Source organism: Micromonospora sp. NPDC048835 (genome assembly GCF_040649995.1).
Lineage (GTDB): Bacteria > Actinomycetota > Actinomycetes > Mycobacteriales > Micromonosporaceae > Micromonospora.
Genome location: NZ_JBEZGM010000002.1, coordinates 169,111 through 224,422, shown reverse-complemented (window position 1 = coordinate 224,422; position 55,312 = coordinate 169,111). Strand labels below are relative to the sequence as shown.

Genomic DNA, 55,312 nt, shown 5'->3' with positions numbered 1-55,312 from the left:
GATCTCCAGCCGCTCCCCGGTGAGCAACGCCGCTCGCAGCGACCGGACGTGGACGTCGTCGACCGCCGGCCCGGGGCCGAGGTGCACCTGGGAGGACCCGCCGTAGAAGCTGGCGATGCCGAGGCCCCAGAGCCAGTGGTGCAGGTTGGTGTTGTCGCTGGTGCCGAGGAACGGCTTCGGGTCGGCTCGGGCCAGGTCGGCGTCCAGGTGCGGGATGACAGTGATCTGGTCGTCGCCGCCGATGACGGCGAGAATGCCGCGTACCTGCGGGTCCGCGAAGGCGGCGTTGATGTCCGCCGCCCGCGCCGCCGCGCTCGCACCCACCTGCCGGGTGGTGGGGTATTCGACCGGAACGAGGCCGGTCAGGTCGGCGAGCCGTCGCATGGCCTGCTCGTGGATCCCCGGATAGGCACCGGGCGCAGCGAAGGAGGGCGAGAGGACCGCGAGGTGGTCACCCGGGCGGGCTTTCCGAGGACGAACAAGCTCATGCTCCATGTCGAGATCCAACCGGTGTATCGGTCGGTGCGCATCTCATTTCGGACGCGCCCGCTTCACACGCCGGTCGTCGAGCCAGAGCACCAGCCCGTTGCGACTGCGGTAGACGGCGATGCTGGCGATCACGAGGGTGATCAGAATCCCCCACGCCCAGAATCGACCACCGACCCCGCCGGGCGGGGTCGCGTCGCGGGTGCGTCCGCCGTTGATCACGTTGTCGGCGACGTCGACGGCGAGGATCTGCTCCGGAGCGGTCATCAGGGTTCGTGGTGCGGTGACGGCGGGTGTCAGGGCCAGCACCCGTACGCTGCGCACATTGGGGTAGGCGGTGCGCTGGTCCAGCTCCAGCGGCTGGTCGAACCGGTCCGGGCTGAGGGGTTCGGGCTGGTAGGCGACCACCAGCGCGGACCCGTCCGGGCCCCAGCCGAGCAGTCGGATGGTGGTCACCCCGGTGACAACGGGCAGGGGTAGCGGTGCGGTGTCCCGGCCGGTGGCGGGGTCCACCCGGCGCAGGTTCCAGTCGGTGCTGCCGGGCTTCCGGCTGATCAGCGTCAACGCTCCGTCGGTCGTCCAGGCCCCCTTGCCGGCCAGCCAACTCTCGTCGGGCAGCTCGAAAGTGGAGACGCTGCGGCCGTCCGTGGCGGCGACGGTCACGGTCCGACCGATCTGGTACGCGACCCGTTCACCCCCGGGGGCGAAGGCGACGGGCGAGCCGAAGATCGGCTGTTGGGCACCATCCGCCAACTGGGTCCAGCGTTCACCGTCAAGCGTGACGATGCTCAGCACCTGCCGGTAGCTGCTGCGCATCGGGTCGGTCGGCACGCTGTCGTCGACCACCAGTTGCCTGCCGTCCGGGGACCAGGCCAAAGGGGTCGTCCCCACGCTGTCGGCGACCTTGCTACGCAGTTGCCGGGTACGGCCGGCGACGAGGTCGATGATGTCGACCCGGCGGTCCTCGGATAGGCCGGCGGGCCGGGCCACGTAGCGGCCGTCCGGGGAGAGGAGCACCTGCTCGCCGACGGGTGCCTCGTAACCCATCGAGAAGATCCGGTAGCGGTCGGAGTCGGCGCTGACCACACCGACGATCCCGTCCTCGTCCCAGCCCTGAAGACGTGACGCCTGACCACTGAAGATGACCGATGCCGGCCCGAGTCGGGGTCGGTCGGTGGCGTGCAGCGTCCCGAGCGGGGGCAGCGCGATCCGGTCGGGCAGCGCGGCGTCCGCGCCGGCCGCCGGATCCACGGCAGGTGTACGCGTCAGCGGGAGCACAGCCCCGGTCAGCGCGACGAGTACGAGCACCACGACGGCGGCGGCGACGGCCCGACGGCGGGTTCGGCGGGCGGTGGTGAGCGCTCGTTCGTATACCGGGTAGCTGGGGACGTCCGCCGCGACGGCGTGCAGCGTCTCGCGGAGTCGGGCGGTCACTGCTGGCTCCTGTCCACCGTCGGGTCGATCAGGTCGAGGGCCGTCGCGCGCAGCCGGCGGATGGCGTCGTGGCCGTGCCGCTTCACGGTGCCGACGGAGCAACCGAGCACCTCGGCGGCCTGGGCCTCCGTCAGGTCCTCGTAGAAGCGCAGCACGATCACGGCGCGCTGACGAGGGGTGAGCCCGCGCAGAGCGTTCACCAGGCTCAACCGCAGCGCGGTCGACTCGGAGTGGTCGTCGCCGGGCCGGTCGGTGGGTTGCGCCTCCAGGCGCTCGGTCAGCCGACGACGTCGCCACCAGGAGACCTGCTGGTGGTACATCACCCGTCGTACGTACGCCTCGGGGTCGCCGTCGCGAATGCGCCGCCAGTGCCGGTACGACCGGGCCAGCGCGCCCTGCAACAGATCCTCGGCGAGGTGGTGGTCGCCGGTGAGCAGGTAGGCCGTCCGGGACAGCGCAGGGGTGCGGTGCACGACGAACTCGTGGAACGTCTCGGTCATCCCCACCCCCTCGACAGGTAGAACGCCGCCCCGCGCGGGAATGGTTGAGGTCGGGTTCACCTGTTCGGCGCGGGCACCGTCGCACCGGCTGGCCGCTCAGGTGGCGGCCCGGAACTCCTGGTGACGTCGGAGAAGTTCCCGCAGCGCGCTGATCTCGGCGGCAAGCGCCGCCTGCCCGTGCTCGGTGATCCTGATCCAGGTCTTGGGCCGGCGGCCGTGGTAGCCCCGCTCGAGCTGGATCAGGTCGGCCTCCTCGAGCACGGCGAGGTGGCGGGAGAGGTTGCCGGCGGTGAGTTCGAGGGCGTTGCGCAGGTAGGCGACCTCCACCCGCTCGGCCTCCGCCGCGATGGTGAGGATGCCGAGCCGGTTGCGTTGGTGGACGGTGTCGCTGAGCCCGTTCGTCGGGTGGCCACCGTGCCCGGGGTCGGGGGCCTCCGCCTCACTGCTCACGCCGACCCCTGATCGTGTTGAGGAGGGCGATGCCGCCGCCGACGAGCAGGATCGGTGCGGGCAGCAGGGCCGCCAGCATGAAGCTGTGGCGGTTCAGGTCCCCTGGCTGGAAGTTCGCGGTCTGGAAGTAGACGTTCACGAGGACGACCGCCGCGGTGTAGGCCGCCGCCACGATCGTCAGGCCGCGGCTGCGTTCGAGGCGGGCCAGGACCAGCAGGCCCACCGCGATGACCAGGTGCGGAAGCATGCCGCGATCGGATACGCCCAGCAGTGGCGTGGTTGCCCAACTGGTCCCGTTCGAGATCGCCGTCGCGCTGTTGAGCAGCAGGTGGCGCAGGACGATCGGCAGCACGAGCCCGACCAGGGTGCCCACGATGCCGGCGATGACGTACGGCCGAGCCGGTGTCTGGACGCCCACCCGCACACCATGCCACCGGTACCACCAGAGGCTGAGCAGGTAGCCACCGATGAGTGCCGCCAACCAGTACCAGCCGAGGGTGGCCGAGCGTTCGAGGAAGTCTCCACCCAGGCCGGTCAGTGGCGGGTTGTCCTGCCCGACCCGCAGCGCGATCGGTTCGACCGACTCGACGTACAGGGGTGCGGCCACCGCGGTCAGGAGAGCGAACAGCAGCAGCGGTAGCCAGTAGGCGTTGCGGACGGCCCGGGTACGCCGCCGGAGGGCGGTCACCGATGCCAGCAGCTCTTCAGGTGTGTTGCCGCTGTTCGGTGCGGTGCTGGGCCGGTCCGGCATGATGCCTCCCACACTGTTCTCCGTGCGCTGCATTACCAATAGGTTTGCATCGCAAATCAATTTGCGCAAGAGTTTCACCGAGGTGACGGCATCTGCGGGGGATCGACCGTCCCGGGGTGGGCGGTCGGCGCGGGTCACCGACCCGGACGGCAACCGTCTGCTGGCCGGGCCCCCTGAGAGCGTCCAGATCTTGGACAGTTTCCGTCCCGCCGGCGTAACGGAGACTGTCCAAGATCTGGAAGGCGAGCGCTGTCATCGCCTCCAGAACAGGAGGTGGGTGACCCCGCTGGGGCTGGGCACCGACTCGAGGTGGAAGCGGTCGAGCAGTTCCGTGGGGCTGTTCCACAGACGCTCGCCCCGTTCGAGGTCGACGGGCGCTACGGCGATGTGCATCGTGTCGACCAGGTCGGCCTCGAGGAACTCGCGGATGGTCGCCACCCCGCCACCGAGGCGTACGTCTCGACCGTCGGCCGCCTGCTTCGCCTCGGCCAGTGCCTCGGCCGGGCTGACATCGCGGAAATGGAACGTGGTGTCGGACAGGCTGAACGACGGCCGCAAGTGATGGGTGAGCACGAAGACCGGGGTGTGGAACGGTGGGTTGTCCCCCCACCACCCCTGCCAGTCATGGTTCTCCCAGGGGCCACGCTGGGGGCCGAACTTGTTCCGCCCCATGATCTCCGCCCCGATGTTGCACTCGGCGTCGCGGGTCAGGTAGTCGTCCAGGCCACGGGTGCCGCCCGGCTCGGTGCGGTACACGAAACTGGCGGTGGCGGCACGCCAGGAGAACAGCGGGGTGGGGTCCGCGTGGCCGAAGGGCCGCTCCAGGCTCTGCCCCTCGCCGGTGCCGAACCCGTCCCGCGAAACGTTGAAGCACTGCACCCGCAACAGCTGCGGCATGGTGTTCCTCTCTTCCTTCGATGGGCCGTGGATCAGTTCGCAGTCACCGTCGGGCCGCCACCGCTGCCCCGGTCGTCGAGCACGAGCGGTGCGCGGCCGCGCACCGCGTACCGGATGTGGGTCACCTGCCCGGTGGCGAGGACGCGGGTCGGCGTCAGTTCGATCCCTTCCCGGTCGCCGAGGTCGAGGTCCGCGTCGAAGAGCCGCAGCCCGGTGCCGAGCACCACGGGTACGACGTGCAGCTCCAACTCGTCGAGCAGGCCGGCCCTGAGCACCTGGCGCACCAGGCTGCCGCCCCCGGCGACCGCGACGTTCTTGCCCCCGGCCACGGCGCGCGCCTGCTCGACGGCGCTGGCCACGCCATCGGTGACGTAGGTGAAGCTGGTGCCGCCCTCCCTCACCAGGCGCTGGCGGGGTCGGTGGGTGACGACGAAGACCGGCGCGCGAAACGGCGGCTCCTCACCCCAGGGGATTTCGCCTCCGTCGGCCATCCGGCGCCCCATCACGTACGCACCGGCCGCGGCGAACGACTCGGCGATCACCTCGGAGTCGGTGTCCTGCTCCCCGCCGGCGAAGCCCTGCCGTTCCCGCCAGGCCGCGGCCTCGGTCGCCCAGCGGGTGACCCGGAAGAACTTCGCGCTCTCCGTCGAGTCCATCCAGTTGCCGGCCCCGTCGAAGCGTGGGCCGGCGTAGAAGCCGTCCACCGACACCGACAGCTGTGCGGTCACCTTCGTCATCGCGCCTGGTCCTCTCCTCGGGCGACAACCCCGCCTGGGTGCCGCTCCCCGAGGGGTCGGAGCCGACCGGGGATCCCCTACCGGAGAGCAGTGTGACCCGCGTCACCTTCTGGCTCGGTCAGGTGCCACGTCCTGGCGTGTTCCGGGTCGCGTGACCAGCGCACCCGGGGCTTCTCCTCCGGGCGGGGCGTCCAGTCCCGGTAGGGCGCGAGGGCCACCCGCCAGGCGATCACCGTGAAAACGTAGATGCCCGGACCGACCAGCCAGAGCAGGGCGTCGCGCCGCCGGTAGGAGGCGTACGGCGCGAGCCACGCGGTCGCCGCCATCGGCACCGCGACCGCGCTGACGTCGGCCAGCGGCCCGCGGCCGAACCGGGCCTCGACCAGCTCGCGAACAATGAGAGACGGAACGACCACCCCGACCAGCAACGCCACCGTGCGGATCATGCGGACTCGACGCGTCCGATCCGGGGATGCGTGGGCGGCAGTCGCTTCGGCGGGCATCCCCGGAGGGTACGGGCTGGTCGCAGCTGTAGATCTAGGGCTTCCAGTCGCCGGTCGCCGTTTAGATCCGCAGACCCGTACCGGCCCGGATGAGGAACGCGATGGTGCCCCCGGACATCAGCCTCAACCGGCGGGTCGCCTGACCCATGAGGTGCCGGACGGTGCGTAGCCGTGGCGGCGGTAGAAGCGCACCGCGTCGGCGTTCTGGTGGTGGATGCCCGCCGACAGGTAGGAGAGCCCGTGCTCGGCCGCCCACCGGTCCGCCGCGTCGAGCAGCGCGGAGCCGACCCCACGACCCCGGACCTCGTCGAGCACCACCGTGTGGACCTGTGCCGAGGGCTCGGGGCGGAGGATCTGGTGCGCGGGCGGCTCGGGCAGGCGAAGCACCTCGACCATCCCGACGACCTGCCCGTCCTGCTCCGCGACGAGAACCGCGTCCCGGCTGGTCGCGTCGCTGAGGAGGGCGGTGAAGTGCGCGACGACCGCCTCGCGCTGCGGCAGGCGGTAGACGTCGGGGTCGAGGGCGAGGTGCGCTTCGGCGTTCGCCAGGCGTAACTCGACAAGCGCCGGCACGTCGGAAAGCCTCGCCGCTCGCACGGCTGGCCCGATCTCCTGCATGGGCGTGATGCTAGGGCCCGGCTGTCCGGCCCGACTAGGGTGGCGATCATGCGGATTGGCATCGTGATCCTCCCGGACCAGCGGTGGACGGAGTCGCAGCGTCGCTGGCGGCAGGTCGACGAGTGGGGCTTCGACCACGCCTGGACGTACGACCACCTGGGTTGGCGTGATCTGGTGGACGGTCCGTGGTTCGACTCGATGGCCACGTTGACCGCCGCCGCCACGGTGACCTCGCGGATTCGGCTGGGCACCCTCGTGGCGTCGCCGAACTTCCGGCACCCGGCCGCGTTCGCCCGACAGATCACCACGGTGGACGACGTCTCGGCCGGTCGGCTGCTGCTCGGCCTGGGCGCGGGCGGTATCGGTTTCGACTCGGCGGTGCTCGGCGGTGAGACGCTGCCGCCGCGACAGCGGGTCGACAGGTTCGCCGAGTTCACCGAACTGTTGGACCTGATCCTGCGGGAGGACGGCACCACCTGGCGTGGCGACTGGTTCGCCGCGGTGGATGCCCGCAACAACCCCGGCTGCGTGCAGCAGCCCCGGGTGCCGTTCGTGGTGGCCGCCAACGGGCCACGGTCGATGCGGTTGGTGGCCCGCTTCGGGCAGGGGTGGGTGACCACCGGCACCGGTGACGACGACCTGGCGGGTTGGTGGGCAAGCGTGTCGGCGCTGTCCGCGCGGATGGACCGGACCCTTGACGAGGCGGGCCGCGACCCGGCCAGCCTGGACCGCTACCTCTCGCTTGACGCGGCGCCGGTCTTCTCGCTGAGCAGTGCACAGTTCTTCGCCGACCAGGTCGGCCGGGCCGCCGAGTTGGGCTTCACCGACGTGGTGACGCACTGGCCGCGCGCCAGCAGTTGGTACGCCGGCGACGAGGCCGTCCTGGTGGACGTGGCGACGCGGCTGCTGCCCCAGCTACGCGGCTGAGGCCAGCGCACCGACCGCCGCGTCAGGTGCCGAGGTCGCCGCTTGCCACCCCACCCTCGCCGCCGGAGACCAGTCGGAAGCGGAGGCAGACGATCGGGGTGTCGCCGTCGACGGGCGTGCCGAGCCGCGCCCAGTAGGCCGAGTGCCCGGCCCGCCACTCCTCGATCGAGCGGTCACCCTCGCCCTCGGCCCGGGCGAAGTCCCAGGGCACGTCGGCGAAGCGGACCACCTCGACTCCGGTGACCTCCACCACGCCGGCCAGGGCGTCGTCGTCGTCGACCAGGGCGAGGCGTTCGCCGACCTGCTCCAACTCCTCGCCCTCTTCCGCGTACTCGGCGAGCCGGCCGGCCGTCGCGGTCTTCACGCCGGCCAGCACCAGGGTGTTGAGGGTTTCCCGCAACTCGCCGGGGGTGCCGAGGGCGAGGGCGCGCAGTTCACCGATCCGGGGCCACATCCTGCCGAGGCTAGGCCAGCCCGGCCCGGGCCGCCGCCGCAATACGCGTCTCCGTCAGATCAGCTGACCGGCGTAGCCGGGTGCGGTGAGGAGCCGGTCGTCGCCACTTGCCGCGTGCGCGTCGAGGATCGCGTCGGCCAGCTTGACCACGTGCTCGTCACCGTGCCGGGCCGCGCGGGCGAAGACCTCCGCCGGCGTCGCGGGGGCCGCGGTCGGTGGCGCGATGCCGGCGGCTGGGGCGTACACCGAGGTCATGGCCGCCGTCGCGGCCCAGGCCGCGGCGAGGCTCGGCGCCCACAACCCCCGGTCCAGAGCCGGCAGTGTACGCAGCACGGCGGTCGGCGCGGTGACCGCGTGCACGAGCATGACCGGGTCGCTGTGCCCGAAGCGCAGGTAGTCCAGGCCGGCCCGGTGGATCAGCGCGGCGAGCCCCCGCTGCGCCTCGGCCGGGCTCCGCGCCGGGCGCAGCGCCGCGAGCGCCGGTTCCCACCGGGGTACGGCCGGCAGCCGGCCCAGCCGGTCCCGGACACCTCCGGTCTGGTCCGCGATCCGGGGCACCGCGTCCAGCGCGGCTTCCACGTCGACAGGGTCGGTGTCCGGCCGACCCGGGTTCGCGGCGAACAGTTGGTCGGCGCCGGGGACGGGCAGCCAGCGGGCCGCCCAGTAGCCGAGGGCCTGACCCAGCTCGGCGAGCCGTCGTGGGTTCTCGTCGTCCGCTTCGAGCGCGCGGACGGCGTGCCCGACCCGGATCACCCCGTGCGTGGCGCCGGCGGCGATGCCCGGCAGCAGCCGGGGCCACCACGTGCCGAGCACCTCGCGCCACGGGTGTTCGCGCAGTTGCCTGTCGAAGTACGCCAGCCAGTCACCGGCCCGCTTCGGGTCGCCGAGCGCCTCCCGCCAGTCGTCGATCGGCTGTAGCCCCCGGGGCAGCTCGTCGAGGCGGCCGAGGTAGTCGTCGAGCCAGCGGTGCACCCGGTGCGGGTGCCCGTGCCGGACCAACGCCTCGACGGCCATCGGCCCGTGGTTGGACAACCAGCCTTCGAATTCCGGGCCGGTGTGGTGCAGTCGCTCGTACGCCTCGTCGAGAACTCCGTCACTCATCCGTCGATCGTCAATGTTGAACCTCGCTTCAGGTCAAGCGGGCAGATCCGCGGCATCGATCAGGCCGGTGATCCGCAGCTCGGCCGCGACGTCGGGCGGGCAGTCCACGGCCACCACTGCGGTGCCCAGCACCTCGGCGCCGCGTGCCGCGCAGATGTCGTAGAGGGCGCGGAGCTGCGCGCCGGTACGCACCCAGTCGTCCACCACCAGCACCCGGTCGTCGGGGCCGAGGTGCCGGTCCCGTACCGCGAGGTCGACGCGGCGGCCCCGGTAGTCAGGTGGGCTCTGCGCCCAGGTGAGCGGCCCGGCCGGGAGGCGCCCGTCACCGGGCTTGTGGGCGGCCACGAAGCCGACCCCGAGGGCGGTGGCGGCCAGGGGCCCGATCAGCAGCCCGGTGACCGCCGGGGCGAGCACCACCGTGGGCCGTGCGGCCCGGTACGGCGCCACCAGGGCCGGTCCCAGCTCGGCCAGCACCGCCGGGTCCCGCCACCAACCGGAGATGTCGCTGACCAGGTGACTGGTGCCCGGACCCGGGTCGATCCAGCGGAACAGGGTGGCCAGGCGTTCGGTCAGGTCGGCGGGCATCCGCCCATCGTGCAGCACGGCTCGTGGGCCGTGACGGCACCCGGGCCGCCTGGCCTACCCGGGGTCGGATGATCGGCCACACGTACCTGTGCAAATACGGGCATACCACCATGATCACGTTGACTTCGGAAGTGCTTCTCTCGTTACGGTCCGATCCGGTTTGTTCAGAAAGTCGACGAAAGGACCGGGCCGGTGGCAGGCAAGCACTCCCGTACCCGCATCTTCTCCTCCCCGGCGGGCATCGTGGCCACCGCGGCGGTCGGCGTCGCCCTCGCCGTGGGGGGCACGGTCGGTGCCGTGCAGTTGGCCTCCGGCCCCGACCAGTCCGGGCAGACGGCCTTCGACCTCACCCCGACCACCGCCGCGAGCAGCCTCACGCCCAGCTCCCCGGCCGTCTCGCCGAGCGTCAGCGCCTCGCCGAGTGTGACCGCCAGCCCGTCGGCGACCCGGTCGCAGCAGGCTGCCTCCCGGGGCCGGGAGCGGACCGCGTCGCCGAAGCCGAAGCCGAAGCCGACGGTCAAGAAGACCACCGCTGCGGCGAAGGTGCTGGAGAGCGGTTCGTGCGGGGCGTCGTTCTACTCCGACGGGCAGCTCACCGCCAACGGTGAGTCGTTCAACCCGGACGCGCTGACCGCCGCGCACAAGACGCTGCCGTTCAACACCAAGGTCCGGGTGACCAACCCGGCCAACGGCAAGTCGGTGACGGTGCGGATCAACGACCGCGGCCCGTTCATCGACGGCCGCTGCCTCGACCTCTCCCGGGCCGCCTTCGCGAGCATCGCCTCGGTCGACGTCGGCGCGCTCACCGTCCGCTACGAGGTCCTCGGCTGAGCGGGACGAGCGACGCCGATCCGGCCGGCCGACTGGGCCGGCCGGACAGAACCTTCTCGGACGACGGGTCAGGTTCATTCACCAGTTCACGTGGATCAGGCAAACTGTCCCTCGTACCCACGCGACTCCTCCAGTCGGGCCGTCGCCCGCTGAGCCCCGGATCCCGCGCCGGCCTCGGCGCGGCCCTCATTCTGCTCGCGATCGTGTCGGCGATGGAGGCGGCGGACGGCCGGAAGGTGCACTACGTCGCACTCCTGGCGGCCGCGCCGATCCTCGCCGCCAGCCTGGCGTCCTGGCTGGTGGTGCTGGGGGTGGGCATCGCGGCGACACTCATCGGCGCCAGCTTCGCGCTGATCGCGCCGAAGGTTTCGTTGGGCACCTCGGTCAACGTTGTCGCGGTCGCGCTCGTCACCGGGTTCGCGGTGGCGGTGGCGTGGGTCCGGCAACGGCAGGCCGAGCGGATCGTCGAGCTGACCAAACTCGCGGCGGTGGCCCAGCAGGCGGTGTTGCGCCCGCTCGGGCCGCAGGTCGGCACACTCTCGGTCGCGGGGCGCTACATCTCCTCCACCGCGACGGCCGAGATCGGCGGCGACCTGTACGAGGCGATGGACACCCCCTACGGCGTCCGCATGATCATCGGTGACGTGCGGGGCAAGGGTCTGGACGCGGTCCGGCTGGCAAGCATCGTCCTCGGCTCCTACCGGCACGTGGCGTACGAGCGGGCCGACCTGCGGGCCGTCGTCGCCGACCTGGACCGCGCGGTGGCCCGCAACGTCGGCGACGAGGACTTCGTCACGGCGGCGCTCGTCGAGGAGCGCGGCGGCACCCTCACGATCGTCAACTGCGGGCATCCTCCACCGCTGCTGCTGCGCCGGGGCGCGGTGATCCCGCTGGAACCGCCGGCCCCGGCACCCCCGCTCGGGTTCATGCCGGTGGTCCGCCCCCGAGTCGAACGCCTGGAACCCGGAGACCGGCTGCTGTTGTTCACCGACGGCCTCGGTGAGGCGCGGCGGGACGGCGAGTTCTTCCCCACCGCCGACCGGGCCTGGCGGCTGCTCGGCCACGGCACGGTCGCCGACGGGCTGGCGTCGTTGGAGACCGCCCTGGTCGAGTGGGTGCACGGCCGGCTCGACGACGACATCGCGCTTGTCCTGATGGAGTACGTCGGTGCTCGTACCGGCGCGGCCGTGGCCGTCCCGAGCTGGGAGGTCGGGGCCGCCGAGAGCTGATCCTGACCGGCGTACCCACGGGTGTGTAATCGCCGTCACTTGGGTGATCCGCTTGTCGCTGCCTACCCGCGAGTAATACAGTCGGGGTTACTGATCGGTAACACCTGTCCGGAAGCGGGGCCAGCGAGCATGACCCACTACAAGAGCAACCTCCGGGATCTCGAGTTCAACCTGTTCGAGGTCTTCGGGGCGGACCGGGCGTTCGGCCAGGAGCCGTACTCGGATCTCGACACCGACACCGCCCGCAGCTTCCTCGCTGAGGTCGACCGCCTCGCCCGCGAGGACCTGGCCGCCAGCTACACCGACAGTGACCGCAACCCGCCGGTCTTCGACCCGGCGACGCACACCGCGCCGCTGCCGGAGTCGTTCAAGAAGTCCTACCAGGCATTCATGGACTCCGAGTTCTGGCGCCTGGACCTGCCGCCGGCGCTTGGCGGCACCAACGCTCCGCGCGCCCTCTGGTGGGCGCTCGCCGAGCTGGTGCTCGGCTCGAACGCGCCGGTCTGGATGTACGCCTCCGGCCCGTCCTTCGCGCACGTGCTGCACGTCGAGGGCAACGAGCGGCAGAAGAAGTGGGCCAAGCTCTTCATCGACAAGCAGTGGGGCTCCACGATGGTGCTCACCGAGCCGGACGCCGGTTCGGACGTGGGTGCGGGCCGCACCCGGGCGATCCAGCAGCCCGACGGCACCTGGCACATCGAGGGTGTCAAGCGTTTCATCACCTCGGGTGAGCACGACCTGAGCGACAACATCGTGCACTACGTGCTGGCCCGTCCGGTCGGCGTCGAGGGCGTCGGTGGCCCCGGCACCAAGGGCCTGTCGCTCTTCGTGGTGCCCAAGTTCCACTTCGACGAGACCACCGGCGAGCTGGGCGAGCGCAACGGCGTCTACGCCACGAACGTCGAGCACAAGATGGGCCTGAAGGTCTCCAACACCTGCGAGGTGACCTTCGGCGAGCACGGCGTACCGGCCAAGGGTTGGCTGCTCGGCGATCGGCACGACGGCATCCGGCAGATGTTCATGATCATCGAGTACGCCCGGATGATGGTCGGCACGAAGGCCATCGCCACCCTCTCCACCGGCTACCTCAACGCCCTCGAGTACGCGAAGAACCGGGTGCAGGGCGCCGACCTCATCCAGCAGGCGGACAAGACCGCTCCCAGGGTCACCATCACCCACCACCCGGACGTGCGCCGCTCGCTGCTGCTGCAGAAGTCGTACGCCGAGGGTCTCCGCGCTCTGGTCCTCTACACCGCCACCTGGCAGGACAAGATCGCCCTGGCCGAGGCCGCCGGCGACGAGAAGGCCACCAGGCTGGCCAAGCGGGTCAACGACTTGCTGCTGCCCCTGGTCAAGGGCGTCGGTTCGGAGCGGGCGTACGAGCTGCTCGGGCACGAGGCCCTGCAGACCTACGGCGGCTCCGGGTTCCTCCAGGACTACCCGCTGGAGCAGTACGTCCGCGACGCCAAGATCGACACCCTGTACGAGGGCACCACCGCCATCCAGAGCCTCGACCTGATCTTCCGGAAGATCGTCCGGGACAACGGCAAGGCGCTGCTCGCGGTCTCCGGCGAGATCCAGGAGTTCATCACCTCCGAGGCGGGCAACGGCCAGCTCAAGGAAGAGCGGCAGGCGCTCGGCAAGGCCCTCGGCGAGATCCAGAACATCCTCGGCGTGCTGACCGGCTGGTTGGGCGAGGCGCAGGGCGGCGACACCCGCGCGCTCTACAAGGTCGGGCTGAGCAGCCGGCGGTTCCTGCTGGCGATCGGCGACCTCGTGGTCGGCTGGCTGCTCCAGCGGCAGGCCGACGTGGCGCTGAAGGCACTGGCCGGCGACGTCTCGGCGAGCGACAAGGCGTTCTACACCGGCAAGGTGGCCGCTGCCCGCTTCTTCGCCCGTGAGGTACTGCCCCGCATCGGTGCCGACCGGCGGATCATCGAAGGTGCCGACCTCGACATCATGGACCTCCCGGAGGAGGCCTTCTAGGTCCTGTGCTGGGTCGCACCACCCGGCACCGGCGGCCGGCGGGGCAGGTCTGCCCCGCCGGCCGTCGCCGTCCCGCCCCGGCGGGGGCACGCATTGGGCGAGCCCAGTCGGGTATGCCGGTGGCGTGGCGGGTAACCGTCGCGTGACCTCGAAAGGGAACGCCCAGAGCCACCGCACGGGGGAGTGCAGCGCACATGGGTGTAGGAAGCGGCATTTTTCTCATCGCGATCGGCGCGATCCTGACCTTCGCGCTGAGAGCCAACGTCTGGTGGATCGACGTACGCGCGGTCGGCTGGGTGTTCATCCTGGCCGGGCTGGCCGTACTGCTGACCACGCTCTGGTTCTGGCAGGACCGGCGCAAGCGTGCCCGAACCCTCATCGTGGAGGAGAACCGGCTGTCTCATCCGACGGCGATGATGCCGCCACCGCCGGACCCGCCGCCACCAACCGCGCCGCCGTCCTGACCCTCGCACGGCTTGGACGCGTACCCCTGAGCCACCCGCCGACGGCCGGCGGGTGGCTCAGTCGCGTGCGGTGTGCCGGGTCGTGAGGGGTGCGCCCGCCCTGCTCAACTCCGCCCAGTTGGCCGGGCAGCGGTGCACCGCCAGCTCGGCGGTGCGCAAGCCCTCGTCGATGGCCCCCGCAGGATCGAGAAGCGCGGAGAGCAGCGAGATACCGGGGTTGTGGGCGATGAGCAGCGCCGTGCGGGCCTGCGGGTCCACCGTGCGGACCAGCGACAACAACTCCTCGGGGTGCGCGTCGTACGCACCTGGCTCATAACGGACGGTCGGCCGGGGACCACTCGGGCCACCCTCCGGCGGCGAACCGGTCATCCCCATCGCCACCCCGTGCCAGGTCTGCCGCGTGCGTCGAGCCGTCGAGCAGATCACCACGTCGGGCAGCAGCCCTTGGTGCGCCAACCAGGCCCCAGCCGCAGCCGCGTCCGCATCTCCGCGTGCGCTGAGCGGGCGCTCGGCGTCGTCCGCCGCATCGCTGCCCTGCTCCGCCTTCGCGTGCCGCAGCAACACCAGTGTCCGTTCCTCAGGGTTGGCGTCCGTCATGCCCCCAGCTTGCCCGATTGGCGATCTCCGTGCCGGGGTAAGTCGATGGGTGCCGCACCCCTACCGACGGCCGCGGCGCGACGTACGCCAGGTTAGAGCCGAGGAGCGAGACATGGGCATTGGTGGCAGTATCTTCCTGATCGCGTTAGGCGCGATCTTCGCGTTCGCAGTGGAAGCCGATCTGGGCTGGCTGGACCTGGCCGTGGTCGGCTGGGTGCTGATGCTCGCCGGTGTCGCCGGCCTGCTCGCCACCCTCTACTTCTGGAGCAGCCGCCGCCGCACGGTGGTCGCCGCCCCGGTACGCGAAGAACGCGTGGTGACCGACCGGGTGGTGCCGGTCCAGGACAACCAGGTCATGCAGGAGTACCGCGAGGTTCGTCGGCCGGGCCGACCGGTCTGACCCTCGCCCACACACTCCGGGGTCCCGCAGCGTCGCGGGGCCCCGGCTCGCGTCTCGGCCCCAGCGTGCGTGCCCGGCCACTGCGTGCCTCCTGCTCGCGATTGCGCGGAGGGATCGCGCGGACGAAGATCGTGCTCGATCCAGGAAAGAGGGGTCTCGGGGTGCGAGCGAGGCCACTACATCCTGGATCGAGCACGATCATGGCGGCTGCCGCCGTGGCGTTTTCCGCCCAGCGGAGGGTCAGGCGAACAGCGCGAAGTAGATCGCGATGTGGTGGCAGAGCGCCGCCAGCAGGGTGCAGGCGTGGAAGAACTCGTGGTGGCCGAAGACGGTCGGCCACGGATTGGGTCGGCGCAGTGCGTAGAAGACCGCGCCGATGCTGTAGATCGCGCCACCGATGATCAGCAGCACCAGCGCGGCGACGCCGCCCCCGTGCAGGATCTCCGGCAGCATGGCCACCGCCACCCAGCCCAGCGCCAGGTAGAGCGGCGCAGACACCCAGCGCGGCGCGTGCGGCCAGACGACCTTGACCGCCACACCGGCCAGCGCGCCGCCCCAGACCAGGGCAAGCATCACGGTGGCCGGTCGGGGCGCGAGCAGCATCACGCAGAGCGGTGTGTACGTGCCGGCGATGAACACGAAGATCATCGAGTGGTCCATCCGGCGCATCACCTGATAGCCGCGCTCTGACCACACACGACGGTGGTACAGCGCGCTGGTGCCGAAGAGGCCACAGACCGTCAGGCTGTAGATGAGGCAGCTCACCAGGGGTGCCCACCCCGGCCGGGTGGCGGCGATCGAGCAGAGCACGATGCCGCAGACCAGGGCGACGAAGAAGGCGTACGTGTGTAGCCAGCCGCGCATCCGGGGCTTGCCGATGTCGACCGGCTTCAGGCGAAGCGGGGCGGAGGTGGTCACGTAGTCAGGTTACGACACCGTAGGTTACTTGCAAGTAGTGGCGTTGGTGACACCCGGCACCGTCATCGTGAACACCGGGCGTGCGCGACATCGGCCAAGATGAGCGGATGCGGATCCGACCTGTCGGGGCGCACGCCCTGCTCCTTGACTGCACCGCTCCCGCCGACGCTCCCGAGGCCGTTGCCGACATCCCCGAGGCCGAGCTGGTCGAAGCGTGGCGGGCCGAGCTGTGGCGGCGTCGGGACCTGGGCGACCTGATCGCCGTCGAGATCGTTCCCGGGGCCCGGACCGTGCTGCTCGACGGCCTGCCCGACCCGTCCACCACCGCCCGGCAGTTGAGCCGGTGGGCGTCCGCCGTCGACGCCGCGACCGCCCGCGCCAACCAAGCCGCCACCGCCGCTACCCGCGTCGACCAAGCCGCCACCGCCAACCAGACCCAACCCGCATCCCACAGCGCCGAAGACCAGGCGGAAGCGGAAGCCGACACCAAAGCCATGGCCCAAGCCAGAGCCAGGGCCAGACACGAGGGCGAGGAGGACGACGCTGCGGACGTGGTCGTACCGGTGATCTTCGACGGGCCGGACCTGCCGGTGGTGGCGGAGCACTGGGGGGTGGACGTCGCGGCGGTACGGCACCGGTTGACGAGCACCCGGTTCCGGGTGGCGTTCTGCGGCTTCGCGCCCGGTTTTCCCTACCTGACCGGGTTGCCCGCCGAGTTGGCGCTGCCCCGGCTGGCCACGCCCCGTCCTCGGGTGCCGGCCGGCTCGGTCGCGCTGGCCGGCCCGTACGCCGGCATCTATCCGGGCGCGTCCCCGGGCGGTTGGCAGTTGGTCGGGCGCACCGATCTGGTCCTGTTCGACGTGACCGCCGACCCGCCGGCCCGACTCGGTCCGGGCAGCACGGTTCGGATGGTGGTGGCATGACCGACCCGGCAGCCATCGAGGTGCTCCGCGCCGGGGCGCTCACCACGGTGCAGGACCTGGGCCGGCCCGGCTGGGCGCACCTGGGCGTACCCCGGTCTGGGGCGCTCGACCCGGACGCCCTGCGGCTGGCCAACCGGCTGGTCGGCAATCCGGAGCAGGCGGCCGGCCTGGAGATCACCCTGACCGGCTGCACCCTGCGGCTGACCCGGGCGACCACGGTGGCGGTCACCGGCGCCGAGGTTCCGGTCCAGGCGGGCGCTCGGCCGGGTGACACCGGACGCCCGCTCAGCGTGCCGGCGGGGACGGTGCTGCGGATCGGTCCCGCCCGACGGGGCGTCCGGAGTTGGCTCGCGGTGGCGGGCGGCATCGACGTGCCACCGGTGCTCGGCAGCAGGGCCACCGACACCCTCTCCGGGCTTGGCCCGCCTCCGTTACGCGACGGGGACCGGCTGCCGCTCGGCGCGCCGGTCGACGCACCCCCGGCGGTGGACCTGACCGTGTGCCCCGCACCGACCGAGGTGGTGCACCTGACGCTCGGTGCCGGCCCTCGCGCGGACTGGTTCACGCTGGCCGCGTTCGATCTGCTCTTCGGCAGCGCGTACACCATCAGCCCGGTGAGCAACCGGGTCGGCGCGCGGCTCGCCGGCGCGGCGCTGCCCCGCGCGGTCGCCGGCGAACTCCCCAGCGAGGGCATCGTGCTCGGCGCGGTGCAGGTGCCGGCGGACGGCCAACCCCTGATCTTCCTCGCGGACCATCCGACCACCGGTGGATACCCGGTCATCGGGGTGGTCACCGACGTGACAGCGCTCGCGCAGGCCCGGCCAGGTACTACCGTCAGATTCCATGGACCTCAACGCTGACCTGGGCGAGGGATTCGGCATCTGGCGACTCGGCGACGACGAGGCGCTGCTGAGCCTCGTCACCTCCGCAAACGTCGCCTGCGGCTTCCACGGCGGCGACCCGTCCACCATGCGGCGGGTCTGCGAGGGCGCCGCGCGGCGCGGGGTCGCGGTGGGCGCGCAGGTCGGCTACCGGGACCTGGCCGGCTTCGGCCGGCGACACATCGCGTACGACTTCGCCGAGCTACGCGACGAGGTGACCTACCAGTTGGGGGCGCTGGACGCGTTCTGTCGGCTGTTCCGCACCCGGGTCCGCTACCTCAAGCCGCACGGCGCGCTCTACCACGCGGCCAGCGTCGACGAATCGCAGGCAGCGGCGGTGGTCGCCGCCGTCAGCGGGTACGACTCCGAGCTGCCGATCCTCTGCCTGCCCGGCTCGACACTCGCCCAACTCGCCGTCGGCGCGGGCCTGCCGGTGGTCGCCGAGGCCTTCGCCGACCGCGCCTACCTGCCCAACGGGGCGTTGGTGCCGCGCGGCACCCCCGGCGCGGTGATCACCGACCCCGAGCAGGTGGCCGAACGGGCGGCGCGGATGGCCACGGAACGCAGCGTGGTGGCGGTGGACGGCACCGTCATCCCCTGCTCGGTCGACTCGATCTGCGTGCACGGCGACACCCCGGGCGCGGTCTCCGCCGCCGAACTCGTCCGCGCCAGCCTGATCGACGCCGACATCACACTGGCCCCGTTCGCCTGAGCGGAGGGGCCTCCAGGCCCCTCCGCGTGGTTCAGGCGTCCAGGCCGCGGAGCACCAGCGGCAGCCGGGTCTCGGCACCGTCGACCACCCGGACCGGTACGCCCCAGTCCTGCCGGGTCAGGTGGCACGCCGCGTGTTCGACGTCCGCGTCACAGGTCGCCGCCTGGGCGGTCACCTGGAGGACCCCCGCGGTGACCTCGCCGTTGAGCACCAACCGCCGGGACAACTCGGTGCCGGTGCCGGCACCCTCCACCAGCAGTTCCGGCGGCGACGCGGAGACCACCAGCCGGGTCGACGGCCCGTACGTCTCGTCCAACTTCTGCCCCGGCGCCGGGGTGAAGACGATGTCCAGCGTGACCTCGCCGGCCGCGATGTCGGTCGGCTTACGCTCGGTGCGGTGCCGGGGCCCGTCCACCGTGCTGGCACCCGCCGCCGACAGGGCACCCGGCGCGAGCCGGGTCAACCGGTGCGCGGCGGACTCCACCACCAGCACCTCACCGGACGGGGTGAGTACCAGGTCGCTCGGCTCCGCCAACCCGTCGGCGACTGTGGAGACCTGGTTGCTCGCCGGGTCGAAGCGGCGCACAGCGCCGTTGTACGTGTCAGCGATCAGCACCGAGCCGTCCGGCAGCGCGCACACGCCCAGCGGGTGCTGAAGCAGCGCCGACTCCGCCGGACCGTCCACGTGCCCGAAGTCGAACAGGCCCTGCCCGACGGCGGTGCCCAGCACGCCGTTCTCGACGTACCGGACGGCGCTGGACTCGCTGTCGGCCACCCAGAGCCGGGTGCCGTCGGCGGAGGTGGAGAGACCCGACGGCTGGGCCATCCACGCCTCGGCCAGCGGGCCGTCGCGCAGCGCCTCAACAGTGGTGCCGGCGTACATGCCGGCGGTGCGCTTGATCGGGTCGAACCACCAGAGCTGGTGGATGCCGGCCATCGCGATGATCAGCTTGTCGTCGTACCAGGCCAGGTCCCACGGGGAGGAGAGGTCCACGGCGAACGCGTCGTGGGCGTGGTCGTCGACCTCGGCGCGCCACTGCCGCCCACTGCCGGCCACCGTGACCACCTCGCCGGACTCCAGCCGTACGCCGCGCAGCAGGTGGTTGACCGTGTCGGCCACCACCAGGTCGTAGCCGGCCACCTCGGCGACGTGCGTGGGCAGCAGGCACACCCCCTGCGGCTCGGAGAACGTCGCCGCGGCAGCCGGACCGTCCGCCCGGCCCCGCTCACCCGAGCCGATCCGACGTACCGGCGTCTCGCCGTCCGGGTCGATCTCGACCAGGGAGTGCCGGGCCGAGTCCGAGACCAGCAGATTGCCGTTCGGCAGCAGTGCCGCCTTGCCCGGGAAGCGCAGCGCGGTCTCCGGTGCCGGCGGCGGCACGTACGGGCCGTCACCCCGGTGCAGGGTGCCCTTGGCCTCGTGGGTCGCGACGAGTTCGTCGATCAGCCGGGCCAGCCCCTCGGCGTGCCCCTCGCCGGCCATGGTGGCCACCACGTAACCCTCGGGGTCGATCACCGAAAGGGTCGGCCAGGCCCGGGCCGCGTACTGCTGCCACATCTCCAGCTCAGGATCGTCGAGTACGGGGTGGTGCACCCCGTACCGCTCCACGGCGGCGGCCAGCGCGTCGGCGTCCTTCTCGTGCTCGAACTTCGGCGAGTGCACACCGATCACGACCAGGACGTCGCCGTACTTCTCCTCGAGTGGGCGCAACTCATCGAGCACGTGCAGGCAGTTGATGCAGCAGAACGTCCAGAAATCTAACAAGACACAGCGACCTCGAAGATCCTGCAATGTCAGGTTTTGTCCACCTGTGTTGAGCCACTGCCGGCCCCGTAGTTCGGGCGCACGTACACGCGCTGTCGTTGCCATGCCTGTCAGCCTGCCACGGCGAGGCTTTTCCGTATCGGTGGTCGTGACCCGGACGACAGAAAGCGTCGAGGCGTCTTAGCCCGCGCCGCCTTCGTTGCGTTCCCGACGCCTCGCGGCGTACTCGCGGACCTCGACCTTGTCCCAGATTCGGCCGACGGTAGACGGCTCCATCGGTGCCGGGAAGTCTACGGCGCGGGGTGCCGGCTGACGTCAGCTTCGATTTGGGTGTGTTCGACGACCCCGAGGCCCAGCGGCTTGCCGAGATCGCTGCCGAGGAGGCGGCATAGGCATCTACCAGTCGAAGGGGCCGACCTTCTCGTCAGGAACGCCGATTGGAGGGGCTTGACGAGCTTGATCGGCCATCCGCTGAAGATCAGGCGAGTAGATCGCGCGGTGCACCCACGAGGCGCCTCCCTCCACGCCAGCCTCGTAGCCAACCTGAATCTTGTTCTCGGCGGCGAGGGCGTTTAGGTAGACGGCGATTGCAGCGCGAGTGATCTCCTCAACGACCTCAGGGGCCGGCACATGCTCGCCTCGCTCCCGCAAATCGTGGTGAGCCTGCCAGACAGCAAGGGTCAGCGGCGGATGACTGGACACAGGCCCTCCCCAGACGCTCCAGATAGACGCCACACCGTACCCCGTAAGAACTCGGCAGCCGGCCCAACACGACGACCCCGTGTGCGCGTTGGACAGTTGCATCCCATCGATACGCTCTTTTGTGGGGTAGGAACCACCTCTCGCCGTGGCCCCAGGCGGCGGACCGGCAGCTAGCGCCGGACCGGGTTCGTCAATTCCCTGATGGGAGGCGGCGGCCGAGGAGGATCCGAAATGCGCTCAACGCGCAAACCGATGGTGCGGCGGCGGGAAAGGGCAGAGAGAGGTCAGGTACTTCGGAGAACCAGCGAGATCGGATCAGTCGTAGAGACTGCGCTGCGGATCACGTACCTGGTTCTGCTCATCACCGGCCACTGGTACTGAGGTTCGGTCGAGGACACAGGTCGGTCCTCTGCCCGTGACGGGGGCTTCAACGTCCGACGGGAGCCCCCGTCACCTAAACCCCAAGAAGCCCCGCACCGGAACCTAGCCGGGCGGGGCTGTCTCATGCCAGGACTACTTGAAAAGAGCCACGATCGCGGCGGCGGCGGCGACCAGCGCGAGGAGAGTGTTGGACCAGGCGAGCCGGTAGGCACGGCGCGCGAGGCGGTCTGAGGCTTCGATGGCTCTGCGGCGCTCGCGGCGCTCCAACTCGTCCGTGTAGTAAGCGGTTCCCGGGACAGTCTGCTGAGCCAACCTGTCGTGTTCGGCGATGAGATCGTCGTCCGTCGCCTTGCGTAGGTCTGCAATCTTTCTAACCACTGCGCAAGCCTAACCTCGGAAGTCTCCGGTCGACTCGACGTGAACCACGCGGCTCCGCGCGAGGCTGCCGACCGGCCGTCCAATTATATCGACCACTTCGGATGGCACTTCTTCCCCGAACGACTCCTCAGCGACCGTCCTTGCGATTCGTCGGCTCGCGGCGCGTTCATGTTCCGCAGTATCTCTAAGTTGCCTGTCCCGGATGTCTGCCTTGTGAGTCTGCCATTCCATGACCAGTCTGATGGCCCGCTCAATAGCCGCCATCCCCGCAAGCCCATACGCAACCGGCGCGAACTGGCCGGCGGCTGTGGTAAGCACAACCTCCAGTGGGCTTGCTAACCGCATCCTGACGACGCTGAGAGGTGCCGCCCTTCTGGCTTCCGAAGCGGCCTCTTGCACATGTTCCAGTAGCGCCTCAGCCCCCCGGGCGGCCGTAACCGACCTTCTAGCGGAGGCGAGTGCTCTAGTCACACAAGCCAGAACATCTAAGGCTTCGATATGCCGTCTTACTGTGGAAAGCGACGGGTTCTCACCGAGGTCGGAGACGATCAACAGGGTCGGAGCGTCTGTACTCACCTCAACATCAGGGGATGCCATGGGATCAGATTGAAGCACAGAGATTGACGGTTGAGCAGGCCTGAACGAACGCACTCCATGGGCGCGACCTCTATGCCCGTACAAACAGGGGGACGCTATGCCGTTTCGGTGTGGGGAAGAGGCCAAGGGGGACCCTCCCCCAGGGTCACGGTCAGTAACCCTCACGCTGAGTCAGTCGCGACTCGCGACGCTCGCGGCGAGGACGCCACGTGCCGGACGTCCGGATCAGGAGGTAGGCCGGGGGCGGACCGGCGTGCGCCGACGTAGGCGAGGGCCCCCGGTTTCCCGAGGGCCCTCCCGTTCGTGTCGCTATTAGGGCCGGCGAACCTGTCGAACCACGTTGGTCGGATCGAAGTCGTACAGGCCCTGATCGGCCGGGGCCCGGCCAGACACCGGGGCGAGCCTCGGGGCTTCCGGCTGAACCTCGGCCTCGGCGGCGTGGAGTGTCGAACGCTCGACGGTAAGGCGGCGGGCGTCCCGCTGGATCTCGGCGGCGGTGTCCCCCTTGATCATCGCGGCCAGGGCGTCACCTAGGCCATAGCGTCGAGCGGCGTCGGCGACGAGCCAATCTCGGTCCGCCCGGTGTTGCGGCTCAGCCTTCACCCGCTCGGCCTCCTGAGCAGCCGTCACGGCTCGCGCGACCTTTTCGGCTGTCACGTCACGCCCCCTCGAAGAAGGCGACGGGCGACACGCTGGGCGTGGTGTCGGGCCGGCCCCTGGCGAGCCGGTCGCGGACGGCGTCGACCGGGTCCGTCCCGGTTGGCCACGGGGCCGCGAAGTTCTCGACCGCCAGAGCGTCGACCAGGACGCGGAGGGCAGCAACCCCGCGCTTACCGGCGTCCTCGTGCCGGTCAACCTCGCGCGAGTAAAACCCCTGGGCGACCACGAACGCGGCGTTATCGCGGTTCTGGCGCAGGTAGGCCCGACTCGGTTCCCAGCCCTGGGCGGCGGCCAGGCGGTCGGACGTCTCGCACGTCCGCGCGGCGTATGCCCGTTCGTGCGCTTCGATCAGGTCGCCGACTTCGGCCAGGACCTCGGCTAGCTTCGGACGTACGGCCTCGGCCATGGCGCGCTGGCGGTCGGCGGCGAAGCGGGCGACCTCGGTCCCGACCTTCCGGCATTCGGCGTTCACCGCCTCGGCGGCCCTGGCTTCGGCCTTGACCGCCTCGCCAGCGACGCGGGCCAGAAGTTCGGCCTTCGCCTCGTATGGGGCCGGCGTGGGGCGCGGTTCAATCTTCGCGGGGACCTTCGCACCCGCCGCGATCTTTTTCGCGGTCTCAGCCTGTGCCCGCTCCCACGCGCCGAGGTCGACGCGGTAGGCGTCCTCGGCGTCCTGGTAGGCGTCCTGCGCGTCCTCGCGGCGGCTGGTCGCTCCGTCCAGGGCAGCGACGGCAGCGGCCAGGGCGGCGAACTCGGGGCGGTCGAACGACTCAGGAAACAGCGGGTACCGGGGCCGGGGCGCTTCCGACGCGCCGCTCATGTTGGCGAGGATGCGCCGGGTATCCGCGCCGGAAAGCTCAATCCCTTTGCGCACCTCGGTCGCCGGTTCGTCGCCCCGGGCTGCGGCGGCTACGGCGTTCGGGTCGAAGGGCTGGGCGGTGGTCGTCATGGGCTCTCTTTCGTACGGTAAGACCCCCGCCAGACGTGTTCTGGCGGGTGATCAGGGGCGGGCGGTAGTTGGGCGGGGTCGGCTTAGTTCCGGTCGTTCTAGGGCTTGCCCTCGGGGGTTGACGGGTCGGTCTCGCCGGGGGCCGCGACCAGCCACAGGTCAGCCGTACCCGGGTGACTCCGGATACGGCTGGCTACGTCGACCGGACCACCTCTGACGGTTGACGCGGGGTACGCGAACGCCCCGAGGTCGCCGACATCGGCGGGCCGGGGGCGTCGAGGTGTTGCGGCTATGCGGCCCGGCGGGCGCGATGCGCGGCGAGGTCGACAACATTTGCGGCGCCGCTAATCGCGGGGGTGGTCGCCGCGGAATTAGTGGCGGTGGCGGCCTGACGCTCGGCGAGAAGGTCGGCGAGGCCGTCGAGGGCGTGGGTACGCCACTCAACGGTTAGGCGGTCCACGATCGCGGCGGCGAGGTCTCGGCGTTGCTTGCGGTCCATCGGCGTTGCCTCCTGGGAAACGACGAACACGGGGCCGCTGGCTCGCCGCTTGCGAGGTCCGCAAACCGCCTCGGCCAGCTTGTAAAAGTGAGTGCGGCCTACCGGCGTCGCGCCGGCCCGCTCAGCCGAGGCGACGTAGGCGCGGTAGACGTCGGCCGCCGGGTGCGCGCCGGGACCTGTCTGGTCGCGCCAGGTAGCGACCCACTGGGCGGCCACGATGGACGGGTCACGTGGGACCCGGCGGGCCCGGTCATACTCGCGGCGCTGCTCGGCCGTCCAGCCGGCGGCCGGGCGCTCCGGTTCGCCGTCGCGGAACAGTGTCAGGCCGGCGTCGTCCAGCGCGGGAAGCTCGGCGACGACCGCTCGGGCGACCGCCCGCGCCCACGGGGACCGCACCCCGAACGCGGCCAGGGCGCGCGAGTCACGGACGGCGCGGGCTACGCCGGACGACGTCGAGGGCGTGGCGTCCGGGAGGTGCGTCACCAGCAGGGCGACGCGGCCGGCGAAATCGTCGGCCGACAGGTAATCGGCGCGGACCAGGTCGGCGGCGCTGCGCTGGGCGACCGTGCGGCGCTCGACGGTGTCTGTGTCGTACTCGGCCACGGTCACGCGCTGGACGTAGCCCCTAGTGAACATCGGAGCCAGGGCCCGGCCGAGACGGACGGCGTCGAAGGGCTGAACCTCGGGCCGCCTTAGGAGGTTCGAGTAAGCGGGATCAGCCAGCCGGGGCCGGGGCGCGTAGTAGTCGTGAGCGATGGCGGCCAACTGGGCCGCCGGGGTTGGTGGTGGGTCCTGGTCGGACACGTCAACTCCTCGGGGTCAGCGCCGGGAAGGCGGGGCGTTCACTCTGTGAGTGGGCCAGGGGGATGCCAGGTGTTCAGCCGGCGGGCCGGGCGACGTCCAGGGCGAGTGATGGTTGTTGCAAACGGGCTAGGTTTCGTCATTCCTATATCTCTCTTCTACTTCTTCTTCTCCTCCTCCAAAGAAGAGATAAGGGGGTGACGAAACCTAGCCATGTTGCAACAACCATCACTCGGCCTTCGGCCCGTTCACGGCGTCCCTGGAAAGCCAAAAGCCCGCCGGGCCCCACGCGGGGACTCGACGGGCTCTCGGCGGCGCTAGGCGGCGGTGTCGGCCAGGTCGGCGACGACAACCGCCGGGCTTGGTGGATCGGGGCCGGCTTCAGACACGGGCGGGGCCTCCTGGGCATCGTGTCTCTTGCGGACACAGGAGGAGTGGGCCAGGGGTGCGCCAGGTGTTCACGGCAAAACGAGACCCGCCCCGGGGCGGTCCTCCACGGGGGAAGAGGGCGGACCCAGGGCGGGCGGTCAGAGGAGGTCAGCTACCGGCGTTCAGCCCAGCCGACGAAGCGCGGGGTCAGGTCCGGCAACGTGGCGTCAGGGTTGAGTTTCTTCAGGTCGGCCGTCGCCTCCTCCTGGGCCTTCGCCATGTGCGTCAGTAGGCCCGGCCGATCCTCGCGGTACTTGCCGAGGAGGCGCAGCTTCGCGGCCGAGCAGGGCCACAGGATGCCGCAGGCCGGACAGCGCCACGACGGACGCAAGGGGAGGTGATCCGTAAGCCGAACCATCAGCCGACCCGCACCGGCGTGCGGGCGACCGGGCGGCGGGAAGTCGTCCGGACGACCGGGGGCGGGTCTCGCCAGATCAGGCCGGCGGGCATGACGAACAGGGACCGGCGCGCGACCGCGTCCCCGCTCGCGGCCAGCTCGTACCCGTCCAGCCAGAGCCAACCGTCGTACGTCGGCCAGTCGAGAACGCGAATCACGCGCACAGTGATCGGGCGCAGAAACTGCACACTCGCAGCACGGGTCAGGTACAAGACGTCGCCCGTTTGCGGCTTCCGCGCGGCCCCGGTCATGCGGCGGCCACCCAACGGCGGTCAGGGACGCGGTTACGGCGGCTCACGGGCCAGATCGGGACGATCGTTCCCGGCGGCCAAGGAATCGGCGGTGGCGTCGCCGGTTCGGGCTTCGGATCAGGCTTCGGTTCGGGCGGCTTGTCCGGCACGCGCGCTCCCCCTGCTCGTAGCTTTGGGAAGGGGGCCCGGCCTCGGTGTGCTCGCCGTCGGTTCGGCCGGGCCCCCGGTTACGAACGCGTCCGCCGGGGTTCGGGTCCCTACCGGCCGCGCCGTCTACAAAGCACCTTGCCCATCGAAGCTGGACGGCTACACCACGTAGCTATACGTTCTATAGACGTCGAAGACGTCCGCTCGGAGGTGGGCATGAACCAGGCGCTACGAGCGGCATTGGCTGACACAGGTGAGACCGTTGAAAGTCTTGCCGAGCAGGTCGGCGTAGACCCCAAGACGGTGGCGCGCTGGGTCAACCCCGGCCGAGTCCCACACCCGCGCCACCGTGCAGCCGCAGCCGCTGCGCTTGGCCGTGAGGCTGAGGACATTTGGCCGGACGTCTTGAAGCGGCGGGAACCGGCGTGGCTACGCCCGTGGGTGGAGACCGAGCTTCAGGCGTCGGCCCTGCGCGCCTTTCAGGTGGCGGTCATTCCCGGCTTGTTGCAGACCCCCGAGTACGCCTCGGCGGTGCTAGCCAGCGGGATGCTCGGCCCGGACGAGGTCGCGGACTACGTCGAGACCCGGCTACGCAGGCAAACGGCGGTGCTCGACCGGCGCAAGCCCCCGCTCTTCGTCGCGGTGATTGACGAATTCGCTCTTCGTCGAGGCGACCCCGAGATTATGAACCCGCAGCTAGACCACCTGGTAAAGATGGCCCAGCGGCCGAACGTATTTGTTCACGTGTTGCCGCTGGACGCGGGCCTTCACGCCGGGCAAGCGGGGCCGTTCGTCATCGCCACCACTGAAGACGGCGATGTCGCTTACCTCGATGATCAGGCTGCCGGACGGCTGACCAACGACACCGCCGCCCTTTGGGCCACCTGGGATACGCTGCGCTCAGTGGCTCTCCCACGCCGCCAAACCATCGACTACCTAGAGGCAAGATCATGGCTGACCTGACCGGCGCCCTCTGGCGCAAGAGCACCCGCAGTAGCTCCAACGGCGGCGACTGCGTCGAGGTTGCCGACAACCTTCCGGGCATCGTCGCAGTGCGCGACTCAAAGGACCCAGCGGGTCCGGCGCTGACCTTCCCTCCGACCGCGTGGGTCGCGTTCGTCGGCCAGGTTATCGAGCGGCCGTAGCCAACGCCAGACGCACGGAATCGCCCGCCCCGAATTTCGGGTCGGGCGCTTTGCGTTGTGCGAAACGACGCGCCGGCACAGCGCTAGGCGTGCCCGAATGTGCACAGTCTGTTTGTCGTTCGGGTGAGTGGGATCATCCGCTGAACGGATAGATCGACTGCACTGACTGGCACAGTCATGCACAGTCCGTCCAGGACAACTACAGATAGCAATTATAGGTGAACGCAGCGTGAGCCATAGCGCTACGGGGCTTACGACACAACCGCCCGCGTCCCCGTAGCGTCACTGGACGTGACAACCCGCGAGATGACAGGCGACGCTCCGACTCCCTGGCAGAGCCTGCTTGTCGGTGCTGAGTCGTGCTGCTGTTGCTCGGCGTCCGAGAGGAAGTCCAAATGGTCCGTGACGCGCCGGACACGCCGGTCAACTTGACCCGACTCGCCGTAGGGCCGACCGTATATCTAGTAGTTGCACCGGTGTAAGTCGCCTACAGCTTGGGTTCGGCGGTCGGCCCAGCGGCTGTAGCGTCTCTACTAGGGATGAAGGAGGTACATCGAGGCGATACAAGGGTTTCGGCGGCCATCGCTCGCCAATTCAGAGACGCGCCCTCACGGCACGTCCCCAGCGCGCGCGGGGACGACGAAGAGGTCGTGGTCCCCCTAACCCTGAAGAGGTGGTTAGTGGGAAAACACTCGGCCCGTCAATCGGGCCACGGTCTGCGATTCAGCACCGACTGGTGCAGGAGAGCGGGCGAAGTAGCAGCAACCGCACTGAAGATCGTCTACTACGTGGTGATGTTGGTCGTCATCCTGACCGACTCATCCGGGGGCGGGCCTACCTAAACCAACAGCTCAGGCAGACCCGCTCCAACAGGATCAAGCCGCCGCCCGCAGCCTGGAAACTCGGCGTCGGCCTCGTGTCGCCCGTCTCGATGTAACGAGTTGTAACGAGCCGGACGATGCATCGAGTGTAGGTCTAGACCTACGCCAAGCGCGAGATATGGCAGTCAGCGTGACGGAGATTTCTTGTCCGGACGCCTAGCCCGAGCCGGGGGCGGTTGCTTTGCCGCCCCCGGTTCGCGCTGCGGCTGAAGCGAGCCAGAGGTTGATCAATCGGCCCGATAGACAATCAGACTGTCGCGAGGGCCGGCGGCTTCGCCGGTCGCCGACGCCGTGTCGGCACCGTGTCGGCAGGCAGGTACCGCCGGACGGTTCGCTCACTCACACCCAGGCGTGCGGCAATCTGCGCGGGCGTCGCGTCCGGTGTCTCGGCGAGCACTGCCGACACTCGGGCGGCGGTCGTGGGCGGTGCCGCCACCGGATCGGGCGTCGTCGGCGGGTTGCCGACACGGGCGACGACCGGCAACGTCCGAACGCCCGACGGAATGACCGGCGGGCGGGGCCGTGGCGGCGCTAGGACGGTCGGCGCGGGGGTCCGGAGAAGGCCAGGGGCGGCCTCAACCGGGTGAGGGGTACCTCCGGCAGGGATCGCCTCGGCCGACGCGGCTGCGGTCCCCCCTTGGGGGTCTCGGGCGATGGCGGGCGTCCGGGCGAAGACGAGCTTTACCAATGCCATGAAGGCGAGCGCCGGCACAGCCGACAGGAGCCAGCCCGAAACGCCCGGCTTCGCCACGGCGAGCTGAGCGGCGAGCGAGAGACACGCCGCCCCGACCAGTAGGGCGAGCGGGTACCCCGTCGGCGAGCCCGCCCGACGCCGCCGCCGGATTTCCAGCAGCGACGCCACGGGGACCAACTCGGACACGCAGGCGTTGACCCAGCCGAAGGCGTCCGGGGTGCCGGCGGGGCTGTTTGCCATCGTCCAGGCGTGGACGTGACTAAAGCTGGCCCAGCCCGCCGCAGCGCCGACAACGAGCAGGATCAGGACCAGCAACGCGCCCTCGGCGCGTTGGGTGCGGTTCATGCGACGGCCAGGCGACGCAGGTATGCCGGAACGTCGGCCAAGCCACGACGGGCACCCCGTGAAGCGCGGCGTACACCGGCTCGGGAAACCCTTCGGCCCCGGGGAGAATCACGACGACGTCAGCCGCGCGGGCGGCGTCCATGTCGTCGGCGACCAGGGCGACGAGGTCGTCAGCGTCGGCCGGGGCGTCGGCTGTCGCGGTGGCTACCAGAAAGCCAGCGTCCAGCAGTGCGGCCACGGCGGCGGCGAGGGCGTCGGCGGCCCCGGCGGGAGCAGCGACGTAAGCGCGGGGGTCAGTAGGGTAGAACACAGCGAACCTCCCGGGGTTCGTTAGGGCCCTGGTCGGCGGCGGAATCGCTCGACCGGGGCCTGTCTTATGTGGTTGTGGTGGCTGATCTCAGGCGTCGGCGGGCACAGGCTCGGGCTCGTCCGCCCAGGTGAAGCGCAGACGCGCGGCGGGGTCGAACCTGTAGCCCCTGCGACCCCCGGCGGGCGTGATCGTTACGGCGTTCAGGGCCAGGCCGAGAAGGTCGCGCCGGTCGGGCAGAGTCGCGGCGTCCCAAGCTTCGCGAGCTAGAACCGGATCAAGTAGCGGGCTGATGTCGGCCTCGGGCAACGGGAACTCGGCGAGGTTGCGACGCAGCCCGGCCACGCGGGCGGTCAGGCGTTCGTGTAAACGGGTCCAGCGCTGGATCGCCTCGGGGCCGACGAACTCGCCGCGCAGGTATCGGGCGTCTTCGAGGTCGATCAGGGCGGCGTTAGCGTCGTCCAGGGCGGCCGTGATGGTGGCGCGCTCGCGGATCACGTTCGGGTCATGCCGGGCTACCCATCGCTCTGCTACGGCGTCTAGCAGTGGGTCGCCGGGCTCGGTTGCCGCGAGTCGGTTTATGAAGGCGTCGACCACGGCGCGGTCGACAGCGGGGATCATCGCCGTGGTGTATGCCGGACACGGGCGGCCGAGGCGGCGGGCCTGGCAGGCGTACGACTGACCGGCGGCGGACATGCGACCGGCGCAGCCCCCGCAGCGCAGGTACCCGGTCAGGAGGTGGGCGACCTGTGCGCGGACGCCCCGGGAGCGGCCCAACTTGTCGGCAGCGGTCCGCTGTTCGAGGAGGCGAACGACCTGTAGTTGCTCGGCCGGCGTGACGATCCCTCGGCCGACCTCGACGGCCTCGCCGGTCTCCGGGTCGCGCCACGGGACGACCTTCGTCGTGTACTTCCCGTCGCGCTTGATGGTCTCCGGGAGTAGTCCGGCGAACGCGGGGGACTTGAGCAGAGTCGACAGCGTCCCGACGGCCCAGGCACCGCCGCGCGGCGCGGGGATCTCCCGGGCGTTGAGGTCGCGCGCGATTCTCACCAACGGCTCGCCGGACAGGGCCCGGTCGGCGATCTCGCGGGCGGTCGGCGCAGTGCGCGGGTCGTGGTCTAGCCGGCCGTCCTCGCCGACGGTCAGGCCGTACGGCGGCTGTCCTCCGATCCATCGGCCGAGACTGCGAAGGTGGGCCTTCGCACTGGCGACGCGAAGGCCGATGTTCGCGGATTCGCTGCGGGCGACCTCGGACAGGAGGGCGAGCACGAGCCGGGCCTGAGAGTGCGACGTGTCGAGGCCGTCCTGTACGAAGACGATTCGCCCGCCGACCTTCTCGACGTCGTCAAGGACCTGACCGACCTGGCCCATGCCACGCCGGGACAGACGGTCAACCTTCCAAACGATCAGCGTCCCGACGGTGCCGGTCGTGAGGGCAGATACAGCGGCGTCGAACCCGGCGCGGTCGACGGCCTTATAGCCGGACCGGCCCCGGTCGATGTGGACGGTACGGACCTCTAACCCGGCGCGAGTGGCCCAGGCCCGACAGTCGGCCTCTTGGCGCTCGATTGCGGTCTTTCCCTCACGGTCGAGGGACAGTCGTAGGTATAGATCGGCGAGGTGTTCATGGTGCGACATGGCGAGGACGCTAGGCCCCCGGCGAGCGAGTTACAAGCTTCTTCTAGGACTTCCAGAAGTCCGCGATCACGATCTTGCCGCGAAGGTCCTGCAAGGTCAGGTTCTGCCCGCCGGTGTTGAGCCACTGCCGGCCGCGCAGCTCGGGTGCACGTACTCGCGCTGTCGTTCCCATGCCTGCCAGCCTGCCACGCCGCGCGGACGTGGCTGCCGTGACCCGGACGACAAGGGGCACGTCGCAAGGGCGGGTACGACGACGGCGGGGCCACGGTTGCCCGTGACCCCGCCGTCGATGGCGCTACTTCGTGGCCGGCTTCAGGCAGAGCACCCGGTTGGAGCCCCCACCCGGCAGCACCACGTGCGGCTGCGTCGTGTCGGTGCACTTCTCCTTGGCGTCCACCTTCGAGACGATCGTGAACGCGCCCGCCTCGCCGCAGTCCGCCGCCGAAGCGCCGGCCTGCCCGGACTGCTTCACGCAGGTGCCGACCGCCGGGTCGAAGGCCGGCGCGTCGTCGTTGCCGACCTTGCCGAGCAGCAGCAGCAGGCCGAGCGGCACCGCCAGGATGAGCACCGCGGCGATCAGCACCGCGGCCAGCACCCGGCCGTTGCGCACCTTCGGCGTCGGTGGCTCCACCTTCGGCGCGTCGGCGTCCGGCTTGAACGCGTCGAACCGCCCCTGGTCCGCCTGGCCGGCATCCTGCCCCCAGGACGACGGCGCGGCCTGCGGCGGTGGCGGGAACGACGGCGGGAAGCCGCCGCCCGGCACCGCTTCGGCCGCCGGCCCGCCGAAGTTCGACCCGCCGGAGCCGGGGCCACCGAAGTTCGGCCCGCCGAAGGTCGACGCCCCGTTGACGGTGGCGGCACCGGCGGCAGCCGACCCGGGGCCGCCGAACTGGTCCGCCGGCGGCTCGGCACCGGCGTGTGGCCGAACGCCGTTCACCGGCCGGTTCTGGCCGGGAGCGTCGACGAACGACGGCACACCGGGTGGGAACGCCGGCGGCGCCGACGGCGCCTCGTTGAACGCGTTCGGCGCGGGCTGCCGGTCGTCGAAGCGCCGATCGGCCGGCGACTCGCCGCCCCAACCGGGCCCGATCTGCCGCTGCCCCTCGTTCTGCCAGTCGGGAGCGACCTGCCGCGGCGCCTCGTTCTGCCAGTCGGGAGCGACCTGCCGCTGCGCGTCGTTCTGCCACTCCGGAGGACCCTGGCGGTCGGCGCCCGGGTCGCCCTGGAACGCCTGCGGCTCCGGCTCGGCCTCCGGCTCCGACTGAGCCGGGCGACCGTACACCCGGGGTTGGGGGGTCGCCGTGCCGGTCGGTCGGATGGCCTGGTCGGTCGGGGGCATCACCCGGCTGGCCAGCGGCACCGAAGCACTCGCCGTGGCCCGGGCCGCCGCGCCGGCTGCCGGCTCGGCGTCCGCCACCGGCACCACCGCACGGCCCGCTCCGGCCTCCGGAGAGGTACGCGGGGCGGGCACCACCGCGCCGCTCGCCGAGACGTCCTCCGCGCGGGCGCCGTATTGTGCGGCGGCGTCCGGGGTCTCCCGTTCGGGGTAGGAGGGCTGCTCGGGGATCGGGGCGAACTGGGCCTGCGGCGCGTAGTCGGCCGGCGGTGCGGCGGCCAGGCTCGCGCCCGGAACGCGCTGCTCCTGCGGCGGCAGCGGCACCGCGTTCGCCGGCGAGATGCCCGGCGCGGGCCCGGGCTGGTAGATCGGTGCCTCGTCGCCCCGGTCGGCCTCCCAGCCGCCTCGGGACTGGGCGGAAGCTTCAGCCTCCGCGCGCCCCCACACCTCGCCGGGCGCCCACGGCTCGACCTCCGCCACGCCGCCGGAGGTGCCCTGCGCGGCATTCTCCGGGCTGGCGGCCCAGTTGGCCGCACCGTCGGGGGTGGGCACGCTGGCGCTGGCCCGGGCGGGAAGGTTGCTCGGCTCAGCAGGGGTCCATTGCGCCTGTTCCGGTCGCTCGGTCGGCTGCTCCGGTTGGGTGAGCACCCAGTCGGGCTGCTGCGGGCGGCCCTCGGCACCTCCCCAGGCGGCCGGCTGCGCGGGCTGGTCCTGCCGGGCCTCGCCGCCGTCGTTCCAGGCTGCGGGCTGCGCCGGCTGCTGCTGCTGCTGCGCGGCCCACCCGCCGGAGTTGGCCGGGTCGTCCTGCGCGGGCCAGCTCGTCGTCGGGGCCGGGACCTGGGCAGCACCACGCGCCGCGCTCGGCTGGGCGGTCTGACCCCAACCGGGGGCCGGCTGCTCGGCTGCCTCGGCGGGCTGGCCCCAGGCCGGCGGCGACTGTTCCGCCGGAGTCCACACCGGCTGGTCGTCCCGGGCGGTGTCGCCGGCGGGCCAACCGCCGTTACCGGCGGGCTGGTCCTGCTGGGCGCCGGACCAGCCGGCGGCCTGCGGTGCGTCGGCCTGCGCGGGCTCGGCCCCACGCCAGTCGGCGGCGGGCGGGCTGGCCTGCGCCGCGCCACCCCAGCCACCGGCGTTGGCGCTGGCCTGGTCGTCCTGGGCGGGCCAGGCGGCGGTGGCCGGCGGGACCTGCGCGGCGCCCCGCGCGGCCGGCTGGACCTGCACCCAGTCCGGCTGCTCGGCGGGGGCGTTCGGGGTCCAGGTCGGCGCGGGTGCGCTCTGCTCGGCGGGTGTCCAGCCCTGCTGTTGCGCGGCCCAGGGTTCGGGCTGCGCCGGAGCCGCCGCGCCGTCGTTACCGGGCCACGTGCCGGGCTGCTGCTGTGGCGGCTCGCTCGTGCCACCGCCGGCGGCCCAGGCGGGCTGCGTCGGCTCGTTGGGCTGTGGAGCGGCGGCGGCACCCCAGGCGGGGGCCGGCGGCTGCTCGGGCTGGGTCGCCCAGGCGGGTGCCGACGGGTTGGGCCGCGTCGGGGGCGGGGGTGCCCAGCCCAGGTCGGGGCCGGCGGCGTTCTGGCCGTTGTCCGGCTGCGCCGGGCGGTCGCCGTACGGCGCCGGTCCGCCGGCGCCCGGTGACACCTCGTCCGGCTCTTGGCCGGGGCGGTGCGGGCCCTCGGACGTCATGGGTGCGCCTCCTCCATCACATGTCGGCTCGCCGGTGCCGATCGGTCTCCTCGGCGTGGCTGCCGGCGTCACCGGCGTACCGCTGTGCCGGCTCCCCGCACGGTATCGGGTGGTGGCACGACACGTCCAAGGAGCACTGGCCGTCACTCACCGTGGCCGGCTGGTGTCGAGCAGCTTCTGTCGGCTCGGCCTCTGCCGGGTCGGCGGGCGGCGACCGAAGCCCACCGTACCGGGCGCTGCGGCAGGGCGGAATCCCGGTGGTGGGTGCTGGGAAACGCCGATGGCCCACCCGGTGGGCCGGGTGGGCCATCGATCTGTGCGGAGGTGAGGAATGTCGTGGAGCGTCAGCTCATGTGACGCTGGGCGATGACGAGGATCTCCTCGCGGACCGCCGGCGAGTTCGCCGAGCGCAGCGCGTGCTCGATGGCACGGGCGCGGCGGGTGGCGTCGCGGTGGTTGCGGATTCGCTCGATCATGCTCATTGGTGGGTCCCCCTAGCTATTCGGTTGTCAGCCCCTGATGCGTCTATTCAACAGCAGACGCGGGCTAAATTCCATCGATTATTAGGTGAGCTGAGACACCCGCCTAACAATCAAAGGTCAACTGGCTGTCTGACCGACGGTTCCGTCCCCCAATGGACACGGCCGGTGTGCCGGGCGTTAACCCGTGGCACACCGGCCGTGGCTGGCGTTTCGAACGATCAGGTCCAGGCGAGCAGCGCCGCCTCCGGATCCGTGAGGAAGTCGCCGATGTCGCGCAGGAACTTCGAGCCCAGCTCACCGTCGATGATCCGGTGGTCGAAGCTCAACCCCAGCGTGGTGACCTGGCGGACCTTGACCTTGCCCTTGTGCACCCAGGGCATCTCCCGCACCGCGCCGAAGGCCAGGATCGCGGACTCACCCGGCGGCAGGATCGGCGTGCCGGTGTCCACCCCGAACACCCCGACGTTGGTGATGGTCAGGGTGCCCCCGGACATGGCCGCCGGCGAGGTGCGGCCGGACTTCGCCGTCTGCACCAGGTCGGTCAGCGCGTCCGCCAACTCACGCAGCGAGAGCCGGCCGGCGTCCTTGACGTTCGGCACGATCAGACCGCGCTCGGTGGCTGCCGCGATGCCGAGGTTGACGTACTCCTTGACCACGATCTCGTCGCCCGCCCAGGTCGAGTTGACCATCGGGTGGCGCTGCACCGCCAGCAGCACCGCCTTCGCCACCAGCAGCAGCGGCGAGACCCGTACGTCACGCCACTCCCGTCGGCCGCGCAGCCGGTCCAGAGCCTTCATCGCCCGGGTGACGTCGACGGTCAGGAACTCCGTCACGTGCGGGGCGGTGAACGCCGAGCGGGACATGTTCTCGGCGGTGAGCTTGCGGACGCCCTTGACCGGAATGCGCTGCTCCCGGTCCGCGCCGAAGCTGGGTGCGGTCGTCGCCGCGATCGGCTCGGCAACCGCCACTGTCGCGCCGCTCGCCGCCTGCTGCACGTCCTCCCGGGTGATCGAGCCGAGCGGCCCCGACCCGGTCAACGTGCCGAGATCGACCCCGAGATCCTTGGCGAGCTTGCGCACCGGAGGCTTGGCCAGGACGCCGCCGGCTGCCGCAGCCCGTCGATCAAGGACTTGTGGTGCCGGAATCGTGGAGGTCGCGGCTGGTTTGTCACCCAGCACAACTCCATGATCGACCCCAGCGGGGGCGGCCGGAGTCGCCACGGGCTGCGCGGGGACGGCGCCCTTGCGGGGGCGACGCTTCGCGGCGGTCGTCCGCGGGCCGTAGCCGACGAGCACCGCGGTCCGACCGCCCGGGGCCACGCCACCGATCAGACCGGGCTCGACCATGCCCTCGGCGGGTGCCACCTCCACCGCCGCCAGCGAGGCCGCCGACGGGGTGGGCAGGTCACCGCTTGCCGTGGCCGTGGTCGACGTCGGCTCCAGCGGGCCGGCCCCCGGGTCGGTGTCGATCGCGATGATCGGCGAACCGACCTCGACCGTGGTGCCCTCCGGGTGGTGGATCGCCTGCACCTGACCGGCCCACTTCGCCGGGATCTCCACGGCCGCCTTCGCCGTCTCCACCTCGACGATCGGCTGGTTCAACTCGATGGTGTCGCCGACCTTGACCAGCCAGGCAAGGATCTCGCCCTCGGTCAGCCCCTCGCCCAGGTCGGGCAGGTTGAACGTCTTGATCCGGGACATGGCGCTCACCAGCCGAAGGTGCGGTCGACGGCGTCGAGCACCCGATCGAGGTCGGGCAGGTACTCCTCCTCCACCCGGGCGGCCGGGTAGGGGGTGTCGAAGCCGGTCACCCGCAGCACCGGGGACTCCAGCGAGTAGAAGCACTCCTCGGTGATCCGGGCGGCCAACTCGGCCCCGAGACCGATGTTCGAGGGCGCCTCGTGCACCACGACCGCACGGCCGGTGCGCTTCACCGACTCGTACGCCGCCCGCAGGTCCAGCGGTGAGAGCGAGCGAAGGTCGATGACCTCCAACTCCCGGCCGTCCTCGGCGGCGGCGGTCGCGGCCTCCAGGCAGGTCCGCACCATCGGGCCGTAGGCCAGCACGGTGACGTCCGTGCCGGGCCGCACCACCCGGGCCGAGTGCAGGGGGTACGCGTCGGACAGCGGAGCGTCCAGGTCGACCTGACCCTTCTCCCAGTAGCGCCGCTTGGGCTCCAGGAAGACGATCGGGTCGTCCGAGGCGATGGCCTGCTGGATCATCACGTACGCGTCCTGCGGGTTGGAGCAGGTCACCACCTTGAGGCCGGCGGTGTGCGCGAAGTACGCCTCCGGCGACTCGGAGTGGTGCTCGACCGCGCCGATGCCGCCGCCGAACGGGATCCGGATCACCATGGGGATGCTGAGCCTGCCGCCGGAGCGGTAGTGCATCTTCGCCACCTGCGACACGATCTGGTCGTACGCGGGGTAGACGAAGCCGTCGAACTGGATCTCGCAGATCGGCCGGTAGCCGCGGATGGCCAGACCGACCGCGGTGCCGATGATGCCGGACTCGGCCAACGGGGTGTCGATCACCCGCTGGTCGCCGAAGTCCTTCTGCAGACCGTCGGTGATCCGGAAGACGCCGCCGAGCTTGCCGACGTCCTCGCCCATGATGACGACCTTGGGGTCGTTCTCCAGGGCGCGGCGCAGACCGGTGTTGAGGGCCTTGCCGAGGGTGAGCGTCTCCGTGGCCATCAGTGGGCGCTCCCTTCGAACGACTCCATGTAGCGGCTGAACGTCGCGCGCTGCTCGTCGAGCAGCGGGGACCCGTTGGGGTAGACGTGGTCGAACATCGTCACCGGCTCCGGGTCCGGCATGTCGAGCACCCGCTCGCGCAGGTGCACCGACTCGCGGCGGGCCTGCTCGTCGACCTCGGCGAAGAAGCCCGCGTCGGCGATCTGCTGCTTCTCCAGGAAGGTCTTCACCCGGGCGATCGGGTCCTTCGCCTGCCACGCCTCGACCTCGCTGGCGATGCGGTAGCGGGTCGGGTCGTCGGAGGTGGTGTGCGCGCCCATCCGGTAGGTGTACGCCTCGATCAGGCTCGGGCCCTGCCCGAGGCGGGCGTTGTCGAGCGCGGTGCGGGTGACCGCGTACGTGGCGAGCACGTCGTTGCCGTCGACCCGTACGCCGGGGAAGCCGAAGCCGGCGGCCCGCTGGTAGAGCGGGACGCGGGTCTGCCGCTCCAGCGGCTCGGAGATCGCGTACTGGTTGTTCTGGCAGAAGAAGACCAGCGGCGCGTTGAACACGCTGGCCCAGACGAACGCCTCGTTCACGTCGCCCTGGCTGGTGGCGCCGTCGCCGAAGTAGGCGATCGCCGCCTCGCCGTCCTCGGTGCCGGTCTTGCCGTCGATGGTGATGCCCATCGCGTAGCCGGTCGCGTGCAGGGTCTGCGCGCCGATGACGATCGTGTACATGTTGAACTTGAACTCGTTCGGGTCCCAGCCGCCCTGGTCGACACCGCGGAACAGGCCGAGCGGCATGATCGGGTCGATGCCCCGGCAGTAGAGGACGCCGTGCTCCCGGTAGGTCGGGAAGGCCATGTCCTGGGCGCGCAGCGCCCGCCCGGAGCCGACCTGGGCGGCCTCCTGGCCGAGCAGGCTGGCCCAGAGGCCCAGCTCGCCCTGACGCTGGAGAGCTGTCGCCTCGGCGTCCAGCTTCCGGACCAGCACCAGGTCACGGTAGAGACCGCGGTACTCATCGTCGGTGAAGTCGACGCGGTACTCGGTGCCGTCCGGCCCGGTGGCGCTGTCGATCCGCTCGCCGTCGGGGGTGAGCAGCTGCACCAGCGCGGGGTCGCCGGTCGCGCCCTTCTTGGAGCGGGGTGCAGCGCGCCTGCTGCGGGTGGTGCCCCCGGGGTCGCCCTTTGCCATCGGTCTCTCCCTGTCGTGTCTGCGTCGGCACCGGGGGGTCACCCGGCCGCGCAACTCGTGCGCCTGCCCGGCTGCTGCCGGACCGGTTCCTGGCGGCCGCGCCTAGCCCCGGTGGGGGTTGCCGCACGGCGTGAGCCGGGTTCTGGCCGAACCCGGATCGGGAGCGCCGGCGCTCAACCGCGCCTGCCGCGAGGGTGCGCGGAGGTCACGGCTGCGTTGCCGTCGTGCTCCATATTCGCAGAGCAGGTGAGCGCGCCCACAGTACGCCCGCCCCCGCATTCCGGCCGCCCCTGCTTTGACGCTGTTTGTCGCCATCATGCCGGCTCGCGTTTCCCATGCGTTGCGGCAGGATTCGTCACCGTTCGGTCCGCACTGCGTGTCGACACGCGGTGGAGGTTGGCTGACGCAGGGTGACTGCGCCAGGCTAATTCCCATAGGATCACGCCTATCGGGCTATTTGTCGGTTTCTTGCCTCCGGCGGCGTCCATCCATGTCCTCCGAGGGTCGACGACAAGGGGTCTGCGGTGTACGAGCCAGGCGACGGTCCGGGGACACCAGCGCTTGGCCGGCACCGGTCGGCAAGCGGCTATCGGCGGGTGGTCGGCGTGCACCGGGCTCCCGGCGCAAGCGGCCCCTCCCGCGGTTACCTGCTCACCGTCGCGCTGCTCGCCGGCACCGCGTCGATGCCCATTCTCGCCGCGATCAGCGCGGGCTCGGCCACGCCGGGCAGCACCGCACTTCCGGACAGCAGCACCCCGTTCATCCCGACCCCGTCCGTCGGTCCGGTGGTGATCCCGCTGCCGATGACCAGCCAACCACCGCTTGCCCCGCTCGGCACGCCCGACGTCGGCCCGACAGGTGGCTGGCTGCCCGCTGCTCCACGCCGTCAGGTGCAGGGGCCGGCGGCTGCCGACCCCGGGCCGGCCCTGCGGACGACCGCTCCTCCGTCAGCGCCGAAACCCACGCGGGGCACCACGCCACCCGTACCCCCGCCCGTCGCTCCGCCGCCGCGCGACCCCGACCCGACCAACTCACCAGACCCGGACCCGACCGATTCGACCGACCCGCCGGACCCGGACCCCACCGACCCCACCGATCCGACCGACTCGCCGGACCCGGACCCGACCGACACGGTCGACCCCGATCCGACCGATCCGACCGATCCGGACCCGACCGGCTCGGCGGACCCCAGTCCGACCGCTTCGGCCGACCCGGACCCGACGCCGACCCTGACCGTGGACCCGACGCCCACGCCGGGGCCGACACCCACGCCGACCGACGGCGCGACCGCGACCGCCGTGCCGACCAGCACCCGATCCGTGCCGGCTCCCACACCCACGCCGCCAGCCACACCGACCCACCGGCCCAGCCCGGCGGTGCCGTCCCCGTCGCCTGTCGCCCCGACGCCGAGCGTCAGCCCGGCGCCGCTGGCCGGACCGACGCACCCGGCGGTGCCGCCGGCGGTACGGTGACGATCAGGCGCGGCCCGTCCGGCGCCGGCGGAGTTCGGTGGTAGGCGCGTACCGGAGGGGGTGGCGTGGGCGGCGGTGCGAAACTCCGCCCAGTCGTCACCCGGTCCGGCCCGGGGTTGTGGATCGCCCGGCTGGTCACCGAGGTGACCGCACCGGCGGTGCTCGTGTCGCTGCTGATCCTCACGGTGAGCTGGCACAGCGCCCGCCGCCCCGGTCAGGGCCTCGTCTGGGGGCTGCTCGCCACCATCTTCGTCACCGGCATACCGTTCGCCTACATCGTCGGCGGGGTACGCCGTGGCCGGCTCACCGACCACCACGTCGGCCGCCGGGAGCAGCGCCGGGCGCCGTTGCTGGTCGGCCTCGGTTCGGTGGCGGCAGGGCTTGCCCTGCTCGCCGTTTTCGGCGCGCCCCGCCCGTTGCTGGCGTTGGCGGTGGCCGGGCTGGTCGGCCTGGTCGTCGCCGTGTCGGTGAGCCACTGGTGGAAGATGTCGATCCACTCGGCGGTGGCGGCCGGCACGCTCGTCATCCTGATGCTGACCTTCGGCCCGCGGCTGGTCGTCGCCGCACCGCTGCTGGCGGTGGTCGGCTGGTCCCGGGTACGGCTGAAGGACCACACGGTGGCGCAGGTGCTGGCCGGGGGTGCGGTCGGCGCCCTGATCGCCGCCGCGGTCTTCGGCCCGCTGCGCTAGCAGCCCCCCGGGCGGGTGGCGCTGGACCGCTACGAGGGCGGGGCGACAGGGCGGCTGATGCCGACCGGTCCGAGGGCGGGCGGCGCGGAGCCGCCCACCCCCGGTAGCTGTCAGGCGCCGTCGTCGGCCAGACGGTGTCGGTTCGCCTCGATCCAGGCGTCGAGTGCGGCCGGGTCGTCCGGGTCCACCCCGTCGGCCATCAGTTGCGCCACCGCGGCGGTGGCCGGGCTGCGCCGCTCACCTGTCGAGTAGAGGCGGGCGAACTCCGGCACCATCTCCTCGATCGCCTCGTCGGTACGCATCGTCGCCGCCTCGGGCAGCCCGCGCTGGCGTGACGCGTACCGCGCCCAGGCCCGCAGCACCCGGGGCAGCATCGCCGCGTCGTCCATGTCCAGCACGGCGCGGCGGTGCACCCAGTCGAGCAGGAAGAGCCCGGAGACCGCCGGACTCCAGCGCATCGGATCGGCGTCCGGGAAGCTCGCCGAGTGATCCAGGAGCAGGCTCAGGCAGAAGTGCAGGGAGGCCAGTTCCGGACCGTCGACGGAGTCCAGCCCGAAGCGGACGGCCTCCGGCGCGGCGAGGAACCGGCGGACCAGATCGGTGCGCTCAGCCGCGGAGAGCGGCTCGACCTCCGTCGGACCGGTCGGCTCGGCCGCAGTGGGCAGGATCGCCAGCCGGGCCCCGACAAGTGCCCGGTCGGTGGCGAGCGACCCCTCCCCGGGCAACTCGCCCAGATCGTCGGTGATCGCCAGGTGGCGGGCCACCTCGCCGCGGAGCCGGGCCGGATCCTCGGTACGGAACCAGGTCAACTCGTCGTCGGCGCACATCTGCCGGACCTGGTCCAGGATCCGTTCGGCCGGCCCGCCCACGAAGATGTCCTTGGTGATCCCGATGTTGTGGTCCACCAGGGCCACCAGCGCGTGCTCCGAACCGCCGACCTCGTCGTCGTAGGCGAAGGTCGCGAGGTAGGAGGTCTGGTCGCCGTACACGTCGCCGTACGCCCAGGTGCCGGTGAGGTGCACCCGGCCGAGCTGGGTCGCCCAGGTGGGCGCCTGGCTGCCCGGACGCACCCGCTCGGTGCCCTCGGCGGTCGGGACGAGCGTGGCGAAGACCTGCCTGATGGTGGTCGCCGCCGCCACCCTGCGGCGGGCGGTGGCGGCGAGGAAGCCGGTGACGAACTCCCGTACGGCTGCGTCGCGGTCGGTCTCCGCGATCGCGTAGACACTGCCCAGCAGGGCGCTGCCGAGCATCTCGGCGTCGAGGGCGGACTCCAGCTTGGTCACGTCGCGTGCGGCGTGCAGCACCGCGTCGTAGGGGGTCTGAGGCGTGGCCATGCTCCGACCCTACGCCGGTGTGGGCGTACGGAGAGCGCTAGCGGGCCGTGCGGAGCGTCAACGGCGTGCGGCGTCCCGCAGCGCGTCGCGTGCCTGCGCGTACGAGCCGAGCACGATCCGTACCGGGGCCAGCACGTACTCCTCGCCCACCTCGGCGACCCGGACCGTCAGCCGCTGACGGGCGCGGGCCTTTGCCCGTCGGGCCGCCCAGCGCACCACCGGACGGGTCAGCGCGGCCACCAGCAGCCCGGCCAGCAGCCCGCCGAGCAGCAGCAGGGTGGGCAACGGCACCTGACCGACCATCGGGTTGTCAAGCGCGGGCAGGCCGAGCACCCGCAGCACGTAGCCGAGCGCCAGCCAGCCCAACCCGACCACGGCGGTGAGAGTGACCAGCCACTGCACGCCGCCGACGATCCGCCACCACAACGGTCGATGATCGAGGCCCAGGTCGGTGCCGGCGATCGCGCGGTCGAGGGCGTCCGGTAGGTCGCCGAGGCGGGACCGGGCGGCGGTGGTCACCGCGCCGGGCCAGGCGGCGGGCAGCTCGGCGGCGGCCCGGTCGGCAACCGCGCGGATGGCGAGGCCGAGCGCCGAGCGCTGGGCGGCCGTCGGATCCGGTACCGAGGTGGCCGCTACCAGGCTCTCCGTCGGTTCGTCGGTCGCGTCGGTCGGGCCGGGCAGGTGCAGCCGGCGCAGCGGGTCGGGGCGCAACCGCCGCCAGCCCCGGACCACCGGCCAGCCGGTCGCCGCGCCGGCCCGGTGCCGGTACGCCCGTTCCACCGCCTCGCTCACCGCAGGTACGCCGGCAGCGCCGGCAAGCGCCCGGTTCAACCCGGCGACGGCCCCGTCGTCCGGCCCTCGGGTGGGCCGGGCTGACCCGACCAGCTCGTCCAGGCCGGCGACGACCGTGTCGACGTCACCCGCGAGGCGGCGCAGCGCGGCCTGCCGCTCGGCGACCGTGCGTTCCAGGGCGTTGCGCAGCCCGACCATCCCGGCCGGGTCGATGGCGGTGGTGGCCAGCAGGGGCACACCGGTCAGCCCGTCCGTGTCGAGCAGCCGGCGCAGGTCGTCCAGGACCCGGGGCACCTCGGGCGGGGGCAGCCGGTCGGCCTGGTTGAGCACGACCACCGTGACGTCGCGGTGCCGGTGGAACTCACGCAGGTAGCTGTCGTGCACGACCCGGTCGGCGTACTTCTGCGGGTCGACGACCCAGACCACCTGGTCGACCAGGCCGAGAAGCCGGTCCACCTCGAGCCGGTGGGATCGCTGCACCGAGTCGAAGTCGGGCAGGTCGAGCAGGATCAGCCCGTGCAGGGCCGTCTCGTCGTCCGCGTCCAGGGCGCTCTCCCGGACGAAGCGGTGTCGGGGTAGCACACCGACCCAGTCGAGCAGGTGGTTGGCGCCCTCCAGCGGCCCCCACACGCAGGCGTGGGTGACACCTGTGGTCGGCCGACGGACCCCTACCGGTGAGAGTTCCAGTTGGGCCAACGCGTTGAAGAGGCTGGACTTGCCGCTGCCCGTGGCGCCGGCCAGGGCGACCACCGTGTGGTCCCGGGACAGCGCGAGCCGGGTGCCGGCCCGCTCGACCACCGTGTGCGCGGGCACCAGGTCGGAGTCCGGCAGCAGACCGTCCACGGCGGTCAGGAACCGGCGTACCGCCTCCAGCCGGGCGATCAGCGCGTCGGGGTCGACTCGCTGGTCCCCGCGGAACACCTCGCGTACCCGGCCGGCGATGTTGTTCACCGCGGACCCTCCTCGTCGCCGGCGGAGAGCCCGCTGTGATGCCGGGCCAGCTCGACCCGGACGGCGGCCCGACGCAGCCGGTCGCCGGCGTCCGCGGCGGGGCGGGCGTCGGCGGTGCGGCTGAGGAAGCGGTCGGCCTCCGCGTCGAGCAGCGTCCGCACCCGGGCCAGCAGGTCGGTGCGGGCCTTGGCGGCGAGGGTACGCACCGCCTGGTCGCCGAAGATCGCCTGGAGGACGGCCTGCGCGGCGACTGTGGTGCCGGCCCCGGTGGCCACCTCCAGCCCGGTCGGGATGAACGCGGTGGAGGCGAAGACGGCGATCATCACGGCGAGCCCGGTGGCGTTCACCGCGTACGCGGCGGTGCGGGCCACGAACCGCTTGTCCCCGCCCTCGACCCGGACCAGTTCCAGCACTCCGCGCTGCCAGTCCCGGACCATGCGTTCGGCGCGTTCGGGTAGGTCGTCGCTCGGGTGGGCGAGCGCCGGATCGAGCAGCCCCGAGCCGGCCGGCTGTGCCTTCCACCCGGTGTACGCGGACTCGGCGGCCTCCGAGGCGACCCCGCGCAGCAGCGTCACCAGTTGGGACTCGATCGCGTTGCGCAGCTCGACGGCGGGTGCCGGCCGACCGGTGACGGCGGCCACGACCCGGTCCCGTAGACGGCCGATCCGTGCCTCCAGCGTGCGGAACAGCTCGCCGGTGCCGACGAACTCCTGCCAGCGGGCGAGCACCTCGCCGCGGAGCAGCCGACCGTCCTGCAGCCCCTGCTCGACAGTGCGCTCGGCACCCGCGTACGCGGCCCGGACCCGTTCGTTCAGCCCGTCGGCGGCGGCGAGCTGCTCGTCGGCGGCGTCGGCAAGCTCCTGGACCGTGGGGTGGAGTGCGGCCAGCGCCCCGTCGAGGGTCTGACGGACCACCGCGGCCCGCGCGTCCGCGTCGGCGGCCAACCGGGCGAACCAGTCGGCCAACGACGCGGTGACCGCCTCGGGCAGCAGCCCCTGACCGTCGACCCAGGTCTCGGGCAGCACGAACAGCGGCGCCCGGCCGAGGCCCTGCTCGGTGAGCATCTCGGTCAGGTGCGCGGCGACCTCGTCGGTGGCCTCGGCGGGCACCCGGTCCAGCACCATGGCGATCACCGCGCCCCGGCCCCGGGCACTGCGCAGCAGCTCCCAGGGCACCGCGTCGGCGTACCGGGCGGCGGTGGTGACGAACAGCCACAGGTCGGCGGCGGCCAGCAGTTGAGTGGCGAGCGCCCGGTTGGCGTCGACCACCGAGTCGATGTCGGGCGCGTCGAGGAAGGCCAGCCCGGCGGGCAGGGCCGGGGCGGTGACGAGGTGCAGGGCGCGCGGATCTTCGCTCGGCTCGGTGGTGCGGGTCAGCCCGGGCAGGAGGTCACCCTGCCGGAACCAGGCGGCGTCGGACGGGTTGCAGACCAGCACCGGGGAGCGGGTGGTCGGCCGGAGCACGCCGGCGGCGCTGACGCGGGCCTTGACCAGGCTGTTGACCAGGGTCGACTTACCCGCGCCGGTGGAGCCGCCGACCACCACGAGCAGCGGGGCGTCCAGCCGGTCGAGCCGGGGCAGCAGGTAGTCGTCGAGCTGGTCGGTGAGGGCGTTCGCGGTGTGTCGGGCGGGGCTGGCCGAGGGCAGCGCGAGGGGATACCGGGTCGCGCCGATCGCCTCCCGGAGGCCCGTCAGCGCACCGGGGAGGCTGTCGTCCCCGGTGGTGGCGGGCGGCTCCTCCGGGGCGTCCGGCGGGTCGGTGCGGGCTGCGACGGCGGGCGCGCCGGAACGGGTGGCGGGATCGCCGTGCGTCGTCACCGCTAAAGCGTGCCCGACCGATGCAAGGGAAGACAACCGGACGGTAATTGCAAGTGAGGTTGCGTCAGGTTGACTCAAGTCGACTTGACGATTGGCAGACGCGTGGCACTATTGAGTCAAGTTCACTCAACTTGTGGTGGGGCCCGCTCCGGGCGGTGCTCGCCGGCAGCCCACGGGCGACGCCCGTCACCTGCACAACCTTACGAAGCGAGGAAGCGAAGATGGCACGTGCGGTCGGTATCGACCTCGGCACGACGAACTCCTGCGTCAGCGTTCTCGAGGGCGGTGAGCCCACCGTCATCGCCAACGCTGAGGGGTCGCGGACGACTCCGTCGATCGTCGCGTTCGCCCGCAACGGCGAGGTGCTCGTCGGTGAGGTCGCCAAGCGCCAAGCGGTGACCAACCCGGACCGGACGATCCGGTCGGTCAAGCGCGAGGTCGGCACGAACTGGTCCGTCGACATCGACGGCAAGAAGTACACCCCGCAGGAGATCTCGGCCCGGACGCTGATGAAGCTCAAGCGGGACGCCGAGGCGTACCTGGGCGAGCAGATCACCGACGCGGTGATCACCGTTCCGGCCTACTTCAACGACAGCCAGCGCCAGGCCACCAAGGAGGCCGGTGAGATCGCCGGCTTCAACGTGCTGCGGATCGTCAACGAGCCGACCGCGGCCGCCCTGGCGTACGGGCTGGACAAGGGCTCCAAGGAACAGACCGTCCTGGTCTTCGACCTCGGCGGCGGCACCTTCGACGTCTCGCTGCTGGAGCTGGCCGAGGGCGTCGTCGAGGTCAAGTCGACGAGCGGTGACAACCAGCTCGGTGGTGACGACTGGGACCAGCGGATCATCGACCACCTGGTCAAGACGTTCCGTGGTGAGCACGGCATCGACCTGTCGCAGGACAAGATGGCCCTCCAGCGGCTCCGTGAGGCAGCCGAGAAGGCCAAGATCGAGCTGTCCGCCGCCACCACCACCAACATCAACCTGCCGTACATCACGGCCGGCGCCGCCGGCCCGCTGCACCTCGACGTGACGCTGAGCCGCGCCGAGTTCCAGCGGATGACGCAGGACCTGCTGGACCGTTGCAAGGGCCCGTTCGAGCAGGCCGTGAAGGACGCCGGGATCAAGATCTCCGACGTCGAGCACGTCATCCTGGTCGGCGGTTCGACCCGGATGCCCGCCGTGACCGACCTGGTCAAGCAGCTCACCGGTCGCGACCCCAACAAGGGCGTCAACCCGGACGAGGTGGTCGCCGTCGGCGCCGCCCTCCAGGCCGGTGTGCTCAAGGGTGAGGTCAAGGACGTCCTCCTGCTCGACGTGACCCCGCTGAGCCTGGGCATCGAGACCAAGGGCGGCATCTTCACCAAGCTGATCGAGCGCAACACCACCATCCCGACCAAGCGCTCCGAGGTCTTCACCACGGCCGACGACAACCAGCCGTCGGTGCTGATCCAGGTGTTCCAGGGTGAGCGGGAGATCGCGGCCTACAACAAGAAGCTCGGCACCTTCGAGCTGACCGGCCTCCCGCCGGCGCCGCGTGGCGTGCCGCAGATCGAGGTCGCCTTCGACATCGACGCCAACGGCATCGTCAACGTGCACGCGAAGGACCTGGGCACCGGCAAGGAACAGAAGATGACGATCACCGGCGGCTCCTCGCTGCCGAAGGACGACATCGAGCGGATGCGCCGGGACGCCGAGGAGCACGCGGAGGAGGACAAGCGCCGCCGCGACGACGCCGAGACCCGCAACGTGGCCGAGGCGCTCCAGTGGCAGACCGAGAAGTTCCTCGCCGAGAGCGGCGACAAGCTGCCCGGTGAGAACCGCGAGCAGCTCAACGAGGCGCTCGGCGAGCTGCGCGGCGCCCTCGGCGGGCAGGACATCGAGAAGATCAAGTCCGCGCACGAGAAGCTGGCGCAGGTCTCCCAGCAGGCCGGCTCGCTGCTCTACTCGCAGCAGGCCGAGCAGGGTCAGCAGCCGGGTGGCGAGCCCGGCCCCGGTGCTGCTGGTGCGACCGGTGCGACCGGCGCCCAGGCCGGCGGCGCCGACGACGTGGTCGACGCGGAAATCGTGGACGAGGACGGCAAGAAGTGACCGTCGGCCTCCGGCACGTGTCCGCCGCGAAGGGGATGAGGTAGCCGCATGACGCAGAAGCCACGAGCCGCCGACCCGGACGACACCGGGTCGACGCCGGGTGGCTCCGCGCCCACGGAGCAGACCACCGGCGACGGGGAGCGGGTCGTCATCCGTAACAACCGCAAGCTCGTCGACACCGCTGAGCCGGAGGGCACGGCCGCCGACGCGGAGGCCGGCGTTCCGGCCGAGGGTCTGGTCGAGGACGCCGAGGTCGTGGTCGACGAGATCGAGGTCGAGGTCAATTCCACCGACGGGCCGGAGCCGTCCGGCCCGCCGGTGGTGGACGCCCCGGCGCAGCCGGTGGACGGCGGCGGAAAGGGCACCTCGCTCGGTGCCGAGCTGGAGGCGCTCCGGGCCGAGCTGGACGAGCGGACCAGGGACCTGCAGCGGGTGTCGGCCGAGTACGCCAACTACCGCAAGCGGGTCGACCGTGACCGCAGCCTCGTGCAGGAGCAGGCGACCGGCTCGGTGCTGGCCGCGCTGCTGCCGATCCTGGACGACCTGGACCGGGCCCGGGAACACGGCGACCTGGTCGGGCCGTTCGGCACGGTGGCGGAACAGCTCACCACCGCGCTCGGCAAGTTCGGCCTGAACGCCTTCGGCGAACAGGGCGACCCGTTCGACCCGACCCGGCACGAGGCGGTCGCGCATCAGACCTCGGCCGACGTCAGCGAGCCGACCTGCGTACAGGTGATGCGACGCGGCTACCAGCTCGGTGAGCGGCTGTTGCGCCCCGCGTTGGTCGCGGTCGCGGATCCGGAATAGTGCCAGACAGTGACCGGGCCGTCCCGCCCACCGCGCAGCAGCGGTGGGCGGGACGGCCGGGCCACCAGGGTCGGAAGGAGGTGGACCGGTGAGTTCGAAGGACTGGATCGAGAAAGACTTCTACGCCGTGCTCGGCGTGGACAAGGCCGCCTCCGCGGATGACATCAAGAAGGCCTACCGCAAGGTGGCCCGGGAGTCGCACCCGGACCACAACCCGGGCGACCCGAAGGCCGAGGAGCGGTTCAAGGCCGCGTCCGAGGCACACCACGTGCTCTCGGACAGCGGCCGCCGACGCGAGTACGACGAGATGCGTTCGCTCTTCGGCTCGGGCGCTTTCCGACGTAACGCCCGGGGTGGCGGTCAGCCGGGTGGCATGCCGTTCGACGTCTCCGACATGTTCGGCGGCGGCGCGGGCGGCGATCGTCGCTTCGGTGGCACCGGCTTCCAGGACCTGTTCAGCTCGATCTTCACCGGAGGCCAGGCCGGCGGGCAGGCCGCGCCCCGCGGCCCGGCCCGCGGTCGGGACGTGGAGACCGAGGTGGCGTTGGACTTCGGCGACGCGGTACGCGGGGTGACCCTGCCCCTGACGCTGCGCGCGCCGGGAGTCTGCGACACCTGCCACGGCAACGGTGCCAAGCCCGGCACTCAGCCGCGTACCTGTCAGGTCTGTCACGGTGCCGGAGTGACCACCCGCAACCAGGGGTCGTTCAGTTTCTCCGAGCCGTGCCGCAACTGCCAGGGCGTCGGCACCGTGGTCGAGGAGAAGTGCCCGGAGTGCCACGGCAGCGGCGGGGTCACCAAGACCCGCACCATGAACGTGCGCTTCCCGGCAGGTGTGGCCGACGGTCAACGCATCCGGCTGGCCGGGCGCGGTGAGCCGGGCGAGCGTGGCGGCCCTGCTGGCGACCTCTTCGTGCAGGTCAAGGTCCGGCCGGACGAGCTGTTCGGGCGTACCGGAGACGACCTGACGCTCAGCGTGCCGGTCACCTTCGCGGAGGCCGTGCTTGGCACGGACCTGCGGGTGCCCACGCTCGACGGCGCGGTGACCCTGCGGGTGCCGCCGGGGACGCCGAGCGGGCGGGTGTTGCGGGCCCGGGGAAAGGGTGTGGTTCGTCGCGACGGGCAGGCCGGTGACCTGCTGGTCACGCTGGACGTGGTGGTGCCGGCACGGTTGTCGGACGAGGCGCGCACGGCGCTGGAGTCGTTCGCCGAGCAGACCCCACCGGCAGCCCGGGAACATCTCGACGCACGGGTGCGTCGAGTCAGTTAGTCCGGTGGAATGGACGCGGAGGTGAGCGGGATGTCGGGCGAGTTCCTCGGTTCGGGCGACCCTGCCTACGAGGCCAAGGTGCTGATGATCTCGGTTGCGGCGCGGATGGCGGGAATGCACCCGCAGACCCTGCGCCAGTACGACCGACTGGGGCTGGTGCAGCCCGGCCGGGCTGCTGGTGGCGGGCGTCGCTACAGCGTCCGGGACGTGGTGCTGCTGCGCGAGGTGCAGCGGCTCAGCCAGGACGACGGGATCAACCTTGCCGGCGTGAAGCGGATCATCGGGCTGGAGCGGCTGCTGGAGCAGGCGCAGCAGAGGGTGGCCCGGCTGGAGGCGGAGCTGGACGCCGCGTACCGCCGGGTGGCGGAGCTGGAGTCGCTGGCCCGCTTCCCGGGCCGGGATCTGGTGCCGACCAACCGCACGTCCACCGCGCTGGTGGTGTGGCGTCCCCGCCGTACGCCCGATCGCTGACCCGCCGCTCACCCGAATCTGTCTTTTCGGCCCGGACCGCGCTGGATTCCCCGGCGCGGTCCGGGCCGTTTCCGTTAGCCTGTCGATAAGGGTCCAATCGTATTAATCCGGACCTACCGGCATGGCGAGGGGGAGCGATGGCGGAGCCGGCGAAAAAAGTGGCCCAGCAGACCGAGGACCGGCTGGAGAACCTGGCCGAGACCGTCCGCAAGAAGTTCGACAAGGTGACCGAAGGGACCTACCGGGACCGGATCATCGCGGGTCGGTTTGCCGAAAACAGCGACCACGCCGGCGAACCGAGCCGAGCCGAGACGGAACGCAAGCAGGACTGACCGGTGACCGACGAACGGGCCGGGACCCACGGGGGGTCCCGGCCCGCACGTCGTCGAGCTGCGGGCCGGGACGCTGGGATGCCGCAGCGGGGGTCCCGGCCCGTTCGTCGTCGAGCTGCGGGCCGGGACGCTGGGATGCCGCGCGGCGTGGGTCCGGGTCCGTTCGTCGTCGAGCTGCGGGCCGGGACGCTGGGATGCCGCAGCGGGAGGGGCCCGACGATCCACTCTCGGGTCCTTTGGAGCTGAATCGTCTACGACATCACGCGGTGGCTCTGCCCTGACCGCCCCCGGCGAGCGGAGCGACCGGCACGCGAGTCGGGCATGAATCGTTTACGACATCAGCTCCATAGGGGCGTAGTCCGCAGTTAGCCCCCGCCGATGGTCAGCGAATCCGGCGGTTCAGCCGAGGCGGCGGTTTTCGCGGACCAGGCCGCCTTCGCACCAGTCCCGGTAGACGAAGAGGTCCGGTCGAGCCAACAGCACCCGGCCGTTGTGCGCCCAGACCTTCATCAGCTCGTCGCCATCGCGCTCGGCCTGTTCGACGAGCTTGCGGAAGCGGCGCTTCGGGTGGGCGCGGAAGTTCGTCCGGATGCCATCGGCCGCGTAGATGTAGAGGCAGTGCAGCGCGAAACGCCGGGCCGGGCAGGTGGGATCCATCGCCAACTCGAAGAGCGTCAACACCAGTCGGTCGCCCGAGACGAGCAGGTCCCAGTCGGGCGGCATCGAGGCCAACGGCACCGAATCAGGCTTGTACGCCCAGGACCGCAACTCCGCCGGAGTCGGATCGACGGGGTTGGCGAAGCCGTGGAAAGTCGACTCCTGCACGCTCACCGGCCAACCTTCCGCTCTCGCCCGCGTATGGCAACGCTGCCTGCGGACCGTGGCTGCTGGGGCGAAACGGTAACCCGCCGTCGGGTGCTGCGGTAGTCCCCGTGGGGAGCAATTCCGCAACCGTTGGCATGGGCGGGTCCACTGCATCGACGGAGTGGCCGATCATGCCCCTTTGCGTACCGCTTCTACCTTTGCGAAGGCGCGACCCACGCGGCCGCGGCCTTCAGGTGGACCTCAGTGCAGTGAGTCGACGACCGGGCTCGGCCCCCGCCGCTGGGCCGCCGCGCGGTTACGCAGCCACCGCTTGAACCACGGGAAGTCCGGCAGCCGGGCCAGGATCGGCCCGGTCACCACGGTGATCAGGACGTACGTCGCGGCGAGCGCTGCCAGTCGCGGCTCGACGCTCCCGGCGGCCACCGCGAGACCGGCGATGACGATGGAGAACTCACCTCGGGGTACGAGCGCCAGGCCGGTCCGCCATCGACCCGGTTCCGCGATGCCGACCCGACGGGCGGCGAGGTAACCGGTGGCGGTCTTCGTCGCCATGGTGACCACGGCCAGCGCGAGCGCCGGCAGCAGCACCGGCGGGATGTCCTGCGGGTCGGTGGTCAGGCCGAAGAAGACGAAGAACACCGCGGCGAACAGGTCCCGCAGGGGCGAGAGCAGTTCGGTGGCGTGGTGTGCCACCGGGCCGGAGAGCGCGATGCCCACGAGGAACGCGCCGACCGCCGCCGACACCTGGAGCGACGCGGCGATGCCCGCGATCAGCAACGTCAGACCGAGTACGCCGAGTAGCAGCGCCTCGGGGTCCTTCGCCGACAGGGCGGACGAGATCAGGTGGCCGTACCGGATGGCGACCACCAGCACGATCAGCACAGTGCCCACCGCGATGGTGAGCGCGATCCCGCCGCCGAGCAGACCGGTGCCGGCCAGGACGGCGGTGACGAGCGGCAGGTAGAGCGCCATCGCCAGGTCCTCGATGACGAGCACCGAGAGGATCACCGGGGTTTCCCGGTTACCGAGCCGGCCCAGGTCGGCGAGGACCTTGGCGATCACCCCGGACGAGGAAACCCAGGTGATGCCGCCGAGCACCAGGGCGGCGACCCAGTCCCAGCCGAGCAGCAGGGCGAACCCCGCGCCGGGTAGGGCGTTGAGGACGCCGTCGATCAGCCCCGCCGGTGCCGCCGAGCGCAGGTTGCCGACGAGTTCGTTGGCTGAGTACTCCAGGCCGAGCATCACCAGCAGCAGGATGACGCCGATCTCGGCGCCGACCGCGAAGAACTCCTCGCTGGCGGCGAGCGGAAGTAGCCCGCCGTGCCCGAACGCGAGCCCGGCGAGCAGGTAGAGGGGAATGGGCGAGAGGCCGAAGCGCCGGCTCAGCCGACCGAGGAGGCCGAGCAGCAACAGCAGCGCACCGACTTCGATGAGCAGCGTGGTGAAATCGTGCATCCGCCTCAGCCGTCCGGGTCACTGTCGGCGAGGATGGCGGACACGCCGTCGAGACCTCTACGGGTCCCGACAACGACCACCACGTCGCCGGCCGCGAAGCGGAAGGAGGGGAGTGGCGAAACGATCACTTCGCCTTCACGCAGCACTGCCACGATGGAGGCGCTGGTGCGGGTACGCGCCTTGGTGTCGCCGAGCTTCCGGTTCACGTACGGCGAGCCGGCCGTGATCGCGATCTGCTCGGTGAGCAGACCGGCGGCCTGCTCGCGGAGCCCGGAGAGCTGACCGAGCATCAGCGACGCACCGAGGATGTCGGCCAGAGCCTCGGCCTCGTCGTCGGTGAGCGGAATGTCCGCCTGGCAGGCGTCGGGGTCGTCGGGATCGTAGAGCACAAGATCACGGCGGCCGTTGCGGTGGGACACGACGCCCAGGCGGCGTCCGGACTCCGTCACCAGATCGTGACGTACCCCGATCCCGGGTAAGGCGGTCTGCTCGACACGTACTCGCACCCTCCAAGGCTACCGCTTGATGAACGATCCGCAGATCTTGGACGGACGGCACCCCTCGCACCGCCCGCAGCGCACCCCAGCCGCCGTGATCCACTCGGCTTCCAGAAAGTCGGGGCCTCAGAGAAGGCAGGACACCCCAACTTCAAGGAACCCGAGTCGATGCTGGGGCGGACCGCCGGCCGGTCGCTGGCCTTCCTTGCCCGGATCGACCTCGGGGGGAGCACCGTCTCGACCGAGGATGCCCAGGGGGTGCGGCACTGGGTCTTCTGCGACCGGCGGCTGGACGGTGGCCGCCGCTGTGTGCTTCGCGCCGACCATGAGACCCCCTGCACCGCACGCCTGCCCCGGCGGATCGGCCCGTAGGGGCTGTGGAGGGCCGTTCCTTGAGTGATCGACTCGGTTTTCAGGATGTCGGGGTGTCCCGGCGTTCCAGATGCCCCGACTTGCTGAAAGCCGAGTGGATCAACCGCCCTGGTCGCCGGGCGCTGGCCGCTCGGGTGCGACGCGCCGGTGCCCGCCCCGGCGAAGTGGGTGCGGGCACCTGGGCGCGCCGGGGTCAGCGGAGGCTGGCGAAGAACTCGCGGATGTCGCTCACCAGCACGTCGGTGGCCTGGTGGGCGGCGTAGTGGCCGCCGACGTCGCCCCGGCCCTCGACGTCGGCCTCGTACGCCGTCCACCTGACGATGTTCTTGTGGTCCCGCTCGGCGAAGCGGCGGATGGACTGGAAGTCCCCGGGGAACATGGCCAGCGCGGTCGGTGTGGTGGTCGGCTCGGTCGGCGCTTCGCCGGCGTGCGCGTCCTCCCAGTAGAGCCGGATCGCCGAGGCGGCGGTGCCGGTGAACCAGTAGAGCGCCACGTTGGCCAGGACGAAGTCGGCGTCCAGGCTCTCGTCGAAGAGTTGGGTGTTCCAGGCGAGCAGCCCCACCGGTGAGTCGGTCAGCCCGAACGCCAGTGTCTGCGGCTGCTGACTGTGCACCTGGTTGAAGGAGAACTTGTTCTCGTAGAACCACTGGAGGTGGCTGAGCGCGGCCTGATCGGTCTCGGAGAGCCCGGCGAACTCGGCCGGGTCGCCGGAGGGGAACGAGAAGAGCTGGGTGACGTGTACGCCGAGCACCCGCTCCGGATCGATCCGGCCCAGCTCCGGCGCGATCATCGAACCGGCGTCGTTGCCGACGGCGCCGTAGCTGTCGTACCCCAGGCGGTTCATCAGCTCGGCCCAGGCGTGGGCGATGCGGAACCGGTTCCAGCCGGCGTTGCGGGTCGGGCCGGAGAAACCGAAGCCGGGCAGCGACGGGATGACCACGTGGAAGGCCGGCGCGTCCGGGTCGGTCGGCTCGGTGAGCGGGGCGATCACGTCGAGGTACTCCAGCACCGAGCCGGGCCAGCCGTGGGTGAGCACCAGGGCGGTGGCGTCCGGCCGGGGCGACCTGACGTGCAGGAAGTGGATCTGCTCGCCGTCGATCTCGGTGACGAACTGCGGGTGGGCGTTCAGTTAGGCCTCGACGGCACGCCAGTCGAACCCGCCCCGCCACCGGTCGGCGAGGGCGCGCACCCGGTCGGTGCTCATCCCGTACGAGTCGCCGGCGCCGGGCAGCTCGGCGGGCCAGTTGGCGCGGCCCAGCCGGTCGGCGAGGTCGTCGAGGGCGGTCTGCGGGATCTCGACGCGGAACGGGCGGATCGCGGTGTCGCTCATGCCGGAACTCCTTCGGAACGGAATGTTTCGTTCTGCCATGACGATAGCAGAGCGGAACGATCCGTTCCACTGTTAGTCTGGAGGCATGTCACCGAC

General features: G+C 71.3%; 56 protein-coding genes and 1 pseudogene (2 of these 57 running past the window's edge). 20 read left to right on the top strand and 37 right to left on the bottom strand.

The annotated features are described in order from the left end of the window. The 9 genes from AB0C15_RS03520 to AB0C15_RS03480 form a co-directional block, all read right to left on the bottom strand. Positions 1-384 carry the 5' portion of an LD-carboxypeptidase gene (locus AB0C15_RS03520; RefSeq protein WP_357348680.1) on the bottom strand. 555 nt of this gene lie to the left of the window's left edge, so the window shows 384 of its 939 coding nt (coding positions 1-384); the start codon lies at positions 382-384; its stop codon lies off the left edge, out of view. A gap of 147 nt (positions 385-531) precedes the next feature. Continuing rightward, on the bottom strand, positions 532-1,920 hold the full coding sequence (locus tag AB0C15_RS03515; RefSeq protein ID WP_357348258.1) for a hypothetical protein: 1,389 nt from the start codon (positions 1,918-1,920) through the stop codon (positions 532-534). Then, entirely contained in the window at positions 1,917-2,420 is a 504-nt protein-coding gene (locus AB0C15_RS03510; protein WP_357348256.1) for a SigE family RNA polymerase sigma factor, read from the bottom strand. Before AB0C15_RS03510 ends, AB0C15_RS03515 begins: the two co-directional genes overlap by 4 nt. A 96-nt stretch (positions 2,421-2,516) precedes the next feature. Next, the gene (locus tag AB0C15_RS03505; protein ID WP_357348254.1) at positions 2,517-2,870 is read right to left on the bottom strand and encodes a transcriptional regulator; all 354 of its coding nucleotides are present in this window, start codon (positions 2,868-2,870) and stop codon (positions 2,517-2,519) included. Then, the gene (locus AB0C15_RS03500; protein WP_357348252.1) at positions 2,860-3,654 is read right to left on the bottom strand and encodes a hypothetical protein; all 795 of its coding nucleotides are present in this window, start codon (positions 3,652-3,654) and stop codon (positions 2,860-2,862) included. Before AB0C15_RS03500 ends, AB0C15_RS03505 begins: the two co-directional genes overlap by 11 nt. 219 nt (positions 3,655-3,873) lie before the next feature. Next, the gene (locus AB0C15_RS03495; RefSeq protein ID WP_357348251.1) at positions 3,874-4,518 is read right to left on the bottom strand and encodes a dihydrofolate reductase family protein; all 645 of its coding nucleotides are present in this window, start codon (positions 4,516-4,518) and stop codon (positions 3,874-3,876) included. Positions 4,519-4,550: 32 nt separating this feature from the next. Beyond that, positions 4,551-5,255 (bottom strand): dihydrofolate reductase family protein, encoded by a 705-nt coding sequence (locus AB0C15_RS03490; protein WP_357348249.1) that lies wholly within the window; start codon positions 5,253-5,255, stop codon positions 4,551-4,553. Between the two features lie 77 nt (positions 5,256-5,332). Further along, complete coding sequence (locus AB0C15_RS03485; RefSeq protein WP_357348247.1) at positions 5,333-5,701, bottom strand: hypothetical protein; 369 nt, start codon at positions 5,699-5,701, stop codon at positions 5,333-5,335. A gap of 180 nt (positions 5,702-5,881) precedes the next feature. After that, entirely contained in the window at positions 5,882-6,376 is a 495-nt protein-coding gene (locus AB0C15_RS03480) for a GNAT family N-acetyltransferase (RefSeq protein ID WP_357348245.1), read from the bottom strand. A gap of 48 nt (positions 6,377-6,424) precedes the next feature. Between AB0C15_RS03480 and AB0C15_RS03475 the strand changes: the two genes are divergently transcribed. Then, the gene (locus tag AB0C15_RS03475) at positions 6,425-7,303 is read left to right on the top strand and encodes an LLM class flavin-dependent oxidoreductase (protein WP_357348243.1); all 879 of its coding nucleotides are present in this window, start codon (positions 6,425-6,427) and stop codon (positions 7,301-7,303) included. Between the two features lie 22 nt (positions 7,304-7,325). Here AB0C15_RS03475 and AB0C15_RS03470 read toward each other — a convergent pair whose 3' ends face one another. The 3 genes from AB0C15_RS03470 to AB0C15_RS03460 are packed head-to-tail and all read right to left on the bottom strand — an operon-like array spanning position 7,326 to position 9,443. Continuing rightward, positions 7,326-7,757: an ASCH domain-containing protein gene (locus AB0C15_RS03470; RefSeq protein WP_357348241.1), complete on the bottom strand. Its 432-nt coding sequence runs from the start codon at positions 7,755-7,757 to the stop codon at positions 7,326-7,328. Positions 7,758-7,811: 54 nt separating this feature from the next. Beyond that, positions 7,812-8,858, bottom strand: coding sequence for a questin oxidase family protein (locus AB0C15_RS03465; RefSeq protein ID WP_357348239.1), 1,047 nt, complete (start codon positions 8,856-8,858; stop codon positions 7,812-7,814). A 33-nt stretch (positions 8,859-8,891) separates the two neighbouring features. Then, complete coding sequence (locus tag AB0C15_RS03460) at positions 8,892-9,443, bottom strand: phosphoribosyltransferase family protein (RefSeq protein ID WP_357348237.1); 552 nt, start codon at positions 9,441-9,443, stop codon at positions 8,892-8,894. Positions 9,444-9,635: 192 nt separating this feature from the next. On the opposite strand from AB0C15_RS03460, the gene AB0C15_RS03455 reads away from it, so the two are divergent. The 4 genes from AB0C15_RS03455 to AB0C15_RS03440 all read left to right on the top strand — a co-directional run bounded on the left by AB0C15_RS03455 (position 9,636) and on the right by AB0C15_RS03440 (position 13,953). Then, positions 9,636-10,274, top strand: a complete 639-nt coding sequence (locus tag AB0C15_RS03455; protein WP_357348235.1) for a septal ring lytic transglycosylase RlpA family protein — start codon at positions 9,636-9,638, stop codon at positions 10,272-10,274. A gap of 104 nt (positions 10,275-10,378) precedes the next feature. Beyond that, entirely contained in the window at positions 10,379-11,503 is a 1,125-nt protein-coding gene (locus AB0C15_RS03450; RefSeq protein ID WP_357348678.1) for a PP2C family protein-serine/threonine phosphatase, read from the top strand. A gap of 129 nt (positions 11,504-11,632) precedes the next feature. Beyond that, positions 11,633-13,489, top strand: a complete 1,857-nt coding sequence (locus AB0C15_RS03445) for an acyl-CoA dehydrogenase (protein WP_357348233.1) — start codon at positions 11,633-11,635, stop codon at positions 13,487-13,489. A gap of 194 nt (positions 13,490-13,683) precedes the next feature. Next, positions 13,684-13,953, top strand: a complete 270-nt coding sequence (locus AB0C15_RS03440; protein ID WP_030332052.1) for a DUF6458 family protein — start codon at positions 13,684-13,686, stop codon at positions 13,951-13,953. A gap of 57 nt (positions 13,954-14,010) precedes the next feature. Here the strand turns inward: AB0C15_RS03440 and AB0C15_RS03435 are convergent, their stop codons facing one another. Further along, positions 14,011-14,550 carry a histidine phosphatase family protein gene (locus AB0C15_RS03435; protein WP_357348232.1) on the bottom strand — a complete coding sequence of 180 codons (540 nt, stop codon included), beginning with the start codon at positions 14,548-14,550 and terminating at the stop codon, positions 14,011-14,013. Positions 14,551-14,662: 112 nt separating this feature from the next. Here AB0C15_RS03435 and AB0C15_RS03430 point away from each other — a divergent pair, with 112 nt between their 5' ends. Continuing rightward, a complete protein-coding gene (locus AB0C15_RS03430; RefSeq protein WP_357348230.1) occupies positions 14,663-14,950 on the top strand; it encodes a DUF6458 family protein in 288 nt (95 codons plus the stop codon). 240 nt (positions 14,951-15,190) lie between these two features. On the opposite strand, the gene AB0C15_RS03425 is transcribed toward AB0C15_RS03430, so the two are convergent. After that, positions 15,191-15,868 (bottom strand): hemolysin III family protein, encoded by a 678-nt coding sequence (locus tag AB0C15_RS03425; protein WP_357348228.1) that lies wholly within the window; start codon positions 15,866-15,868, stop codon positions 15,191-15,193. Positions 15,869-15,975: 107 nt separating this feature from the next. Here AB0C15_RS03425 and AB0C15_RS03420 point away from each other — a divergent pair, with 107 nt between their 5' ends. The 3 genes from AB0C15_RS03420 to AB0C15_RS03410 are packed head-to-tail and all read left to right on the top strand — an operon-like array spanning position 15,976 to position 18,384. Continuing rightward, positions 15,976-16,791 carry an allophanate hydrolase subunit 1 gene (locus AB0C15_RS03420; RefSeq protein WP_357348226.1) on the top strand — a complete coding sequence of 272 codons (816 nt, stop codon included), beginning with the start codon at positions 15,976-15,978 and terminating at the stop codon, positions 16,789-16,791. Next, positions 16,788-17,651: a biotin-dependent carboxyltransferase family protein gene (locus tag AB0C15_RS03415; protein WP_357348224.1), complete on the top strand. Its 864-nt coding sequence runs from the start codon at positions 16,788-16,790 to the stop codon at positions 17,649-17,651. Before AB0C15_RS03420 ends, AB0C15_RS03415 begins: the two co-directional genes overlap by 4 nt. Next, positions 17,635-18,384, top strand: a complete 750-nt coding sequence (locus AB0C15_RS03410; RefSeq protein WP_357348222.1) for a 5-oxoprolinase subunit PxpA — start codon at positions 17,635-17,637, stop codon at positions 18,382-18,384. The genes AB0C15_RS03415 and AB0C15_RS03410 overlap by 17 nt, the downstream gene beginning before the upstream one ends. 31 nt (positions 18,385-18,415) lie before the next feature. Here the strand turns inward: AB0C15_RS03410 and AB0C15_RS03405 are convergent, their stop codons facing one another. From AB0C15_RS03405 to AB0C15_RS03370, 8 genes are all read right to left on the bottom strand, one after another. Further along, positions 18,416-20,254, bottom strand: a complete 1,839-nt coding sequence (locus AB0C15_RS03405; protein ID WP_357348220.1) for an NHL domain-containing thioredoxin family protein — start codon at positions 20,252-20,254, stop codon at positions 18,416-18,418. Positions 20,255-20,545: 291 nt separating this feature from the next. Next, positions 20,546-20,851, bottom strand: a complete 306-nt coding sequence (locus tag AB0C15_RS03400) for a hypothetical protein (protein WP_357348218.1) — start codon at positions 20,849-20,851, stop codon at positions 20,546-20,548. A 513-nt stretch (positions 20,852-21,364) separates the two neighbouring features. After that, on the bottom strand, positions 21,365-21,610 hold the full coding sequence (locus AB0C15_RS03395; RefSeq protein WP_357348216.1) for a hypothetical protein: 246 nt from the start codon (positions 21,608-21,610) through the stop codon (positions 21,365-21,367). A 909-nt stretch (positions 21,611-22,519) separates the two neighbouring features. Next, entirely contained in the window at positions 22,520-22,864 is a 345-nt protein-coding gene (locus AB0C15_RS03390) for a hypothetical protein (RefSeq protein ID WP_357348215.1), read from the bottom strand. Between the two features lies 1 nt (position 22,865). Then, a complete protein-coding gene (locus AB0C15_RS03385) occupies positions 22,866-23,816 on the bottom strand; it encodes a hypothetical protein (protein ID WP_357348213.1) in 951 nt (316 codons plus the stop codon). A 289-nt stretch (positions 23,817-24,105) separates the two neighbouring features. Beyond that, positions 24,106-25,119: a hypothetical protein gene (locus tag AB0C15_RS03380; protein WP_357348211.1), complete on the bottom strand. Its 1,014-nt coding sequence runs from the start codon at positions 25,117-25,119 to the stop codon at positions 24,106-24,108. A gap of 538 nt (positions 25,120-25,657) precedes the next feature. Beyond that, positions 25,658-25,876, bottom strand: a complete 219-nt coding sequence (locus AB0C15_RS03375; protein WP_357348209.1) for a flavin reductase — start codon at positions 25,874-25,876, stop codon at positions 25,658-25,660. 26 nt (positions 25,877-25,902) lie between these two features. Beyond that, a complete protein-coding gene (locus AB0C15_RS03370) occupies positions 25,903-26,193 on the bottom strand; it encodes a hypothetical protein (protein ID WP_357348208.1) in 291 nt (96 codons plus the stop codon). A gap of 363 nt (positions 26,194-26,556) precedes the next feature. On the opposite strand from AB0C15_RS03370, the gene AB0C15_RS03365 reads away from it, so the two are divergent. Further along, positions 26,557-27,303, top strand: a complete 747-nt coding sequence (locus tag AB0C15_RS03365; protein ID WP_357348206.1) for a DUF5753 domain-containing protein — start codon at positions 26,557-26,559, stop codon at positions 27,301-27,303. After that, entirely contained in the window at positions 27,291-27,485 is a 195-nt protein-coding gene (locus AB0C15_RS03360) for a DUF397 domain-containing protein (protein ID WP_357348204.1), read from the top strand. Before AB0C15_RS03365 ends, AB0C15_RS03360 begins: the two co-directional genes overlap by 13 nt. Before the next feature lie 1,128 nt (positions 27,486-28,613). Here the strand turns inward: AB0C15_RS03360 and AB0C15_RS03355 are convergent. The 8 genes from AB0C15_RS03355 to pdhA all read right to left on the bottom strand — a co-directional run bounded on the left by AB0C15_RS03355 (position 28,614) and on the right by pdhA (position 38,712). Next, the gene (locus AB0C15_RS03355; RefSeq protein ID WP_357348202.1) at positions 28,614-29,405 is read right to left on the bottom strand and encodes a hypothetical protein; all 792 of its coding nucleotides are present in this window, start codon (positions 29,403-29,405) and stop codon (positions 28,614-28,616) included. Between the two features lie 397 nt (positions 29,406-29,802). After that, entirely contained in the window at positions 29,803-31,350 is a 1,548-nt protein-coding gene (locus AB0C15_RS03350) for a recombinase family protein (protein ID WP_357348200.1), read from the bottom strand. A gap of 43 nt (positions 31,351-31,393) precedes the next feature. Continuing rightward, complete coding sequence (locus AB0C15_RS03345; RefSeq protein ID WP_357348198.1) at positions 31,394-31,522, bottom strand: hypothetical protein; 129 nt, start codon at positions 31,520-31,522, stop codon at positions 31,394-31,396. A 123-nt stretch (positions 31,523-31,645) separates the two neighbouring features. Further along, positions 31,646-34,360, bottom strand: coding sequence for a hypothetical protein (locus tag AB0C15_RS03340; protein ID WP_357348196.1), 2,715 nt, complete (start codon positions 34,358-34,360; stop codon positions 31,646-31,648). A 344-nt stretch (positions 34,361-34,704) separates the two neighbouring features. Beyond that, entirely contained in the window at positions 34,705-34,842 is a 138-nt protein-coding gene (locus AB0C15_RS03335) for a hypothetical protein (protein WP_165435866.1), read from the bottom strand. 218 nt (positions 34,843-35,060) lie between these two features. Further along, a complete protein-coding gene (locus AB0C15_RS03330) occupies positions 35,061-36,542 on the bottom strand; it encodes a dihydrolipoamide acetyltransferase family protein (RefSeq protein WP_357348676.1) in 1,482 nt (493 codons plus the stop codon). A 5-nt stretch (positions 36,543-36,547) separates the two neighbouring features. After that, positions 36,548-37,537: an alpha-ketoacid dehydrogenase subunit beta gene (locus AB0C15_RS03325; RefSeq protein WP_357348194.1), complete on the bottom strand. Its 990-nt coding sequence runs from the start codon at positions 37,535-37,537 to the stop codon at positions 36,548-36,550. Beyond that, positions 37,537-38,712, bottom strand: coding sequence for a pyruvate dehydrogenase (acetyl-transferring) E1 component subunit alpha (gene pdhA, locus AB0C15_RS03320; protein WP_357348192.1), 1,176 nt, complete (start codon positions 38,710-38,712; stop codon positions 37,537-37,539). The genes AB0C15_RS03325 and pdhA overlap by 1 nt, the downstream gene beginning before the upstream one ends. A gap of 524 nt (positions 38,713-39,236) precedes the next feature. On the opposite strand from pdhA, the gene AB0C15_RS03315 reads away from it, so the two are divergent. Then, a complete protein-coding gene (locus AB0C15_RS03315) occupies positions 39,237-40,184 on the top strand; it encodes a hypothetical protein (protein WP_357348190.1) in 948 nt (315 codons plus the stop codon). A gap of 65 nt (positions 40,185-40,249) precedes the next feature. After that, positions 40,250-40,873: a phosphatase PAP2 family protein gene (locus tag AB0C15_RS03310; RefSeq protein ID WP_357348188.1), complete on the top strand. Its 624-nt coding sequence runs from the start codon at positions 40,250-40,252 to the stop codon at positions 40,871-40,873. Between the two features lie 110 nt (positions 40,874-40,983). On the opposite strand, the gene AB0C15_RS03305 is transcribed toward AB0C15_RS03310, so the two are convergent. From AB0C15_RS03305 to AB0C15_RS03295, 3 genes are read right to left on the bottom strand one after another with little or no spacing between them, the layout of a single operon-like run. Further along, the gene (locus AB0C15_RS03305; RefSeq protein ID WP_357348186.1) at positions 40,984-42,207 is read right to left on the bottom strand and encodes a hypothetical protein; all 1,224 of its coding nucleotides are present in this window, start codon (positions 42,205-42,207) and stop codon (positions 40,984-40,986) included. A gap of 57 nt (positions 42,208-42,264) precedes the next feature. Further along, positions 42,265-43,950: a GTPase gene (locus tag AB0C15_RS03300; protein WP_357348184.1), complete on the bottom strand. Its 1,686-nt coding sequence runs from the start codon at positions 43,948-43,950 to the stop codon at positions 42,265-42,267. After that, positions 43,947-45,767: an ABC transporter gene (locus AB0C15_RS03295; protein ID WP_357348182.1), complete on the bottom strand. Its 1,821-nt coding sequence runs from the start codon at positions 45,765-45,767 to the stop codon at positions 43,947-43,949. Before AB0C15_RS03295 ends, AB0C15_RS03300 begins: the two co-directional genes overlap by 4 nt. A gap of 221 nt (positions 45,768-45,988) precedes the next feature. Between AB0C15_RS03295 and dnaK the strand changes: the two genes are divergently transcribed. The 5 genes from dnaK (at position 45,989) to AB0C15_RS03270 (ending at position 50,737) form a co-directional block, all read left to right on the top strand. Beyond that, entirely contained in the window at positions 45,989-47,857 is a 1,869-nt protein-coding gene (gene dnaK / locus AB0C15_RS03290) for a molecular chaperone DnaK (protein WP_357348180.1), read from the top strand. A 48-nt stretch (positions 47,858-47,905) separates the two neighbouring features. Then, positions 47,906-48,664: a nucleotide exchange factor GrpE gene (gene grpE / locus AB0C15_RS03285; protein WP_357348178.1), complete on the top strand. Its 759-nt coding sequence runs from the start codon at positions 47,906-47,908 to the stop codon at positions 48,662-48,664. A gap of 88 nt (positions 48,665-48,752) precedes the next feature. After that, the gene (gene dnaJ / locus AB0C15_RS03280) at positions 48,753-49,934 is read left to right on the top strand and encodes a molecular chaperone DnaJ (protein ID WP_357348176.1); all 1,182 of its coding nucleotides are present in this window, start codon (positions 48,753-48,755) and stop codon (positions 49,932-49,934) included. A 30-nt stretch (positions 49,935-49,964) separates the two neighbouring features. After that, positions 49,965-50,405, top strand: coding sequence for a helix-turn-helix transcriptional regulator (locus AB0C15_RS03275; protein ID WP_030332087.1), 441 nt, complete (start codon positions 49,965-49,967; stop codon positions 50,403-50,405). Positions 50,406-50,542: 137 nt separating this feature from the next. After that, entirely contained in the window at positions 50,543-50,737 is a 195-nt protein-coding gene (locus AB0C15_RS03270; RefSeq protein WP_357348175.1) for a hypothetical protein, read from the top strand. A gap of 399 nt (positions 50,738-51,136) precedes the next feature. Here AB0C15_RS03270 and AB0C15_RS03265 read toward each other — a convergent pair whose 3' ends face one another. The 3 genes from AB0C15_RS03265 to AB0C15_RS03255 form a co-directional block, all read right to left on the bottom strand. Continuing rightward, positions 51,137-51,568, bottom strand: coding sequence for a hypothetical protein (locus AB0C15_RS03265; protein WP_357348173.1), 432 nt, complete (start codon positions 51,566-51,568; stop codon positions 51,137-51,139). Positions 51,569-51,802: 234 nt separating this feature from the next. Then, positions 51,803-53,017 (bottom strand): cation:proton antiporter, encoded by a 1,215-nt coding sequence (locus tag AB0C15_RS03260; protein ID WP_357348171.1) that lies wholly within the window; start codon positions 53,015-53,017, stop codon positions 51,803-51,805. Between the two features lie 5 nt (positions 53,018-53,022). After that, positions 53,023-53,523 carry a TrkA C-terminal domain-containing protein gene (locus AB0C15_RS03255; protein WP_124815967.1) on the bottom strand — a complete coding sequence of 167 codons (501 nt, stop codon included), beginning with the start codon at positions 53,521-53,523 and terminating at the stop codon, positions 53,023-53,025. A 159-nt stretch (positions 53,524-53,682) separates the two neighbouring features. Here AB0C15_RS03255 and AB0C15_RS03250 point away from each other — a divergent pair, with 159 nt between their 5' ends. Continuing rightward, complete coding sequence (locus AB0C15_RS03250; protein WP_357348169.1) at positions 53,683-53,886, top strand: hypothetical protein; 204 nt, start codon at positions 53,683-53,685, stop codon at positions 53,884-53,886. 193 nt (positions 53,887-54,079) lie between these two features. Here AB0C15_RS03250 and AB0C15_RS03245 read toward each other — a convergent pair. Beyond that, a pseudogene (locus AB0C15_RS03245) lies at positions 54,080-55,216 on the bottom strand (epoxide hydrolase). Between the two features lie 85 nt (positions 55,217-55,301). Here AB0C15_RS03245 and AB0C15_RS03240 point away from each other — a divergent pair. Then, positions 55,302-55,312 carry the start of a helix-turn-helix domain-containing protein gene (locus AB0C15_RS03240; RefSeq protein ID WP_357348167.1) on the top strand. 634 nt of this gene lie beyond the right edge of the window, so only the first 11 of its 645 coding nucleotides appear in the window; the start codon lies at positions 55,302-55,304; its stop codon lies off the right edge, out of view.

Coding starts and splice junctions, on each gene's coding strand:
- AB0C15_RS03510 (WP_357348256.1), bottom strand. CDS start 2,420: ATGACCGAGACGTTCCACGAGTTCGTCGTGCACCGCACCCCTGCGCTG.
- AB0C15_RS03500 (WP_357348252.1), bottom strand. CDS start 3,654: ATGCAGCGCACGGAGAACAGTGTGGGAGGCATCATGCCGGACCGGCCC.
- AB0C15_RS03495 (WP_357348251.1), bottom strand. CDS start 4,518: ATGCCGCAGCTGTTGCGGGTGCAGTGCTTCAACGTTTCGCGGGACGGG.
- AB0C15_RS03490 (WP_357348249.1), bottom strand. CDS start 5,255: ATGACGAAGGTGACCGCACAGCTGTCGGTGTCGGTGGACGGCTTCTAC.
- AB0C15_RS03485 (WP_357348247.1), bottom strand. CDS start 5,701: ATGATCCGCACGGTGGCGTTGCTGGTCGGGGTGGTCGTTCCGTCTCTC.
- AB0C15_RS03480 (WP_357348245.1), bottom strand. CDS start 6,376: ATGCAGGAGATCGGGCCAGCCGTGCGAGCGGCGAGGCTTTCCGACGTG.
- AB0C15_RS03475 (WP_357348243.1), top strand. CDS start 6,425: ATGCGGATTGGCATCGTGATCCTCCCGGACCAGCGGTGGACGGAGTCG.
- AB0C15_RS03470 (WP_357348241.1), bottom strand. CDS start 7,757: ATGTGGCCCCGGATCGGTGAACTGCGCGCCCTCGCCCTCGGCACCCCC.
- AB0C15_RS03465 (WP_357348239.1), bottom strand. CDS start 8,858: ATGAGTGACGGAGTTCTCGACGAGGCGTACGAGCGACTGCACCACACC.
- AB0C15_RS03460 (WP_357348237.1), bottom strand. CDS start 9,443: ATGCCCGCCGACCTGACCGAACGCCTGGCCACCCTGTTCCGCTGGATC.
- AB0C15_RS03445 (WP_357348233.1), top strand. CDS start 11,633: ATGACCCACTACAAGAGCAACCTCCGGGATCTCGAGTTCAACCTGTTC.
- AB0C15_RS03440 (WP_030332052.1), top strand. CDS start 13,684: ATGGGTGTAGGAAGCGGCATTTTTCTCATCGCGATCGGCGCGATCCTG.
- AB0C15_RS03435 (WP_357348232.1), bottom strand. CDS start 14,550: ATGACGGACGCCAACCCTGAGGAACGGACACTGGTGTTGCTGCGGCAC.
- AB0C15_RS03430 (WP_357348230.1), top strand. CDS start 14,663: ATGGGCATTGGTGGCAGTATCTTCCTGATCGCGTTAGGCGCGATCTTC.
- AB0C15_RS03420 (WP_357348226.1), top strand. CDS start 15,976: ATGCGGATCCGACCTGTCGGGGCGCACGCCCTGCTCCTTGACTGCACC.
- AB0C15_RS03415 (WP_357348224.1), top strand. CDS start 16,788: ATGACCGACCCGGCAGCCATCGAGGTGCTCCGCGCCGGGGCGCTCACC.
- AB0C15_RS03410 (WP_357348222.1), top strand. CDS start 17,635: ATGGACCTCAACGCTGACCTGGGCGAGGGATTCGGCATCTGGCGACTC.
- AB0C15_RS03405 (WP_357348220.1), bottom strand. CDS start 20,254: ATGGCAACGACAGCGCGTGTACGTGCGCCCGAACTACGGGGCCGGCAG.
- AB0C15_RS03385 (WP_357348213.1), bottom strand. CDS start 23,816: ATGACGACCACCGCCCAGCCCTTCGACCCGAACGCCGTAGCCGCCGCA.
- AB0C15_RS03370 (WP_357348208.1), bottom strand. CDS start 26,193: ATGACCGGGGCCGCGCGGAAGCCGCAAACGGGCGACGTCTTGTACCTG.
- AB0C15_RS03365 (WP_357348206.1), top strand. CDS start 26,557: ATGAACCAGGCGCTACGAGCGGCATTGGCTGACACAGGTGAGACCGTT.
- AB0C15_RS03360 (WP_357348204.1), top strand. CDS start 27,291: ATGGCTGACCTGACCGGCGCCCTCTGGCGCAAGAGCACCCGCAGTAGC.
- AB0C15_RS03355 (WP_357348202.1), bottom strand. CDS start 29,405: ATGAACCGCACCCAACGCGCCGAGGGCGCGTTGCTGGTCCTGATCCTG.
- AB0C15_RS03350 (WP_357348200.1), bottom strand. CDS start 31,350: ATGTCGCACCATGAACACCTCGCCGATCTATACCTACGACTGTCCCTC.
- AB0C15_RS03345 (WP_357348198.1), bottom strand. CDS start 31,522: ATGGGAACGACAGCGCGAGTACGTGCACCCGAGCTGCGCGGCCGGCAG.
- AB0C15_RS03340 (WP_357348196.1), bottom strand. CDS start 34,360: ATGACGTCCGAGGGCCCGCACCGCCCCGGCCAAGAGCCGGACGAGGTG.
- AB0C15_RS03335 (WP_165435866.1), bottom strand. CDS start 34,842: ATGAGCATGATCGAGCGAATCCGCAACCACCGCGACGCCACCCGCCGC.
- AB0C15_RS03330 (WP_357348676.1), bottom strand. CDS start 36,542: ATGTCCCGGATCAAGACGTTCAACCTGCCCGACCTGGGCGAGGGGCTG.
- AB0C15_RS03325 (WP_357348194.1), bottom strand. CDS start 37,537: ATGGCCACGGAGACGCTCACCCTCGGCAAGGCCCTCAACACCGGTCTG.
- pdhA (WP_357348192.1), bottom strand. CDS start 38,712: ATGGCAAAGGGCGACCCCGGGGGCACCACCCGCAGCAGGCGCGCTGCA.
- AB0C15_RS03305 (WP_357348186.1), bottom strand. CDS start 42,207: ATGGCCACGCCTCAGACCCCCTACGACGCGGTGCTGCACGCCGCACGC.
- dnaK (WP_357348180.1), top strand. CDS start 45,989: ATGGCACGTGCGGTCGGTATCGACCTCGGCACGACGAACTCCTGCGTC.
- grpE (WP_357348178.1), top strand. CDS start 47,906: ATGACGCAGAAGCCACGAGCCGCCGACCCGGACGACACCGGGTCGACG.
- AB0C15_RS03275 (WP_030332087.1), top strand. CDS start 49,965: ATGTCGGGCGAGTTCCTCGGTTCGGGCGACCCTGCCTACGAGGCCAAG.
- AB0C15_RS03270 (WP_357348175.1), top strand. CDS start 50,543: ATGGCGGAGCCGGCGAAAAAAGTGGCCCAGCAGACCGAGGACCGGCTG.
- AB0C15_RS03260 (WP_357348171.1), bottom strand. CDS start 53,017: ATGCACGATTTCACCACGCTGCTCATCGAAGTCGGTGCGCTGCTGTTG.
- AB0C15_RS03250 (WP_357348169.1), top strand. CDS start 53,683: ATGCTGGGGCGGACCGCCGGCCGGTCGCTGGCCTTCCTTGCCCGGATC.